Source organism: Pseudomonadota bacterium (assembly GCA_023229365.1).
In the GTDB taxonomy this organism is placed as follows: domain Bacteria; phylum Myxococcota_A; class Polyangia; order JAAYKL01; family JAAYKL01; genus JALNZK01.
In genome coordinates this window covers 55788-113458 of sequence record JALNZK010000004.1, presented here as the reverse complement: position 1 = coordinate 113458, position 57671 = coordinate 55788, and the positions used below count along the sequence as shown (strand labels likewise).

The 57671-nt window shown below is 71.4% G+C and carries 48 protein-coding genes and 1 pseudogene (2 of these 49 cut by a window edge); 21 read left to right on the top strand and 28 right to left on the bottom strand.

Going from position 1 to position 57671, the window contains the following annotated elements; genetic code table 11:
• Together M0R80_04935 and M0R80_04930 are read right to left on the bottom strand one after the other, a co-directional pair.
• On the bottom strand, positions 1–686 hold the 5' portion of the coding sequence (locus M0R80_04935) for an ATP-binding protein (GenBank protein MCK9458964.1). The gene continues 496 nt to the left of window position 1, outside the view; only the first 686 of its 1182 coding nucleotides appear in the window; its start codon is at positions 684–686; its stop codon lies off the left edge, out of view.
• 219 nt (positions 687–905) lie between these two features.
• Positions 906–2195 (bottom strand): tetratricopeptide repeat protein, encoded by a 1290-nt coding sequence (locus M0R80_04930; GenBank protein MCK9458963.1) that lies wholly within the window; start codon positions 2193–2195, stop codon positions 906–908.
• Between the two features lie 217 nt (positions 2196–2412).
• Here M0R80_04930 and M0R80_04925 point away from each other — a divergent pair, with 217 nt between their 5' ends.
• Positions 2413–4413, top strand: coding sequence for a hypothetical protein (locus M0R80_04925; GenBank protein MCK9458962.1), 2001 nt, complete (start codon positions 2413–2415; stop codon positions 4411–4413).
• Positions 4413–6722: a C25 family cysteine peptidase gene (locus M0R80_04920; GenBank protein MCK9458961.1), complete on the top strand. Its 2310-nt coding sequence runs from the start codon at positions 4413–4415 to the stop codon at positions 6720–6722. The genes M0R80_04925 and M0R80_04920 overlap by 1 nt, the downstream gene beginning before the upstream one ends.
• Before the next feature lie 14 nt (positions 6723–6736).
• Here the strand turns inward: M0R80_04920 and M0R80_04915 are convergent, their stop codons facing one another.
• Positions 6737–8641 (bottom strand): hypothetical protein, encoded by a 1905-nt coding sequence (locus M0R80_04915; GenBank protein ID MCK9458960.1) that lies wholly within the window; start codon positions 8639–8641, stop codon positions 6737–6739.
• Between the two features lie 254 nt (positions 8642–8895).
• Here M0R80_04915 and M0R80_04910 point away from each other — a divergent pair, with 254 nt between their 5' ends.
• Both M0R80_04910 and recA read left to right on the top strand, forming a co-directional pair.
• Positions 8896–10419, top strand: coding sequence for a YifB family Mg chelatase-like AAA ATPase (locus M0R80_04910; GenBank protein ID MCK9458959.1), 1524 nt, complete (start codon positions 8896–8898; stop codon positions 10417–10419).
• Positions 10420–10459: 40 nt separating this feature from the next.
• A complete protein-coding gene (gene recA / locus M0R80_04905) occupies positions 10460–11530 on the top strand; it encodes a recombinase RecA (protein ID MCK9458958.1) in 1071 nt (356 codons plus the stop codon).
• Positions 11531–11534: 4 nt separating this feature from the next.
• Here the strand turns inward: recA and M0R80_04900 are convergent, their stop codons facing one another.
• Positions 11535–12377 carry a hypothetical protein gene (locus M0R80_04900; protein MCK9458957.1) on the bottom strand — a complete coding sequence of 281 codons (843 nt, stop codon included), beginning with the start codon at positions 12375–12377 and terminating at the stop codon, positions 11535–11537.
• 106 nt (positions 12378–12483) lie between these two features.
• Between M0R80_04900 and M0R80_04895 the strand changes: the two genes are divergently transcribed.
• Positions 12484–13059, top strand: a complete 576-nt coding sequence (locus M0R80_04895) for a rubrerythrin family protein (GenBank protein ID MCK9458956.1) — start codon at positions 12484–12486, stop codon at positions 13057–13059.
• Positions 13060–13229: 170 nt separating this feature from the next.
• Positions 13230–14441 (top strand): ATP-binding protein, encoded by a 1212-nt coding sequence (locus tag M0R80_04890; GenBank protein ID MCK9458955.1) that lies wholly within the window; start codon positions 13230–13232, stop codon positions 14439–14441.
• A 9-nt stretch (positions 14442–14450) separates the two neighbouring features.
• Here the strand turns inward: M0R80_04890 and M0R80_04885 are convergent, their stop codons facing one another.
• Genes M0R80_04885 through M0R80_04870 form a run of 4 tightly spaced genes read right to left on the bottom strand, consistent with a single transcriptional unit; the run spans position 14451 to position 19671 of the window.
• Positions 14451–15716, bottom strand: coding sequence for an MFS transporter (locus M0R80_04885; protein MCK9458954.1), 1266 nt, complete (start codon positions 15714–15716; stop codon positions 14451–14453).
• Complete coding sequence (locus M0R80_04880) at positions 15706–17388, bottom strand: 4Fe-4S binding protein (protein ID MCK9458953.1); 1683 nt, start codon at positions 17386–17388, stop codon at positions 15706–15708. Before M0R80_04880 ends, M0R80_04885 begins: the two co-directional genes overlap by 11 nt.
• The gene (locus tag M0R80_04875; protein ID MCK9458952.1) at positions 17388–18362 is read right to left on the bottom strand and encodes a DUF362 domain-containing protein; all 975 of its coding nucleotides are present in this window, start codon (positions 18360–18362) and stop codon (positions 17388–17390) included. The genes M0R80_04880 and M0R80_04875 overlap by 1 nt, the downstream gene beginning before the upstream one ends.
• 19 nt (positions 18363–18381) lie before the next feature.
• Positions 18382–19671 carry a hypothetical protein gene (locus tag M0R80_04870; protein ID MCK9458951.1) on the bottom strand — a complete coding sequence of 430 codons (1290 nt, stop codon included), beginning with the start codon at positions 19669–19671 and terminating at the stop codon, positions 18382–18384.
• 141 nt (positions 19672–19812) lie between these two features.
• Between M0R80_04870 and mnmG the strand changes: the two genes are divergently transcribed.
• Positions 19813–21732 carry a tRNA uridine-5-carboxymethylaminomethyl(34) synthesis enzyme MnmG gene (gene mnmG, locus M0R80_04865; protein MCK9458950.1) on the top strand — a complete coding sequence of 640 codons (1920 nt, stop codon included), beginning with the start codon at positions 19813–19815 and terminating at the stop codon, positions 21730–21732.
• Here the strand turns inward: mnmG and M0R80_04860 are convergent.
• Positions 21703–21957, bottom strand: coding sequence for a hypothetical protein (locus M0R80_04860; GenBank protein MCK9458949.1), 255 nt, complete (start codon positions 21955–21957; stop codon positions 21703–21705). The two genes, mnmG and M0R80_04860, sit on opposite strands and share 30 nt — an antisense overlap.
• Before the next feature lie 183 nt (positions 21958–22140).
• Between M0R80_04860 and proS the strand changes: the two genes are divergently transcribed.
• Both proS and M0R80_04850 read left to right on the top strand, forming a co-directional pair.
• A complete protein-coding gene (gene proS, locus M0R80_04855) occupies positions 22141–23604 on the top strand; it encodes a proline--tRNA ligase (protein ID MCK9458948.1) in 1464 nt (487 codons plus the stop codon).
• A gap of 112 nt (positions 23605–23716) precedes the next feature.
• Complete coding sequence (locus M0R80_04850; protein ID MCK9458947.1) at positions 23717–23902, top strand: hypothetical protein; 186 nt, start codon at positions 23717–23719, stop codon at positions 23900–23902.
• Here M0R80_04850 and M0R80_04845 read toward each other — a convergent pair.
• Entirely contained in the window at positions 23881–24096 is a 216-nt protein-coding gene (locus tag M0R80_04845) for a hypothetical protein (GenBank protein MCK9458946.1), read from the bottom strand. The genes M0R80_04850 and M0R80_04845 overlap by 22 nt on opposite strands.
• A gap of 23 nt (positions 24097–24119) precedes the next feature.
• On the opposite strand from M0R80_04845, the gene M0R80_04840 reads away from it, so the two are divergent.
• Together M0R80_04840 and M0R80_04835 are read left to right on the top strand one after the other, a co-directional pair.
• A complete protein-coding gene (locus M0R80_04840) occupies positions 24120–24704 on the top strand; it encodes a GDSL-type esterase/lipase family protein (GenBank protein ID MCK9458945.1) in 585 nt (194 codons plus the stop codon).
• A 33-nt stretch (positions 24705–24737) separates the two neighbouring features.
• Positions 24738–25484 (top strand): 3D domain-containing protein, encoded by a 747-nt coding sequence (locus tag M0R80_04835; GenBank protein ID MCK9458944.1) that lies wholly within the window; start codon positions 24738–24740, stop codon positions 25482–25484.
• 37 nt (positions 25485–25521) lie between these two features.
• On the opposite strand, the gene M0R80_04830 is transcribed toward M0R80_04835, so the two are convergent.
• Positions 25522–25887, bottom strand: a complete 366-nt coding sequence (locus M0R80_04830; GenBank protein MCK9458943.1) for a PilZ domain-containing protein — start codon at positions 25885–25887, stop codon at positions 25522–25524.
• A gap of 154 nt (positions 25888–26041) precedes the next feature.
• On the opposite strand from M0R80_04830, the pseudogene thiC reads away from it, so the two are divergent.
• The 3 genes and pseudogenes from thiC (at position 26042) to M0R80_04815 (ending at position 28884) form a co-directional block, all read left to right on the top strand.
• A pseudogene (gene thiC / locus M0R80_04825) lies at positions 26042–27337 on the top strand (phosphomethylpyrimidine synthase ThiC).
• Between the two features lie 36 nt (positions 27338–27373).
• Positions 27374–28165, top strand: coding sequence for a hypothetical protein (locus tag M0R80_04820; GenBank protein ID MCK9458942.1), 792 nt, complete (start codon positions 27374–27376; stop codon positions 28163–28165).
• 2 nt (positions 28166–28167) lie between these two features.
• Positions 28168–28884 carry a hypothetical protein gene (locus M0R80_04815; GenBank protein ID MCK9458941.1) on the top strand — a complete coding sequence of 239 codons (717 nt, stop codon included), beginning with the start codon at positions 28168–28170 and terminating at the stop codon, positions 28882–28884.
• A gap of 13 nt (positions 28885–28897) precedes the next feature.
• Here M0R80_04815 and M0R80_04810 read toward each other — a convergent pair whose 3' ends face one another.
• The 5 genes from M0R80_04810 to M0R80_04790 form a co-directional block, all read right to left on the bottom strand.
• Entirely contained in the window at positions 28898–29992 is a 1095-nt protein-coding gene (locus M0R80_04810) for a hypothetical protein (GenBank protein ID MCK9458940.1), read from the bottom strand.
• A 189-nt stretch (positions 29993–30181) separates the two neighbouring features.
• Positions 30182–31441 (bottom strand): DUF2341 domain-containing protein, encoded by a 1260-nt coding sequence (locus M0R80_04805; GenBank protein ID MCK9458939.1) that lies wholly within the window; start codon positions 31439–31441, stop codon positions 30182–30184.
• Positions 31442–31474: 33 nt separating this feature from the next.
• A complete protein-coding gene (locus M0R80_04800; protein MCK9458938.1) occupies positions 31475–33793 on the bottom strand; it encodes a beta-ketoacyl-[acyl-carrier-protein] synthase family protein in 2319 nt (772 codons plus the stop codon).
• The gene (locus M0R80_04795) at positions 33790–36255 is read right to left on the bottom strand and encodes a beta-ketoacyl-[acyl-carrier-protein] synthase family protein (protein ID MCK9458937.1); all 2466 of its coding nucleotides are present in this window, start codon (positions 36253–36255) and stop codon (positions 33790–33792) included. The genes M0R80_04800 and M0R80_04795 overlap by 4 nt, the downstream gene beginning before the upstream one ends.
• A complete protein-coding gene (locus M0R80_04790) occupies positions 36252–37577 on the bottom strand; it encodes a radical SAM protein (protein MCK9458936.1) in 1326 nt (441 codons plus the stop codon). The genes M0R80_04795 and M0R80_04790 overlap by 4 nt, the downstream gene beginning before the upstream one ends.
• A gap of 225 nt (positions 37578–37802) precedes the next feature.
• Between M0R80_04790 and M0R80_04785 the strand changes: the two genes are divergently transcribed.
• From M0R80_04785 to M0R80_04775, 3 genes are all read left to right on the top strand, one after another.
• Positions 37803–38621, top strand: a complete 819-nt coding sequence (locus M0R80_04785) for a CpXC domain-containing protein (GenBank protein ID MCK9458935.1) — start codon at positions 37803–37805, stop codon at positions 38619–38621.
• A gap of 68 nt (positions 38622–38689) precedes the next feature.
• A complete protein-coding gene (locus tag M0R80_04780) occupies positions 38690–39427 on the top strand; it encodes a metallophosphatase family protein (protein ID MCK9458934.1) in 738 nt (245 codons plus the stop codon).
• A gap of 3 nt (positions 39428–39430) precedes the next feature.
• Complete coding sequence (locus tag M0R80_04775; GenBank protein ID MCK9458933.1) at positions 39431–40555, top strand: hypothetical protein; 1125 nt, start codon at positions 39431–39433, stop codon at positions 40553–40555.
• Between the two features lie 10 nt (positions 40556–40565).
• Here the strand turns inward: M0R80_04775 and M0R80_04770 are convergent, their stop codons facing one another.
• Genes M0R80_04770 through M0R80_04745 form a run of 6 tightly spaced genes read right to left on the bottom strand, consistent with a single transcriptional unit; the run spans position 40566 to position 46013 of the window.
• On the bottom strand, positions 40566–41861 hold the full coding sequence (locus tag M0R80_04770; GenBank protein ID MCK9458932.1) for a hypothetical protein: 1296 nt from the start codon (positions 41859–41861) through the stop codon (positions 40566–40568).
• Between the two features lie 52 nt (positions 41862–41913).
• Entirely contained in the window at positions 41914–42954 is a 1041-nt protein-coding gene (locus M0R80_04765; GenBank protein MCK9458931.1) for a J domain-containing protein, read from the bottom strand.
• Positions 42955–43001: 47 nt separating this feature from the next.
• On the bottom strand, positions 43002–44219 hold the full coding sequence (locus tag M0R80_04760) for a HAMP domain-containing histidine kinase (GenBank protein MCK9458930.1): 1218 nt from the start codon (positions 44217–44219) through the stop codon (positions 43002–43004).
• Between the two features lie 31 nt (positions 44220–44250).
• Positions 44251–45222, bottom strand: a complete 972-nt coding sequence (locus tag M0R80_04755) for an alpha/beta hydrolase (protein ID MCK9458929.1) — start codon at positions 45220–45222, stop codon at positions 44251–44253.
• Positions 45223–45232: 10 nt separating this feature from the next.
• A complete protein-coding gene (locus M0R80_04750; protein ID MCK9458928.1) occupies positions 45233–45475 on the bottom strand; it encodes a hypothetical protein in 243 nt (80 codons plus the stop codon).
• A gap of 25 nt (positions 45476–45500) precedes the next feature.
• Positions 45501–46013: a hypothetical protein gene (locus M0R80_04745; protein ID MCK9458927.1), complete on the bottom strand. Its 513-nt coding sequence runs from the start codon at positions 46011–46013 to the stop codon at positions 45501–45503.
• A gap of 129 nt (positions 46014–46142) precedes the next feature.
• Here M0R80_04745 and M0R80_04740 point away from each other — a divergent pair, with 129 nt between their 5' ends.
• From M0R80_04740 to M0R80_04730, 3 genes are all read left to right on the top strand, one after another.
• Positions 46143–47258, top strand: a complete 1116-nt coding sequence (locus tag M0R80_04740) for a VWA domain-containing protein (GenBank protein ID MCK9458926.1) — start codon at positions 46143–46145, stop codon at positions 47256–47258.
• Between the two features lie 48 nt (positions 47259–47306).
• The gene (locus M0R80_04735) at positions 47307–48977 is read left to right on the top strand and encodes a putative transporter (GenBank protein ID MCK9458925.1); all 1671 of its coding nucleotides are present in this window, start codon (positions 47307–47309) and stop codon (positions 48975–48977) included.
• A gap of 82 nt (positions 48978–49059) precedes the next feature.
• Positions 49060–50064, top strand: a complete 1005-nt coding sequence (locus M0R80_04730) for a hypothetical protein (GenBank protein ID MCK9458924.1) — start codon at positions 49060–49062, stop codon at positions 50062–50064.
• Positions 50065–50069: 5 nt separating this feature from the next.
• On the opposite strand, the gene M0R80_04725 is transcribed toward M0R80_04730, so the two are convergent.
• From M0R80_04725 to M0R80_04710, 4 genes are read right to left on the bottom strand one after another with little or no spacing between them, the layout of a single operon-like run.
• Positions 50070–50885: a DNA methylase gene (locus tag M0R80_04725; GenBank protein ID MCK9458923.1), complete on the bottom strand. Its 816-nt coding sequence runs from the start codon at positions 50883–50885 to the stop codon at positions 50070–50072.
• Positions 50882–51760 (bottom strand): DMT family transporter, encoded by an 879-nt coding sequence (locus M0R80_04720; protein ID MCK9458922.1) that lies wholly within the window; start codon positions 51758–51760, stop codon positions 50882–50884. Before M0R80_04720 ends, M0R80_04725 begins: the two co-directional genes overlap by 4 nt.
• A gap of 18 nt (positions 51761–51778) precedes the next feature.
• The gene (locus M0R80_04715; protein MCK9458921.1) at positions 51779–53401 is read right to left on the bottom strand and encodes a hypothetical protein; all 1623 of its coding nucleotides are present in this window, start codon (positions 53399–53401) and stop codon (positions 51779–51781) included.
• 40 nt (positions 53402–53441) lie between these two features.
• Complete coding sequence (locus M0R80_04710) at positions 53442–54617, bottom strand: hypothetical protein (protein MCK9458920.1); 1176 nt, start codon at positions 54615–54617, stop codon at positions 53442–53444.
• Between the two features lie 129 nt (positions 54618–54746).
• Here M0R80_04710 and M0R80_04705 point away from each other — a divergent pair, with 129 nt between their 5' ends.
• Complete coding sequence (locus tag M0R80_04705) at positions 54747–55661, top strand: GGDEF domain-containing protein (protein ID MCK9458919.1); 915 nt, start codon at positions 54747–54749, stop codon at positions 55659–55661.
• An 80-nt stretch (positions 55662–55741) separates the two neighbouring features.
• Here the strand turns inward: M0R80_04705 and prmC are convergent, their stop codons facing one another.
• Positions 55742–56599 (bottom strand): peptide chain release factor N(5)-glutamine methyltransferase, encoded by an 858-nt coding sequence (gene prmC / locus M0R80_04700; GenBank protein ID MCK9458918.1) that lies wholly within the window; start codon positions 56597–56599, stop codon positions 55742–55744.
• A gap of 80 nt (positions 56600–56679) precedes the next feature.
• Positions 56680–57671: the 3' portion of an adenylate/guanylate cyclase domain-containing protein gene (locus M0R80_04695; protein MCK9458917.1), read on the bottom strand. The gene runs 610 nt beyond the window's last position; 992 of the gene's 1602 nt are visible here — the last part of the coding sequence; its start codon lies off the right edge, out of view; the stop codon is at positions 56680–56682.

Below are 57671 nucleotides of genomic sequence, written 5' to 3'. Positions count from 1 at the left end.
AGGACGGAGAGCCAGTGCGCGATGGTGGTGCCCGACACGCCGACGTCGCTGCCGAGCGACTGGTGGTTGCAGAGCTGGCCGACCCGGCCGGCAAGCAACCGCATGAACACGTCGAACCGAGCCAGCTCCTTGAGCTGCAGCAGCTGGCGCAGATCCCGCTCGACGTAGGTCTGGTAGTAGTCCCGAAGCGCCTTGTGCGGCACGAGCCCGTCCGCGTGGATGCGGGGGAGGAAGCCCGAGCAGATCAGCTCGTCCCGGTCCGGGCGGATCCCGGCGCCGGCGAGCTCGGCGATGGTCAAGGGCAGCAGGCGGAGGATCCCCGTGCGCCCGGCCAAGCTCTGGGACACCCCCTGGTGCAGCGCCGACTGGTCGCTGCCGGTCAGTATCCACGCGCCTCTCTCGGACGGGTGCTCGTCCGAAAGCGCCAGGATCCAGGACAACAGCTCCGGCGCGCGCTGGACCTCGTCGAAAACGACGGGGCGGGGAAAGCGGCGGAACAGCGACTGGGGATCCTGCTGGGCCAGTCGCCGGTGCTCCGGGTGCTCGAGGTTGCAGTAGGCGTGATCTGGGAACGCGGGGCGGACCAGGGGGGTCTTCCCGGACTGCCGCGGCCCGACGACGGTCACCGCCGGAAACGCCTTCGCCAGGCGCAAGAGCTCAGACTCGGCGTTTCTTTCTATAAACATATCATATGGTTGCTCGCCATTAGCACAATCGTCAAGTTGAACTTGAGATTTGTACCAGCATTGTTCAGTGTCTCTGATGAGGTCCTCATTGGGCCATCATCGCGATGGTCACGACGTCAGTTGGCGGGGAACGCCCTACAGGCGCCGGCGCGATCGTCGACTTGGATTTCGGAAATCGGATGCCGCGGACAAGCGCAGAGGCGGACGGCGGTCGGGGGGCTAGAACTTCGACTTGCACTTCGCCTTGCGCTGCTCGATCTCGGCCGTCGAAACGCCCAGCATGTCGCCCTTGAGCGCGCTCGCGAAGTGCGCCTGGCCCTCGTCGTACAGCCGGCGCTCGCACGCGATGTCGCCGAGGATGACGTAGGCGATCGACAGGCCGGCCTTCATCGCGATCGCCTGGTTGAGGAAGCTGTTGGCGGTCGTGTAGCGGCCGAGCTTGAAGTAGGTCTGGCCCGAGTGCAGGTAGACGTTCACCTCGCCCGGGGCGACGCTCTTCGCCTGCTCGAGCGCCTCGATCGCGCCCTCCGAGTCGCCGGACGCGTAGACGATGTCGGAGAGGAGCAGGTACGCATCGACGAGGTTCGGCACGAGCTTGATGGTCTTCTCGAGCGCGGCCTTGGCGTCGTCCGGCTTGCCCTGGCCGTACAGCGCCCGCGCGAGGCCGTAGTGCGCGACGCCGCGCGGCGCCTTGGACGACTCGATCGCGGAGCGGAACGCCTGCTCGGCACCGGTGTAGTCGCCGCTCGCGAGCAGGATCTCGCCGAGCTGCTGGTAACCGTCCGTCCACGCCGGCCGGATCGCGATCGCCGTGCGCAGGTGCTCCGCCGCCTCGGCGCCCTTGCCGAGCAGGCGGCCGTAGTGGAAGTGGGCCATGCACGACGCCGGCTCCAGATCCACCGCGGCCTTGAGCGACGCGAGCGCCGCGGGCCTGTCGCCGTTCGACTCCTGCGCGAGGCCGAGCCCCATCCGCGCGACGTAGCCGGCGCCGGCGCCGATCGCCGCGTTGTACGCCTCGATCGCCCGCGCGTTCTCGGCCTGCCGCCGGTACGCCTCGCCGAGCCCGGTCTGGCCGCGCGCGGTGTCGCCCTTCTCGATAGCCTTGTTGAACTCGTCGATGGCGCGCGCCGACCGGTCGAAGGTCAGCCACACCCAGCCCGCGCACACCTCGCCCACGCTCTCGCCCTTGTGCCGGCGCCACACGCCGCGGCAGGCGTTCTTCGACTTCTCGAGCTTTCCCTTGGCCATGTCGATCCGCGCCTGGCCGAACTCGGCCTCGCCGTACTTCTTCTGCAGCTTGAGCGCCGCCTTGTACGACGACGACGCCTCCTTGAGCCGCATCGCCTCGATGTAGAGATCGCCTATCGCCACGAGGTCCTCGGGGCCCGCCGCCGTGAGGCCGGAGGCCCGCGTGTCCAGCGGACTGCTCGGGGTCGCGAGCTCCGCACCCTGGGCCGTCGCCGTCCCGGCCGCCAACAGCACGATCAAACCGATGAAAGCGCCGCGCATGATCGATCCTCCTTCGATGTCGCCCGGCCATTTGTAACACGGCCGGCCGCAACCCTCGCCAAATACGTGTATTTCGACCTCGAAGACGTACCAATTATTCCATCGGGTGCGATTTGGCTGTTTCGCGCCGGGGAGGCGAAGGTATAGTTTCCGATCTCGACGCCAGCGCGGCGCGCGCGTCACGAACAAGGAGCCGACCGTGCCGATCACCTCCGCATTGGAATTCACCTTTCGGGTCGTCGTCCGATCCGCCGGGGTCGCGGCTGTCGCGCTCGCGGTTGCGGCGTGCGATCTCGGGGGCCGGGACAAGCCCCCGCCGGACACGGGCTTCGACGCCGGCCCGGATGCGGGTGAGGACGCCGGGCCCGTCGAGCCGGACGCCGGCGCGGACGCGAGCTTCCGGTACCAGGACGCCGGGGCGTGGGAGGGCGATCCCGACGGCTCGGTCGAGGTGACCGAGCCCTGCGGCAACGACTGCACGTACGCCTACAACATGACCCCGCGGGAGGACGACGACCCGTATTCGGACACCCAGTACGGTCACGCCATGTTCGAGATCTCCCTGGCCGGCGACGACCTCGTCGTTGCACGCGAGCTGCACGGGTTCCTGTTCTTCCTGTACCCGGGCGTGTCGCCCGGGTACCGCCAGCGCGCTCTTTCGAGGCTCGTCCTGGACGCAGACACCCATGACCTGGTGTCCGGCGAGGCGCTCGTCTACAACGCCTACTGCAAGTCGCTGTACTCCGGAAACAACGGCATCGAGATGACGAAGGAGTACGAGTTCTCCTACGACGCCGTCGCCGGGGAGCTCACCTACTCCGTCGAGTCGAACGGCCGGCGGTGGGAGCGCCTGCTCGAGTCTCCGGAACCGCCGATCGTGATGCTCAACCACCGGGAGTACCCGATCGACACGTTCGGCTCGCACTCCCCGCTCACGGCGCTGCTGCTCGCGGAGCGGTACGACTGGAGCGCCGGCGGCGCGCAGCGCGTCCCGATCTTCTCGCCGGAGCTCGAAAGGATCGACGCCGTGGAGCTCGAGGCCGACGGGCCGGACACGCTCGTCGTGCGCTACCCGATCGACAGCGCGAAGGCGCCCTGGCACAGCACCAGCACCGACGCGGTGTACGACATCAACGAGATCCCGATCCGGTTCGAGTACGACGTGCCCGTCCACATGGGCTCGCGCAACAACTTCGAGTGGACCGCCGTGTACGCGCCGCCGTTGGAGCTCAACCTGCTGTCTCCGGCCGGCGATCCCGTCGAGGTCGCGCTCCCGGCCGTGCCGACCGGCAGCGCGGCGATCAGCGCCGTGTCGGGCGCTGCGACGCTCCACGGGCTCGTCGACGTGCCTCCCGGCGCGGGGCCGCACGCCGCGGTCGTGATGATCCCCGGCTGGGAGCGGATGACGGCGCGCGGCGAGGTCGGCGCGGTGGATCTCTACGCCCAGCTCGCGGCGCGGCTCGTCGCGGCCGGCGCGGTCGCGGCGCGGTTCGGCGCGCGCGGCATCGAGGACGGCGGGGACGACTTCGCCGAGGCGACCGTCGAAGGGCTCGTCGCGGACGCGCAGGCGGCCGTGGCGGCCGTGGCGGCACGGGGGGACGTCGATCCGGATCGCGTGTTCCTGCTCACGACCGGGGCGGGCGTCCACGTGGCGGCCGGCGCCGCGGCGGGCGGCGAGATCGCCGGGATCGTCCTCGTCGCGCCGATAGGCGGCGCGTACCTGGACGCGGTGCCGCTCGTCACCGCGCGCTACCTGGAGAGCGCCAACATGCGGGGCGAGTACATCGACGAGTTCCAGGACCTGAACGACGCGCTCTTCGCGAGGCTCGCGAACGGCACCTACGACGGCGACGCGTACCTCGGCCACACGACCGCCGCGTGGCAGAGCCTGTTCGCCGAGGATCTCGTGGCGAACCCGATCGCGCTGCCGCCCACGCTCGTCCTCTACGGCGCCGAGGACCACCTCGTGCCGCAGGCGCTCGTCGAGGAGCTCGCCGCCGCGCTCTCGGGCGCCCTGCTCGCGGACGGCGGCGTGGACGCGGACGCGGGCCCGGGGCTCACGGACGTGACGACCGCGATCCTGCCCGGCCTGACCCACGCCCTGACGCCCGGCACCGCCGACGGGCTGTGGCCCGAGCACGGCGGCGCCGAGGCCGTGGACGACGGCGCCGCGACCGCGATGACCGACTGGCTCGCGGCGATCGCAGGAGGTCTGTGATGCGCACCACGACGACGACGACGCTGTTCGCCCTCCTCCTTCTCGCCGCGGCCGACGCGAACGCCGCGAAGACCCGCACCGTGACGTTCGACGCCGCCTTCGGGGCGCCGCGCATCTCCCTGGACGCGGACGGTCTCGCGTCCGTGCGCGTCGACGGGGCCGGCGCCCGGCCCACCCCCGGCGCGCCGTCGCTCCCGCACCGGCACCTCCGGCTCGTCCTGCCGCCCGACGCGGATCTCGGCTCCGTGCGCGTCCGCGTGGAGCCCTTCGGCGTCGAGACCCGCGAGGGGCCGTTCGACGTGGCGCCCGCGCCGCCCTATAGGGTGCACGACACCGGCGCCGTGCGCTGGGGCGCGGCCGAGGATCGGATCGTCGGCGGCCGCGACGCGGCGATCTACGGCCGCGACGCCCGCCACCCGGCAGCGTGGGGCGAGGCGAAGGGCGCCGCGAAGGAGGTCCGCGGGTTCAAGTCGATCGAGATCGCGCTCTCGCCCGCTCGCTGGAGCCCGCGCTCCATGGATCTCGAGACGGCAGGGGCGCTGCGCGTCGTCGTGACCTACGCCGCGGAGCGCGCCCCGACAGCCCCGAAGCGCGGCTGCAGCCTCGACGACGAGCTCGCCGCGCGCCTCTTCGACAACTTCGCCGACGCCGCCGCCTGGTACGGCGAGGCCTGCACCCGATACCCGGCGCCCGGCGACGACGGGATCGCCGTGATCACGACCGACGACATCGAGGACGAGAGCCTGCTGCTCGGTGACTGGGTCGCGCTGCGCGAGAGCCAGGGCTACACCGTGACGGTCGCGACCGACGCCGACTTCGACCTCTCGACCGGGGATCCCACCGAGGACACGCGCGCGGACCGGATCCGCAAGTGGCTGAAGGACAACTGGGCGCCGCTCGGGCTCGGCTGGGCGTTCCTCGTCGGCAACCCGGACCCGTCGGACGAGGCGATCTACGGCGTCCCGATGAAGCCGTGCGCGGCCTCGGCCGAGGAGGGCTGGGTCGAGATCGCGCCGACCGACTTCTACTACGCGAACCTGACCGGGGACTTCGACGCCGACGGCGACGGCGAGTACTGCGAGGTGGACGACGAGGTCAGCTTCGTCCCGGACATCTACGTCGGGCGGCTGCCGTGCTACTCGGACGGCGCGTCGGCGATCGACGAGATGCTCGGCCGGATCCTCGCGTACGAGGAGGAGTCGGCGACCGGCGATCTCGAGTGGCGGCGCCGCGCGCTCCTGCCGGACTCCATCTACTGGTACAAGTACGAGGGCTGCAGCACGCTCCAGCCGCGTTGGGACGGCGCGACGATCGCCGAGTGGCTCATCCGCGAGGAGCTCGAGCCGCGCGGGATGGTCTGGACCTCGCTCTACGAGCGCGACGGGATCGAGCCGAGCCAGTTCTTCAGCCACTTCCCCATCGACATGGAGCACGTCGTGAACCAGTGGGCGCTCGGCTACGGCCTCGTCTACTGGGCCGGCCACGGCTCGACCTCGGGCGCCTACCGCACGATCTGGGGAGCGGACACGAACGGAAACCTCTGCGCCGACGAGGAGCAGGGCAACTACGAGACCTACTCGCTCGCCTTCATGGAATCGGCCACGTCGCACATGCTCGAGGACGCGCCGCCGCCGTTCGTCGTCCACGACTCGTGCTCCAACGCGACGCCCGAGTCGCCCGACAACCTGGCGTACAACCTGCTTCGCCGCGGCGCGATCGCGACGATGGCCGCCACGCGCGTCGCCTACGCCTGGAGCTTCCCGTACGCGGATCCGGAGCTGTGGATCCAGTCGGAGACGATCGACGGCGACTCGTCGGACATGGGCACGGAGTTCGCCCAGAACGTGATCGCGGGCAGCGCCGCGGGCCAGGCGCTCGGCGACACAATCGCCGTGACGACGGACGGCCAGGGGCTGATCTCCATGTACCAGAAGTCCAACATGAACCTCTACGGCGACCCGCTCGTGCGGCTCGTCATGTGCCGCGTAGGCGCCGAGTGCGACGACGGCGACTGGTGCGACGGCCTTGAGTGGTGCGACGAGGGCTCGTGCCAGCCGGGCACCCCGGTCGCCTGCGAGCCGACCGACGAGTGCGAGGAGATGGTCTGCGACGAGGCGACCGACGCCTGCGTGTGGGGCCCGAGCTGCATCCCGGACGGCGGGATCCCGGACGCCGGGCCGCCGCCCGAGCCGGACGCCGGGACCGACACCGAGCAGCCGGCCGCGACGTCGGGCATCAGCGCGGGCTCCTCGAGTTGCAGCGCCGCCCCGCGCGCCGCGACCCGGTCACTCCTGTCTTCGATCTTCTGACGGCAGCCGCGCCCTCACTCGTTCGGCGAGCGCAGCGCCTTGCCGTCCGCGAGCTCCGCCTCCAGATCGATCGACTCCGGGATGCGGGCGACGATCGCGGTGTTCTCCCGCGGCGGGCCGGAGAGCAGGCAGAGCATCTTCATGGCGAGCGGGCCGAACTCCGTCCGCCCGGTGTCGATCGCCTTGCCGATCTCCGCGCACATCCCGTCCCAGATCGCCCCGCGATCGGCCTGCAGGAGATCCTCCTCGATCCGCAGGAGGAGATCCCGCGCCGCGGCCACCTTGGGCGGATCCTCGGCGCGGCTCAGGGCGCGCAGGACGGCGCCCGTGAAGATCCGCGCGTCCTTGGCGCCGAAGTGGTGCGCGTAGTCGGAGTCGTAGGAGTCGCGCAGGGCGGTGACCGCGAGCCCGCCGACCTTCCGGTCCAGGGCCTTCTTGAGGAGCGACTCGAGATCGAGGCTGGTCAGCTTGAGGTGGCGCTGGATCTCCTCCCCGATCGGGTTCTCGGTGAAGTAGAGCTGGATGGACCTGCTCCACGTCCTCGGCTTGGTCCTCCGCGGCGCGGCCTCACCCTTCGGCGCCTCCGCGGAAGGTGCTGCGCCCGGCAGCTTCTGGATCCGCTTGAGCGCCTTCTTGACCGCCTTGTTGGCGCGGATCAGCTCGATCTCGTCCCTGAACTCCTGCGCCTTGCGCGCGCCGAGCGCGTCGAGACCGGCCACGAGGAGGCCCGCCTCGTCGGAGAGCGGCCCCGCGTTCGTCCGGGCCGCCAGATCCAGGATCAGGCGGATCGCGGACGCCGCCGCGACCTCCACCTCCGGAACGCCGCAGTCCGCGAGCGGCGCGACGTCGCGGATCGCGCGGGCCGGATCCGAGCCGCACGCCTCGAACAGCCGCTGCGCCGAGGCGTCGATTCGGGCGAGCTCGGTCCGCTTGGTCTCGAAGAGGCGCGTCAGGGTCTTGCGCGCCCGTTCCCCTAAACCCCGGCCCGAGGCGGCGAGCTCGGCGAGCCTCCCGGCGGCGAGGGCGACCTGCACGTCGTCGAGCGCGGGGTGCCTGTACAGGATCGTCTCGATCGCGTCGAACGCGCCCTCGGCCCCGAGCGGGCGCCCGGCGTCCGCAAGGTTCGCGAGCAGCCTCGCGAAGACCGCGAGGTCGACCCCCCGCGGCCAGGCCGAGGCGCGCCGGACGATGTGCGCGAGCACGTGGCCGGCGTTGTAGCGGATCTCGTCCTCCTCCGCGTCGAGCAGCCCGAAGAGGAGGCGGACCACCTCGTCGCCGGCGTACGGCTCGTCCGGGTGAATCCGCACGAGCTTGCTGATCGCCGAGGTGCCGTTCACGATGTACAGCGTGCGCTGGGCGGCGGCCATCGCCGGATCCCGCCGGACCTTCTCGAGCGCCTCGGTGAGCATCCGCAACGCCTTGAGGGCGACCCAGCTCTGGGATCCCTGGAAGTGATCCAGCCAGCCGAGCGCGAGGTGGGCGTCCTCTGTCTCGCCCTTCTCGCCGACGAGCATCAGGTTCAGGACGTGGCCCACGGGGATCTCCTTGGCCAGCCGGCCGATCACCCCGAGCGCCTCCGCCTTGCGCGCCGTGAGCCGCGCCCGCGCCTTCTCGTCGGCGGCCTCCTCCGGTCGGATCTCCTCGTAGCAGATGACGATCGCGTTCGTCAGGTGCATGTGGGTGCGCGCCCGCGCCTCGGCGTCGCTCGCGATCCTGTCGAGGTACCCCGCGACGATCGGGGGCAGCTCCGCCGGGTTCTCGTACGCCAGGGCGTACAGCTTGTCCCGCGCCGCGCGGTACTGCGCGAACGTCTTCCGCGTCTGCAGCGTCGTGATCGCGATCATCATCTCGTGGAAATCGATCTTCAGAGTGGTCTTGTCTTCTTCGATCCGGAGAATCGCCTCTTTGAGAAATCCCATGTCACACCCTCGCCGTCCACCGCCCGGGGGCGGGACGTTCGTCGAGCCTTTTCGTTTCGGGCTTCCCGTAACCCTACCACATCGGCCGGTCAAGGGCAGCGGCGGGACGATCGGCGGCGGCGGGCGGCGGCGGGCGCGGCGGGGCCGCCAAAACCGATCCCGTCGATCGGCCGAGAACCGGCTCTGCGAGCGCCTCTTTGCCGTCGAGGCGAGTCGGCACGCGGCTTGCTCCTGCCCCCCGGCGAGGAGGTGGGATGCACACTCGGGTCACGTGCGCCGCGCTCGCGGGCGTCGGCGCGGATATCGTGCAGGTCGAGGTCGATCTCGCGCTCGGTCTGCCGGCGTTCGCCATCGTCGGGCTGCCCGAGGGCGCGGTGAAGGAGTCCAAGGTCCGCGTGCTCGCCGCGCTCTCGAACTGCGGGTACGCGGTGCCGCCGCGCAAGGTGACGGTGAACCTCGCTCCCGCGGATCTCAAGAAGTCGGGCGCCGCGTTCGATCTCGCGATCGCGCTCGGGCTGCTCGCCGGCGCCGGGCTCGTCGCGCAGGACAAGCTCGACGGCCTGATGGCCGTGGGCGAGCTCGGCCTCGACGGCCGGTGCCGGCACGTTCCGGGCGCGCTCCCGTTCGCCCTGAAGGCGCGGCGCGAGGGGATCCGCGCGCTGCTCGTCCCCTCGGACAACGCGGCCGAGGCGGCGGTCGTCGACGGGATGGAGGTCCTCCCGATCGCGGATCTGCCGGCCGCGGTAGCGCACCTCACGGGCGAGAAGCCGATCCCGCCCCACCCGCGCACCGTCGCGGCGCCTGGGCCGCGGGTCGACGACATCGATCTCGCGGAGGTCCGCGGGCAGGAGCACGCCAAGCGGGCGCTCGAGGTGGCGGCCGCCGGCGCACACAACGCGGTGATGATAGGGCCCCCGGGCTCGGGCAAGACGATGCTCGCGCGGCGCATGGTCACGATCCTGCCGCCTTTGAGCTTCGCGGAGATGCTCGAGGTGTCGGCCGCCCACTCGGTGCTCGGCCTGACGAGCGCGGTCCGCCCCCTCGTCACGGCGCGGCCGTTCCGCGCGCCCCACCACACGGTGTCGGACGCGGGCCTCGTCGGCGGCTCCAACCCGCCGCGGCCGGGCGAGGTGTCGCTCGCGCACAACGGCATCCTTTTCCTCGACGAGCTGCCCGAGTTCAAGCGGCACGTGCTCGAGGTGCTGCGCGAGCCGCTCGAGGAGGGGGCGATCACGATCTCCCGGGCGAGCGGCCAGACGACCTTTCCGGCGACGTTCAACCTGATCGCGAGCATGAACCCGTGCCCGTGCGGCTACTTCGGCTCCGGCGAGCGGGAGTGCACGTGCGCCGCCGCCGCGGTGGAGAAGTACCGCGGCCGCATCTCGGGCCCGCTGCTCGACAGGATCGACATCCACATCGAGGTGCCGTCGGTGCGCGTCCGCGATCTCACGGCCGCCCCTCCCGCGGAAAGCTCGGCGGCGGTCCGCGAGCGCGTGGTCGCCGCGCGGGAGATCCAGTCGAGGCGCTTCGTGGGCACGCCGACCCGGGTCAACGGCCGCATGTCGCTGCGGCAGATCCACGCGGCGTGCACGCTCGACGCGGCGGGGCAGGCGCTCATAGAGAAGGCGATCGGCCGCCTCGGCCTCTCGGCCCGGGCGTACGCGCGGATCCTCAAGGTCTCACGCACCATCGCGGATCTCGAGGGTGCTCCCCGCATCGAGGTCCGCCACCTCGCCGAGGCGATCGGCTACCGGAGCCTGGACCGCCGCAAGGCGTGATCCGTCCGCCGACCCGACACGGGTCGAGAAAGGAAGAACCATGAGCCTGAAGGAGAAGTTGAAGGCGCTCGGCGCCGCCCTCGAGAAGATCGAGAAGCAGTTCGGCAAGGGCGCGGTGATGCGGCTCGGCGACGCGCCCAACGGGGATCAGATCCCGTCGTTCTCGAGCGGGTCGATCGGCCTCGATCGAGCGCTCGGCATCGGCGGCTACCCGCGCGGCCGCCTCATCGAGATCTACGGCCCGGAGTCGTCCGGCAAGACGACGCTCACCCTGCACGCGATAGCCGAGGTGCAGCGCGCGGGCGGCATCGCCGCGTTCATCGACGCGGAGCACGCGCTCGACGTGGCGTACGCCCGCAAGCTCGGCGTCGACGTGGATCAGCTCCTCGTGGCCCAGCCGGACCACGGCGAGCAGGCGCTCGAGATCGCCTACACGCTGATCCAGTCGGAGAGCGTGGATCTCGTCGTCATCGACTCGGTCGCGGCGCTCGTGCCCAAGGCCGAGCTCGACGGCGAGGTCGGCGATCACCACGTCGGGCTACAGGCGCGCATGATGAGCCAGGCGATGCGCATGCTGACGGGCGTGACGCACCGGACCGCCTCGACCGTGATCTTCATCAACCAGATCCGCCAGAAGATCGGGGTGACGTTCGGCAGCCCCGAGACGACGACCGGCGGCAACGCGCTCAAGTTCTACGCGTCGGTCCGGCTCGACGTGCGCCGCATCGGCTCCATCAAGAAGAAGGGGGAGGAGGAGGCGATCGGCAACCGCACGCGGGTCAAGGTCACGAAGAACAAGATGGCGCCGCCGTTCCGCCGGGCCGAGTTCGACATCATCTTCGGCGAGGGCGTGTGCCGCGCGGGCGAGCTCGTCGATCTCGCGGTGGCCGAGGGGCTGTTCGAGAAGGCGGGCGCGTGGCTCTCGTTCGAGGGCGAGCGGCTCGGCAACGGCCGAGACAACGCGATCGCGCACCTCCTCGAGCACCCGGAGCGCGCGGACGCCGTCGCGGCGCGCCTCCTCGCGCTGCCGTTCCGGGAGCAGGTGGACGCGCAGGAGGAGGCGCCCGCCGAGCCGGCCGCCGAGGCGCAGGCCGAGGGCGCGGCGGCATAGGGGATCAGGCGCTCGGCCGCTCGGTGCGCACGAGGCCGAGGTAGATCGCGAAGGCGAGCGCCGCCGAAAGGGGGCCGAGCAGCACGACCTCGATCGCCATCGCGAAGATCTGCGCCGTCTCCGGCGAGCCGCCGAGGATCGCGGCGACGATCTGCGCGGCGGCGGACACGACCGCGAAGACGGCGAGCACGCCGAGCACGCGGAAGAAGCGGCCGCGGGTGAGCGCCGCTGCCCGGGCGAGCGCCTCGAGCGGGCGCCTCCCTTCGAGGACGACGACCGCGGTCGCGGGTGCCAGCCGTACCCAGAGGATCGCGGCGGCGAGCGCCGCGATGACGGCGAGAGCAAAGGCGATCGTCTGCCGCTCGGCCGCACCGGCGTCCATCCCGAACCAGACCGCCGCCGCGGGGATCGCGGCGAGCGCCGCCGCCGCTCCCATGGCGAGCCACGCGCCGAGCACGCGCCAGAAGAACCGGTACCCGGCGATGAACGCCGCGAACGTGCCGGTGCGCGCCTCCCCGGCCTGGGCGACCTCCCGGAGCACGATCAACGAGCCGGCGGACGAGCCGATGGAGAACGGCAGCCCGAGCGCCACGGCGAGGACGAGCCCGAGCGTCGTGAGCGGCGTATAGCTCGCGGGATCGAGGGGATCGAACCCGGTGACGGCCATGAGCGCCGAGAGCGGCACCGACGCGACGAGACCTATCGCCGCGAGCCACATGAGCGGCCCGACCGCGGCGCGCCACAAAGCGAACCCCGCGCGCACCGTCCCCCCGGCCTCGAACGCCGGCTCGAGCGCGGCCGCTGCCGGCCGATCGGCCACTCTCTTCTCGTCCACGGGATCGGGCACCGCGCGCCTCCTGCCCTCCTTTAGCACGAAACCCGGCGAAAAAATCCTGTTGCCGTCGGCGCCGCACCCCGTAAAGATGGCGCAACATCAACCACGGAGGACGTCCATGGCCAGCATCAAGGGAACCGAGACCGAGAAGAACCTGCTCAAGGCGTTCGCGGGCGAGTCGCAGGCGCGCAACCGGTACGTGTACTTCGCCAAGGTGGCGCGCAAGGCGGGCCTCATCCAGATCGCGGACATCTTCGAGGAGACGGCGGAGAACGAGGAGCAGCACGCGAAGGCGTTCTTCAAGTTCCTCGAGGGCGGCATGGTCGAGATCACCGCGAGCTACCCGGCGGGCGTGATCGGCGACACCCAGGCGAACCTCGAGGCCTCGGCCGCGGGCGAGCACGAGGAGTGGACCGAGCTGTACCCGGCGTTCGCCGAGACCGCGAAGAAGGAGGGCTTCCCGCTCGTCGCCGCGGCGTTCACGATGATAGGTCGCGTCGAGAAGGAGCACGAGGCGCGCTACCGCAAGCTGTGCGAGCGGCTGTGCGCCGACGGCTTGTGGAAGCGCGAGCAGCCGGTGCGCTGGAAGTGCTCCAACTGCGGCTACGTCCACGAGGGTCCCGAAGCGCCGGAGAAGTGCCCGGCGTGCCAGCACCCCAAGGGCTACTTCGAGGAGAAGGCCGACAACTTCTGATTCGTCACGGCGCGAGCTTGAGGACGAAGAAGTCCTCGTTGTCGGAATAGGTGCGGATCGTCCGCTCGGTCCGATTCCCGGGCGGGAGCCCGCTCTTTCGTTCGGACCGATTTGCATTCTCAATGCAAATCGGGCTTGCTCCGAGCGTCCGGAAATGGGAGCCTGCTCTCATGGACCGGTACATCAAGCGCGACCTCGAGCCGGCCCTCCGCGAAACGCTGAAGCAGTTCCCGGCCGTAGCGATCACCGGGCCGCGCCAGACCGGCAAATCCACGCTGCTGCTCCACGCCCTGCCCGACTACGCGTACGTCACCCTGGACGATCCGCTCTCACGCCGGCAGGCGCTGGACGATCCGGAGCTGCTGCTGGATCAGGCCGGTGAGCACGTGATCATCGATGAGATCCAATACGCGCCGTCGCTTCTCCCGCACCTGAAGATGCGCATCGACAGGCGCCGCGGCGAGCGCGGCCGGTTCGTGCTCACCGGTTCCCAGCAGTTCGCGCTGATCAAGAACCTCGGCGACAGCCTGGCTGGGCGGATCGGCCTGCTCGAGCTGCCGCCGTTCGGCCTGGGAGAGGCGGCGCGCGTCGCGACGAGCTCGGGCACGCGGGGCGCGTTCGAGCGGGCGTGCATGCGCGGCTCGTTTCCCGAGATCGTCACGTCTCCCGAGCTCGATGCGACCCGCTGGTACGCTTCGTACGTGCAGACCTACCTCGAGCGGGACATCCGCGGCCTGTACGATGTCGGCAGCCTGCGCGAGTTCGAGCGGTTCCTGCAGCTCCTGGCCGCGCGCTGCGCCCAAGCGCTGAACCTGTCCGCTTTGGCGAACGACGTGGGCGTAGCGGTGAACACGATCAAGAAGTGGGTGTCGATCCTCGAGGCGGGCCGGATCGTCTACCTGCTGCCGCCGTACCACGGAAACCTCGGCAAGCGCGTCGTCAAGGCGCCCAAGGTGTACTTCATCGACTGCGGCCTCGTGTGCTACCTGACGCGGCTTCGTGACGCCCAGCATCTGATGCACGGGCCGCTGGCCGGGCCGCTCTTCGAGAACTTCTGCCTCCAGGAAGTGCTCAAGGCGATGCTCTCCGAAGGGGTGCCGCCGCGCCTCTTCTACCTGCGCACCAAGAACGGCCTGGAGGTCGATCTGCTGATCGAAGGGGTCGACGGCCGGCTGTGTCCGTTCGAGCTCAAGCTCGCGCAGACGCCGCGCGCGGAGATGGGCGGCGCCCTGGCACGCTTCGCCGACGAGTTCGGGGCGCTCCGTCCCGAGGCGGGCGAGGTCGTCACGCTCGGCGCCCAGGCGCGCCAACTGACCAAGACGATCCGCGCGGTCCCGGTCCCCGCGCTCGTCGCTACGGTGAGGGAGCTCGCGCGGGGTTGAGGCGTCCGGCTACCGGGCCGGATCTCCGGGCGCGGGCCGCGATCTCTGTAGGAACGCGGCGAGGGCACCCATCAGCGCGACGCCGGCGGCGGCGAGGAGCGCGATCTGCAAGGCGCCGTAGTCGGTCGCGTTCCACAGGTGCCCGGTGGTCCCGCCCGCGGCGGCGAAGAACGTCGTCGCCGATCCGACGCCGATCATCATCCCCAGGTTGCGCGCAACCGCCACGATGCCGCCCGCGCTGCCCTGCTGCCCCCGCGGCGCCGCGCCCATGAGCGCGCTCGAGTTCGGCGTGACGAAGACGCCGGCCCCGACGCCCATCACCGCGTTCCACGCCGCGATCCAGGCGACGCCCGACGACGCGTCCGTGAACGACAGCCCAGCGGCGGCCGCCGCGACCACGATCATCCCGGACACGGCGAGGCCGCGGCTTCCGATTCGATCCGACACCCACCCGGCGGGCGCCGCGGTGAGCGCCATCGCGATCGGCTGCGCCGCGAGCACGAGGCCCGCGGTCCGCTGCGAGAGGCCGTACCCCTCGATGAGCACGAACGGGACGAGGATGATCGGCACGAACAGCGCGACGTAGTTGCACAGCGCCGCGATCGCGGAGGCGGAGAACGTCCGCGAGCGGAACAGCGCGAGCGACGCGAGCGGCTTCGCCGGCAAGCTCCCGGGCGGCGGCGCGTGCGCCGGCAGGAAGCGCCACCCGAGCGCCGTGATCACCGCGGCCACGGGCGCGCCGAGAAGGAACACCCAGCGCCAGCCGGCGCCGGTCAGGATCAGGCCGCCTATCGGCGGGCCGATCGAGAGCCCGACGTAGGTCGCAGTGCCGAGCATCCCGAGCGCGCGGCCCCTGTGCGAGGCGTCGAAAGTGGTCGTGAGCAGCGCTGGGCCGGCGGCCATCACCATCGCAGCGGCCATCCCCTGCAGAACGCGCGCGGCGACGAGCGTCTCGAGCCCGGGCGCCGCGGCGCACGCGGCGGCGGCGGCGATGTGCAGCCCGTACCCGGCGAGGAACAGCCTGCCGTAGCCGATCGCGTCGCCCACACGGCCGGCGACCGGCAGCAGCGCGGTCACCGTGACGAGGAACGACAGCACCACCCAGCGGGAGCCATTGAGCGCGACGCCGAAGTCGCGGCCGATGTCCGGCAGCGCGAGGTTCGTGGACGACCCCAAGATCGCCGTGAGCAGGGTGCCGAGCCCGACGGCGAGCAGCACGAGGCGGGGCCTTGAGTTCGTCGTGCCCGCGAGGGGCGTCGCTCGATCAGCTCCCATGCTTGCGCCCGGCCGTGGGATCACCGCCGCCGAGCAGGAGCTGGGATCGCGGCGAGCGGGTCTCGCCGGCCGAGGTCACGCGCACCGCCGCCCGATCGCGCACCGGGCACACGTGCTCGCACGCGCCGCAGCCGTTGCACAGGCGGGGATCGACGAACGGCACCTTGAGGACGGCCGTGCGCCCTTCGACCACGACCTCGGTCTCGCGCGTCGTGATCGCCTTGGGCGACGTCGGGCAGAACTCCTCGCACACGGTGCACGGCACGCCCATGGCCCACGGCAGGCAGCGCCCCTGATCGAAGAACGCCGTCCCGATGCGGACCATCGGCGCGCCGTTCTTCCCGGTCTTCTCGTCCTCGCGCACGCGCCGGATCGCGGCCGTCGGGCAGACCTGCGTGCACAGCGTGCACGTCGGCTCGCAGTAGCCGACCTTCGGGACGAGCACCGGCGTCCACAGCCCCTCGATCCCGGCCTCGTCGAGCGCGGGGTGCAACGCGTTGTTCGGGCAGATCTTCATGCACTGGCCGCAGCGCACGCACCGCGCGAGGAACTCCTCCTCGTCGACCGCGCCCGGCGGGCGGATGCACGCCGGATCCGGCCGGCCGATCGGCGACGTCAGGGTCCCCGTGCGCAGGATCGGGACGATCGCGGCGCCGAGCGCCGCGCCCGCGATCACCTGGCGGCGCCCCACGTCCGGCGCGGACTTCTCGTCCGTCTTCCTCCCGGCGAGGCCGAACCGGATCGCGCCCTTGGGGCAGGCGGCGACGCAGTTCAGGCACAGATCGCACTCGGCGCGCAGCCACGCTTCGCCCGGCTTCGGACCGGCCGCCTGCGAGCAGTGAACCTGGCACTGGCCGCAGCCGTCGCACGCCTCCGCGTCCTTCACGAGCGCGAGGACGCCGAACCGCCCCGCGGTGCCGAGCATCGCGCCGAGCGGGCACACGCCGCGGCAGAAGAACCGAGGGATCCAGCGGTTCGCGACCAGCGCCGCGACGAAGACGATCGCCACCAGCACGCCGCCGACGACGAGGAAGCCCCGCTGGTACACCGCGACGCCGCTCGTCGCCTCGTAGAGCGCGTCCGAGGCGCCCTGCAGCGCGCCGACGCCCGAACCGGCGCCCGCCTCGAGCGCGCCGCCGAGCGCGTAGTTGACGAAGGGCACGACCGTCAGCGACACGCCGCGCGTGGCGAGCGAGATTGGATCGAGCAGCCCGCCGATCGCGGACCCGCAGATCGCGGCGACGAGCGACACGGCGAGCACGACGTACTTCATCTTCTGGTACGCGCGCGGGCGGTTCGCGGCGATGCGCGCGGCCGCGGGGCGTCCGGGAGGCGCCTCGGAGATCCCGTGGTGCATGGCGCCGAACGGGCAGATCCAGCCGCAGAAGGCGCGACCGAGGAGCAGCGCGAGGGCGAGCACGATTCCGCCGAAGACGAGCGCCCCCGGGATCGCCCCGGTCGAGAGCACGACGAGCGCCCCGATGAACGGGTCGATGTCGAGGAACGCCTCCACCGGGTAGGGCACCGTCGCCGAGGTCGCCGCGTCGAAGCCGCTGCCGGTGAGCGACGCCGTGGCGGCTATGAGCGCGAGGAAGAGCGCTGCGGACGCGATCTGGGTCACCCGCCGCGCCCAGCGCAGGCCGCGCCACGAGGTCCTGCCCGCGCGCGCCATCAGGAGATCTCCCGCAGCGACACCCGGCCCGGATCCGCCGCGCCCAGGCCCCGCGCCGCCGCGAGCCTAAGGTACGGGAGATCCGCCCGGGCCACGTGCACGAGGCCGCACGCGTGGGCGTCCACCGCCACCTGATCGACCGACGCGATCACGCGGCCGACCTCCTCGGTGTCGCCGATGTCGCCCCCCTGCGGGCCGTTGCGCACGAGAACGCGCGTCGCGTCCATCACGGTGAGCGTGGGCCGAACGAAGTCGGCGAGATCCGCGATGGAGTCGTCGATGCGCTGGTGCAGGCGATCGCGGCGGCCGCCGAGCACGCCGTAGAGGTTCTTCATGGCGCCGGTGAAGACGGAGAGCCCGTGGTGCTTGGCGATGGGCACGTTGATGAAGCGATCCGCCTCGACGGCGGCGGTGAGCACCGGCATGCGCCCGAGCGCCACGCCGCCGAGGTCGTACGCCCGGAAGCGGTGCGGCGCCGGCAGCACGACCGCGGCGCCCGCCCCCTCGGCCGCCTTCCAGATGCCGGACCGCGTGAAGCACCGCCCCGCCTCGTTGCAGGAGTTGTCGGTCACGACCACAGACGCTGCCCCCGCCTCCACGCACAGGGCGACGAGCGCCGCGACGACGGCCGGGTTCGTGTTGGCGGCCTGGAGCGGCGTTCGATCCCAGCCCACGTTCGGCTTGATGACCACGGTCTCGCCGCGGCGGACGAACCGCCCCATTCCGCCGAGCGAGGCGATCGCCGCGCGCGTCGCCTCCGCGGCCTCTCCCGCCGCCGACACGACGAGCCGCGCGATCTCCTCGAGGTCGAGCCCGGCGCGGAAGTCGCGGACCTGGGAGGAGCGCGTCGCGGCGAGCGGCGCGTCCCGCCCGGCGTCCACGAGCAGAGTGCCGGCCGTCGCGATCCCGCCCATCCCGGCGCAGCCGAGCGCGACTCGCTTGATAAACGCCCGTCTGTCCCAGGTCCCGTTCATCGCCGCGGCGGCTCGCCTGTCACTTCTTCTTGGCGGGTTTCTTCGCGGCCGGTTTCTTCGGCGCCGGCTTCTTCGGCTCCGGTTTCTTCGGCGCCGGTTTCTTCGCGGCCGGCTTCGGCGCCGGCTTCTTCGGCTCCGGCTTCTTGGTCGGGGCCGGCTTCGCCGGTTTCTTCGCAGCCTGCTTCGCATCCGGCTTCGGCGCCGGCTTCTTCGGCTCCGGCTTCTTGGTCGGGGCCGGCTTCGCCGGTTTTTTCGCGGCCTGCTTCGCATCCGGCTTCGGCGCCGGCTTCACGGTCTTCGACGCGGTCTTCTTCGCGGCCTGGGCCTTCGCTTGCGCGAGGGCGCGCTTCGAGCCGGCCGCCTTGAGCTTCTTCAGCCTCCTGGCGGACGATGGCGATCCCCCGCGCTCTCCCCCGCGCTCCTCGTCCCCGTCCTCGCCGCCTCCGTCCGGAGCTTCCTCGTCGGCCGGCTCGAGGTCGCTCTCGGTCTCGAACCCCTCGCGATCCTCGCGGTCGTCCTCCTCGACCTCCTCCCACGTGTCGCCGGTCCGCCGCGCCGCGTTCTCCGCGTGCTCGCGCGCCGCGAGCTCTGCAATGGAGACCGTGTTCTCGACCCGCGCGACCATCCGCCCGCACGCCGGGCACAGCTCGATCGCTTCGCCCTTCAGCAGCCGGAACCGGATGCCGGTCGGCATCGTCATTCGGCAGACCTCGCAGATCCCGTTCCGCATCACGGTCATGCCGATCCCGGATCGCGACGCCTGCAACCGCTCGTACTTTCGCAGCATCACCGTGGGGATTCCGGCGAGCGTCTCCGTGCGCTGCTTCTCGAGCCGCTTTCCCTTTGCGCGGAGCTTGCGGATCTCGGCCTCGGGCTCCTGCTGCGCGGCCTGCATCGCCGAAGAGCGGTGCGCGATGCCGCCCTCGATCGACGCGTGCTGCGCCTTCAGCCGATCGAGTTGGGCCTGCGTCTCTTCGATGAGGGTATCGAGCTTGTCCTCTTCGACCTTCAGCGCCTCTGTGGAAGACCGCGTCCGCGGCTTGAACGCGCCGCTCCGTGTCGCCGCCAAGCCCTTGATGGCGTTGCGGATATCCTCCAGCGTGTTTTCGTACATCTCGAGCTGCGCCGTCGCCGTGTTCTCGCTCTCGACGACCGTGCGCAGATCGGTGCGCATCCTGTTCAGGACAGGATCCTCTTGCACGGATCGCACGTGGATCTCTTCGATCTGATTGTGGACGCTACGAATTTTAAGATCCACGTCCTGCACGAGGAGGAGTTTTTCTAGCGGGTTGAACTCCTTCTTGCTCATTATTCTTCCCTACCTTGTGGTACACCATTACCGCATTACAAAAACCGTGTCAAAGTTACACGTTTTGGAGAATCCACAATGTTCTTTCCACGACGGGATTGTCATTGCTGATTAGTTAATCATGTTGAATAGTTAGAAAACATGGGAAACCGACGGGATTTTGACGTCGTTGTAATCGGAGGCGGCCACGCGGGTTGCGAGGCGTTCGCGGCCGCGCTGCGAATCGGCGCCAGAGCCGCGATCGTGACCCCGGCGATCTCGCAGATCGGTGTCCAGCCGTGCAACCCGGCGATCGGCGGTCCGGGCAAAGGACACCTCGTGCGCGAGGTGGTCGCGCTCGGCGGATGGATGGGGCGCGTCACCGACGAGACCGGGATCCAGTTCCGCACCCTGAACAGGCGCAAGGGTCCTGCGGTTCGATCGACGCGCGTGCAGACCGACTCCGCGGCCTACGCCGCCGCGATGCGACGCTCGCTCGTCGCGCTCGCGCCTCCGGAATCGATCATCGAGGACGAGGTCGTCGAGATCGAGCTCGCGCACGGCGAGCGCCCAAGGCGCGTGACGGGCGTTCGGCTCGCGCGCCGCGGCGCAGTGACGGCGACCGCGGTCGTCATCACGGCCGGCACGTTCCTGAGGGGCGTGCTGTTCGTCGGGAGCAGAAGGACGCCGGGCGGCAGGCTGGGCGCGCCGCCGTCGACCGCGCTCGCCGAGTCGCTCGAGCGGGCCGGGCTGCCGTTCATCCGGCTCAAGACCGGCACCTGCCCGCGGCTCGACGGATCGACGATCGACACGACCGGGCTCGAGGGTCAGGCGGGGGACGAGCCGCCGCCGTTCTTCGATCCCGCGACGCGCGGTTTCTCCCTGCCGCAACGGATCTGCCACGTCACGTACACGGGCGAGGCGGCCCACGCGGCGATCCGCAAAAACCTCGATCGATCGGCGCTGTACGGCGGCGGGATCACCGGGGTCGGCCCGCGGTACTGCCCGTCGATCGAGACGAAGATCGCGCGCTTCCCCGACAAGGGGCGGCACCAGATCTTCCTCGAGCCCGAGGATCGCGACGGCCGCGTGATCTACCCGGCCGGCCTGTCGACGAGCCTGCCCGAGGACGCCCAGGAGGCTTTGGTGCGCGCGATCCCGGGGCTTGAGCAGGCGCGGATCGTCCGCTACGGATACGCCGTGGAGTACGACGCTATACAGCCGACCTGCCTCACGCCGGCGCTCGAGGTCGACGGGATCTCGGGGATGTACCTCGCGGGGCAGATCCTCGGCACGTCCGGGTACGAGGAGGCCGCGATGCTCGGCCTCGTCGCGGGCGCGAACGCGGCGCTCGCCCTGCGCGGGGATCGCCCGCTCGCGCTGCGCCGTGATCGGGCCTACGCCGGCGTGATGATCGACGACCTCACGGCGCGCGGCGTGGACGAGCCGTACCGCATGTTCACGTCGCGCGCCGAGCACCGGCTGCTCCTGCGCGAGGACAACGCGGGCGCGCGGCTCGTCGACGAGGGCGAGCGGACCGGCCTCCTCGACGCGGATCGGATCCGGGAGATCCGGGCGCGGGTCGCCGCCGTGAACGCCGCACGGGAACGGCTGCATGCCACGGTGGTCGCGCCCTCGGCCGTGACGCTCGCGGCGCTCGCGGCGCTCGGCGTGGGCGCGATCAAGAAGCCGACGTCGCTCGCCGATCTCGCGCGGCGCCCAGGCGCGCGGCTCGAGGATCTCAGCGCGCTCGCGCCGTGGCTCGCAGAGCTTTCTCCCGAGGCGAAGGCCGGTCTCGAGGTGGACATCAAGTACGAGGGGTACGTGCGCCGCCAGGAGGCGCTCGCCGAGAAGCTCGCGGCGATGGACGAGATCGCCCTGCCGGCGGACATCGACTACGCGGCGCTCCCGGGGCTGCGCGCCGAGGCCGTGGAGAAGCTCTCCCGCATCCGCCCGGCGACGCTCGGCCAGGCGAGCCGCATCCCCGGCCTCACGCCCGCGGTCGTCGAGATCCTGCACGTGTGGTGCAGGCGGGCCGTGCGGGCCGGTCGATCAGCGGATGGCGCTGCCGACGAAGATTAGCAGAGTGCCGAGGGCGATCGCAGCCGAACAGGCGAGAATGATTCTCGTCTCCACGCGGCCGAAAGTCGGCAGCAGCGTTCGCTTGCCCGAACGCCACAGGCTCGGGCGCCATTGGGTGAAGTAGTGCGCCCACCTTGCGGGGAGCCAGACGACCAGGAAGACGATCGCGCCGATGAAAAAGAGTGCCAGCCCGATCCACACGAGGAGATGGGAGAGCGTCGCCACGACCCGAGTGTAGCACGTCGCAGAGGAACCGATTGGCGCCGTCCCGCCGATCCGTTGGGTCCACTCGGTCCGTTGGGTCCACTCCGTCCATTCCGTCCACTCGGTCCACTCCGTCCACTCGTCCATTCCCTCCGCGCCGATCCCGTGCTATCCGTTCCCCGCACAACGCGAGGAGCAGTGAAGATGGCCGAGGAAAAAGGAAAGATCACGCCGCAGGCTTTAGACTTCCCCCAGTGGTACCAGGACGTCATCCGCGAGGGCGATCTCGCGGAGGTCGCCAAGGTGGTCAAGGGGTGCATGGTGATCAAGCCGCACGGCTACGCGATCTGGGAGAGGATCCAGGCCGACCTCGATCGCCGCTTCAAGGCGACCGGGCACAAGAACGCGTACTTCCCGCTGCTCATCCCGATGTCGTTCCTCACGAAGGAGGCCGAGCACGTCGAGGGGTTCGCGCCCGAGGTCGCGGTGGTCACGCACGCGGGCGGGAAGGCGCTCCCCGAGGGCGAGCAGTACGCGATCCGCCCGACGTCGGAGACGATCATCGGCCACTTCTTCGCAAAGTGGATCAACTCCTACCGGGACCTGCCGCTGCTCATCAACCAGTGGGCCAACGTCGTGCGTTGGGAGCTGCACACGCGGATGTTCCTGCGCACCACGGAGTTCCTCTGGCAGGAGGGGCACACGGCCCACGCGACCCACGACGACGCGATGGCCGAGGTCGTGCGCATGCTCGGCGTGTACGGCGACTTCGCCGAGGAGATGATGGCCATGCCGGTCGTGCGCGGCCAGAAGACCGACTCCGAGAAGTTCGCCGGCGCGGTGACGACGTTCTGCATCGAGGCGATGATGCGCGACGCCAAGGCGCTGCAGGCCGGCACGAGCCACGATCTCGGGCAGAACTTCGGGCGGGCGTTCGACGTGAAGTTCCAGAACGAGGCCGGCCGCGAGGACTTCGTGTGGCAGACGTCGTGGGGCGTCTCCACGCGGCTCATCGGCGGCCTCATCATGACGCACTCGGACGACACGGGGCTCATCCTGCCGCCGCGGCTCGCGCCGATCCAGGCCGTGATCGTGCCGATCCACAAGAGCGACGCGGAGAAGGAGGCCGTGCTCTCCGCTGCGGCGAAGCTGCGCGACGATCTGCGGGCCAAGGGCGTCGCGGTGGAGCTCGACGGCCGCGAGGGTATGCGGCCGGGCGAGAAGTACTACGAGTGGGAGCGCAAGGGCGTGCCTGTCCGGATCGAGCTCGGTCCCAAGGATCTCGCGTCGGGCGCCGCGATGACGAAGCTGCGCATCGCCGAGGGCAAGGCGAAGATGCCGCTCGAGACGCTGGCGGCGGATCTGCCCGGCGTCCTCGACGGGTTCCAGGCGTTCCTGTTCGAGCGCGCGAGGAGGTTCCGCGCCGACAACACGGTGACGATCGACACGTGGGCGGACTTCCTCGCCGTCTTCCAGGAGGGCGACGCGCGGTTCGCCTGGTGCCACTGGGACGGCACGGCCGAGACCGAGGCCGCGATCAAGGACGAGACGAAGGTCACGATCCGCTGCATCCCGCTGCCCGGCCAAGGCCCGGATCCGGAGCCCGGAGTGTGCATCAAGACCGGCCGGCCGTCCGCGCAGCGCGTCCTGTTCGCCAAGGCGTACTGAAAGGCGCCGACAAATCCCCTTGTCGCCGCAACGAGTTCGAATATGATGGCGCGGCTCGGAGCTCCGAGCCGCACGCCCTCCCCGGGGTGGGGGCGCAGAAAGGAAGAGAGAGATGCGCGCTCAATCACTGCTGGTCGCCGGGCTCGTCGCCGTTTGCCTCGCCTTCGCTGCCGCCGGCTGCGACAAGGAGGCGAAGGACTACTCCTGCGAGGACGTGGCCGAGAAGATGTACGACGAGGACTGCGAGATGTGGTGCCAGAACGACGGGTACAACATCTACGTCGACACGTGCGCGTAGTACGACGACGGCGATCCGTACAACTTCGACGAGGGCCTCGCCGAGGAGATCTGCGACGACACGTTCGACTGGGCCGAGGACGAGGACTGCGAGGGCGAGTTCCAGAGCCTGCTGAACTGCTTCGTCAAGCACAGGGGCGACGACTGCGCCATGGACGACTGCGAAGACGCCGCCGAGGAGTTCGGCGACTGCATGGACTGGTAGCCTCGAACCCGCCTTGGAAACCGGGACACGGCGACCGGGGACGCTCGTCGTCGCCGGGCTCGGCGACTCGCTCACCTACGGCTGGATGGTGCGGCGCGGCTTCTTCGATCGCGCCGTCGACGCCCTGTCGGGGCGCTTCCCGCAAGCGAAGATCGACCGGATCAACGCGGGCGTGCCGGGCGACACCGCGCCGGGCGGCTTCCTGCGCGCCGCGACTGTGCTCGCGTCGAAACCGGACGCGATCGCGATCCAGTTCGGCCTGAACGACTGCTACGCGGGCGTCTCGCCCGGCGAGTACGACGCGGCGGTGCGGCGGATCGCGGATCTCGCGGTCCGGGCCGGCGCGCTCCCGATCCTCGTCACCTCGTGCCCCACGGATCTCCCCGGCGGGCCGGAGGCGATGGATCCCTACTACGGCGCGCTGCGGGCGCTCGCCGCGGAGCGCTCCCTCCCGCTCGCGGACGCCGACGCCGCGTGGCGCGCGCTGCCCGCCGATCGGGCGTCCGAGCTCTACCTCGACGACGGCGTGCACCCCTCGGACGAGGGGCACGCGTTCATGGCAGACGTCCTCGCCGCCACCCTCGCGGCGCTGCTATAATCGGCGCGGGCGATCTCTGACAGGAGGGGGACGATGGCGACGACGAGATCTCTTTCGATCCTCGCGCTCTGCCTCGCGGCGACAGCGCCCGCGGCGTGCGGCGACGGCGGCGGATCCGGCGGCGACTCGGATTCGGACACCGACTCCGATTCGGATACCGACTCCGATACCGACTCCGATTCCGACTCCGACACCGACACCGACTCCGACACGGATGCGGACACCGACCAGGACACGGATCCCGGCACTCCGCTCGGCGAGGTGGAGCTCACCTACTACTGGGTGACGCTCGAGACCGACTTCGACGGCGCGGACGACACGGCGCTCGGCGACTGCGACTCGGCGTTCCTCGCGGACGTGCCGTACGCCTTCGCGACGTCGATCCGGACCGAGGGCACCGGCCGGCTCGAGGACGGCACGATGCTCAACATCGACTGCGACTGCGGCGGCGGCTTCGACTGCTTCGTCGAGCTCGGGGACGAGTTCCCGTGGGGCATGGGCAGCGCGGGCAACGCGCTCGAGCCGTACGTCTCCGTCGCCGTGGACGAGGACGTGATCGATCACGGCACGGTGCTGTACGCGCCCGCGCTGGACGGCGTGGCGCTCCCGGAGGGCGGCTCGCACGACGGCTGCCTGCGCGCCGACGACGTGGGCGGCTCGATCATCGGCATGCACATCGACTGGTTCGTGGGGATGGAGACGAGCTACCTCGAGCTCGACCCGGTCGTCCCCGAGACGGTCGCGGTCTACCTCGACTCCCCCCAGTGCGGGGGGCTGTAGGCACTTCGTCCGTCGGGTGCGGCGAGCCGCACCCCTACTACTGGAACCGCCGCTTCAGGAACAGGTAGCGGACGTAGTCGCAGTAGAGCGCCGGGTTGCTCGACGAGCCCGGGGCGATCTTGGCGCCGTAGCGCCGGCCGCCGTTGGTGCCCTCCAGCGCCCCCTCGGCGCTCACCCACTTCACGATCGCCGCGAAGGCGCAGACGTCGTCGCCCACGAGGAACAGGAAGTTGACGAGCGACTCCCGGTCGAACGGGTCGTGCGCCTGGGGAACCTCCACGCACAGCCCGCCCTCGCTGCAGTTGACCAGCCTGACCTGTTGTTTGTCGGAACCGTTCTTGAGGTAGAGTCGGATCGAACAGTCGAAGTCGGCATCGACGCGCTCGCCCCTGCGCTTGTCCATGCTCAAATCTGTGCCTCCTCTTCGCCGGTGTACGCGATAAGTATAGCGCATTCGCGCTGTTGCGTCAGGCGGATCGCCGCGGCAAAGGCGTCGCGTTCGCGTTGCGCACCGCTCGAGGGCGGCTTATAAGACCGGGCAGCGAGGAGGTCTCGGCATGAGCGGAAAACGGGCGGGCGCGGGGCGCGGCGAGGTCGTCACCCAGCTCCACTTCGCGAAGACGGGCGAGGTGACGACCGCGATGCGGCGGGTGGCGGAGCGCGAGCGGCTCGCGCCGGAGCTCGTGCGCGACGAGGTGGCGCGCGGCCGGCTCGTGATCCCGGCGAACGTGCACCACGACGGCCTCGACCCGCAGGGGATCGGCGACGCCGTGACCTGCAAGATCAACACGAACATCGGCGGCTCGCCGATCCGCTCGTGCGCGACCGAGGAGCTCGAGAAGCTCGCGCTCGCGCTCTCCCTCGGCTCGGACGCGGTGATGGACCTCACGGTCGGGCCGCACATCCGGGAGATCCGTGCGGCGCTCCTCGCGCGCTGCCCGGCGCCGCTCGGCACCGTGCCGATCTACGAGGCGATGGAGCGCGCCGAGACCCCCGAGGAGCTCGATCCCGAGGTGCTGTTCGAGGTGATCGAGGGCCAGGCTGAGCAGGGCGTCGACTTCATGACCGTGCACGCTGGCCTGCTCGCCGCGCACGTGCCGCTCGCCGCAAGACGGCTGTGCGGGATCGTGAGTCGCGGCGGCTCGATCCTCGCCAACTGGATGGTGCACCACCGCCGAGAGAACCCCCTGTACGACCAGTTCGACCGGCTGCTCGGGATCTGCCGCCGCCACGACGTCACCTTGAGCCTCGGCGACGGCCTGCGGCCGGGGTGCCTCGCCGACGCGAGCGACGCGGCGCAGTTCGGCGAGCTCGAGACGCTCGGCGCGCTCGTGCGGCGGTGCCGCGCGGCCGAGGTGCAGGTAATGGTCGAGGGGCCGGGGCACGTCCCGTTCGATCAGATCGAGATGAACATGCGCCGGGAGCGCGAGCTGTGCGACGAGGCGCCGTTCTACATCCTCGGCCCGATCGTCACCGACGTCGCGCCCGGCTACGACCACATCACGGCGGCGATCGGCGGCACCCTGGGCGCGTTCATGGGCGCGTCGATGCTGTGCTACGTCACGCCGCGCGAGCACCTCGGGCTGCCGACGCTCGAGGACGTGCGACAGGGCGTGATCGCGTTCAAGATCGCGGCGCACGCGGCCGACGTGGCGCGCGGCAGGCCGGGCGCCCGTGAGCGCGACGACGCCCTGTCGGCGGCGCGGGCGGCGTTCGACTGGGAGCGGATCTTCGCGCTCTCGCTCGACCCGGCTCGCGCCAAGAAGATGCACGAGGAGTCCCAGGCCCGGCCCGAGGACGTGCAGGCGGGCTACTGCTCCATGTGCGGCCCGAAGCACTGCGCGATGAAGCTGTCCAAGGCCGTCGCGGGCAAGCTCTGAGGCCCGGCCGTGCAGCTCTGCCGGGACGGCCTCGAGGCGGTGGCGGCTCACGGCCCGCGCGTCATCGGGTTCTGGGGCGACCCGCCGCGCGCGGCGCTCGAGGCCGCGGCCGAGCGCTTCCCCGGAGCGGCGTTCTTCGACCTGGACGTCCACCACGACGCGAAGGCCTCGCGGACCGTTCCGGACGCCTACTGCCACATCATCCGCAACTGCGTGGACAACGCGCTCGCCCTGCGCGGCAGGCTCTGCGCGATCGTCGCCGCGACCGGCGAGGAGAAGTGCGACGCCGGACGGCTCGCCGGGAGGCTCGTGGCCGACCTCGCGGGCGTCGAGGTGATCCGCACGACGAACCCCGGGATCGATCCGCCGTCCGAGGCGATCTTGAGCGACGCGACCGGGCCGCTCCAGGCCCGGGTCGTGCGGATCATGGAGGCGATCGTCGAGCCGCTGACCGACGAGGAGATCCGGTCGGCGCGGGCCTCGCGGCGCGAGCCCACCCACGGCTTCTGGGGCACGCCGCCGCACCCGATCGAGCTGCTCGATCTGTTCCCGGAGACGACCGCGGTCTTCGGCTGGACGCGCTGCGTCGAGCGCGGCCGCCCGGCGGATCTCGATCTCGAGACCGAGGTGCCCGACGATCTGCCGATCGTCTTCTTCAGCCAGGGCTTCTGCGCCAAGGCGATGCTCGCGCGCCACCTCGCGGCGCGCCACCGCGGCATGCACGTCGACGTGCACGACTCCCTGGGCGCGGCGACGATGGCCAAGATCGAGGCGTTCGTGCGCCTCTCCGCGAGGGGGTAGCCGTGCTCTTGGGCGACGCGGGCAGCTCGTGGTGCAAGGTGTTCGAGGCGGGCTCGCCGGCGGTGCGCCTCGTGCCGTCGCGCGAGGTCAAGGCGCGCGGCTTCTCCTTCGCCTACGGGACGGGCCACTCGGCGCGGAGCCTGTCCGCGCGGTTCGAGAACGACCTCGTGTCCTTGAGCCGCGGCGCGCTCGAGCTCGTGGACGCGGGCGACTTCACCGTGCTCGACCTCGGCTCGCGCGACGCGAAGCTCGTCGCGTTCGCGGGGCGGCGGCCCGTGCGGCTCGACTGGTCCGTCGGCTGCGCGGCGGCGACCGGCGCGACGCTCGAGATGCTCGGCAAGTTCTACGCCGTCGACTACTCGGCGGTGACCGTCGACGACAGCTACTCCCAGGTGACGTGCGGCACGTACGCGGTAGAAAGGATCATGGACGCCGTCGCGGCCGGCGAGAGCGCCGGGGACGCGATCGGGCGGTTCATCCACGGGCTCGCGCGCTCGACCTTCGACTTCGCGGGTCGCCCGGGGAGGCTGTACCGGTCGGGCGGCTTCACCCTGTGCCCGCCGTACCTCGCGGCGCTCTCGCGCTACACGGAGGTGGTGTCGCTCGGCCGCACCGCGCCGCTCGCCGGCCTGTGGGCGTTCGCCGCCGCGGAGGATCCATCGCTCGGCCCGATTCCCGAAGCGCTGCGCGAGAGCGTCTGCGCCGCCGACCCGGCGTGAGGAAGCACAGTCGCTAATCGTAGTCGGACAGTCCGCAATCGAACTCGTCCCCGACCGGGAAGCAGCCGTCGTCCAGGTTCTGGTAGGTGCAGGCGCTGTCCCCTGCGGTTCCAACCCCGCGCGCCTCGACAAGAGCGTTCGCGTCGCACGTCGGCAGAGACGGGTTGTACTGGACATAGACGTCGCCGCCGAACTCCTCTACGGACAGCAGCCCGTCGACGTTCTCGAGAATCCAATTACTGGAGATCCTCAACCCCTCGCCGATGGTGAGAAGAGCCGAGAGCCCGTCCAGGTCTTGTACCAATGGGTTCTGAGCCAGAGAAAGCTTGGCGCCCACGAATTCGAGGCTGCGAAGCCCGGAGAGGGTTTCGAGAGAGTCGTTCGAGCACCCGTCGCCGGCAACAATCCCGAAGTTGCCGCCGACGTAGCTCAGGTTTCGAAGCCCCTCCACGTCTTGCAGGGAAGGGTGCCCGATGCAGGGCATGAGGCTATGGAAATTGACGTCCCCTTCGACGTGCTTGATCTTCTCGAGCCCATCGACGTCCGTGAGCGCGGGGTTGTCCTGAAACCCGATCCTTTGGACGCTCTCCAGGTTGCACAGACCGTCGACGTTCTCCAGGTCGTTGTTGCTGAATACCCCGAGGGAATCGCCCACTTCGCGCAGGTTGCTCAAGCCGTCGAGCGTGAAGATCCCCAACGTGCCGCCCATGTAGTTGGTACCTATTGCCAGGTTGCCGCCGACCGTCTCCAGGCTCCGCAAGCTCGCCAGGTCGTCGTTCCAAGGATCGTTACTAATGCTCACATCGCCAGTGACGTGTCGCAGGCATTGCGGTGGTTGGATGTCGGGGCATCCGAGGCTGTCGACGGTCAGGCTTCCCTCGATGGTCGTGCAAATCGGGAGCACGGGGGTGTCGAAAAGGATGTCGGAGAGAACAAAGTCACCACCGCAGACGTACTCTTCGCACTCCAGCGGTGCTGCCACGCAGGCCGGCTCCTCGACACCGCTGTCGCCGTCGTCGTCGGCATCGTCGTCGCCGCAAGCGGAGAAGAACAGGGCGGCCGCGAGCGCCGCAACGAGCGGAAGAAGCTTCGAAATCGAATTCGTCATCGCGTCCTCCTCCGGGTTCGTCGGCGCCGAACGGTACCGGCACCTGCCCTGCGCCTGAAACGAAGCACGCGCCGTGCCACCTCTACCGATTCTTTCTGCTCGCACCTATTCTAGCAGAATGACAGGACAATCAGTGGGATCGCGCAAATCTCAGGTGTGCCACGCTTTGTGCCATGGACAACCGGAGAGCTACAACTCCTCCTCGGCGCCGAAGGTGACGAAGCCGCCGGTCATGGCGAGGTGCTGGGTCGCGATCCACGCGGCCGAGCGGGCCACGTTCGAGAGCCGGACCTCGTCGATCTGCGCGTCGACCCACAGGTTGGGCTCCCCGGCGAAAAGCTTGCCGCCGATGAGGAGATCGGCCGCGCCCGCGTGGATCTGGGCAGGCGCCGGACCGGCGTCCGATCCGCTGAACACGCCGTCGACGTAGATCCGCACCGCGGCCGAGCCGCCGTCGCCGGTCCAGACGCCGACGAGGTAGTACCACTGGCCCGTGACCGCCGTGACGCCGGACCACGCCGCGGTCGTCGCGTCCACGCCGTCGTGGGAGATGATGAATCGCGGCTCGTTCTCGTAGAGATAGAGCGCGTAGGAGCGATCGTCCGCGCCCGTGTCGTACTTGCCCGCGAGGTAGCCGAACTCGTTGTTGCCCGGCAGGGCGTCGAAGCGCGCCCAGGCCTCGAGCGTGATCGCCCCGGTGACGTCCAGCGCGGCGCCGTCGGGCACGCGCACGAAGTCGTCTCCGTCGAAGTCCTGGCACGTCGCGAACGTGCCGGGGGCGCTGGCGTTTCCGTTCTGCCCGCCGGTGCTGCCGCCGCCGGTCGCGTCCGCGTGCGCGGCCGCGGACCACTCGTCGCTGGCCAGCTCGGCGAGGTGCCAGACCGCGACGAACCCGTCGTCCCAGACGCCGGCCGGATCCGGCGCCGGAGGCGCCGTGCACCCGTAGTACATCCAGACGTGGTCGGTCGTGGAGCCGCCGTCGATCGCCGGGATCCCGACCCACAGGTACGACGTCCCGCTCTCGTCCCAGCTCTCGATCTCGTGAGGGAGCACGGTCACGCCGTCGCCGTCGACGAACACGACGTCCTCGCCCGAGTCGGCGGTGTGCGCGTAGTCGAGCGCCGTCGCGTCCAACGCCACCGGCAGCGGGAAGGCGACCAGCGTCTCGGCCGAGGCGCTGTTGTCGAAGGCGAGCTGCATCCGCCACGCGCACCCCTCCACGGGGTCGGTGTCCGTGTCGGTATCGGCGTCCGTGTCGGTATCGACATCCGTATCCGTGTCGACATCCGTGTCCGCGTCGGTGTCGGTGTCCGTGCCGGTGTCCGTATCGGCGTCCGTATCCGTGTCCGATCCGCCGTCCCCACCGCCGGAGCGCAGATCCGGAAACTCGATCTGGCAGCCCGAGCACATCCAGGCGACGAGCCCGATCACCATGCCGCTTCGCTTCATGCCGGTATTGTAGCGATCCAAGGCGGTCAGGACCTAGAAATTTGGGAGGCGCCGGAGCACGACGGCGCTGCCGAACCCCTCCGGGGACGCCCACGCCGCGAGGACTATTTCGTCCGGGGCGGCGAGCTCGATCGCGACGGCGAGCTCGATGAGCGGCAGCGCGGCCTCGGCGAACCCGATGCGCGCGGCGAGATCGCCCGCCGCGAGCCGCCCGCCGAAGAGCCCGGCGAGGGCGCGAATCTCCTCTTCCGGGGCGCCGGTCGCGGCGGATCCGGCGACGAGCGCGGTCACGTCGCCGGGGGCGATCCCGGCCCGGGACAGCGCCTCCTCGGCGGCGCGCAGGCACGCGGCCGCGCGGTCGCCGGCGCACGGGGAAGAGCCTTCGGTGACGAGCGCCGCGCCCCGCACCTCGGCGAGCGGCGCGGCCCCGCGCTCGGCCGCGGCCTTTCGGCTCTCGAGGACGAACGCGGCGGCCCCCTCTCCCGGCACGACGCGGGTCCCGGGCCCGAGCTGCCCGACCTTGTAGCCGTCGGCGACGCTGCGCGGTGTCAGCTCGTCCGCGGCGGCCGCGACGATCGCCTCGACGTGCCCGAGCGCGACGGCGATCGCGGACGAGGCGCACGCGGCGAGGCCGGCGCCCTGCCCGGCGGCGATCACCGTCGAGTGGCCGCGCAGGAGGAGGGCGCGGGCGACGTTCCCGGCCACCTCGTTCGGCACGACGTAGGGGAACGCGCCGAGGTGCTGGAGCACGAAGTCGCCGCGGAACACCGCCTCGAGGTGCTCCGCCTCTCCCTGTCCCGGGCCGGTCGCGATGCCGAGGACGAGCCCGACCTCCGAGGTCGCGCGGGGCCGCGGCTTGAGCGCCGCCGCGTCGAGCGCCGCGCGGGCCGCGAGCGCCGCGTAGCGCGAGCACGGGTCCATGCCCTTGAGGTCGAGGCGGCGATCCACCTCGCGCGCGTCGACGGGAGGCACGAGCCCGGCCGGGAACGGCCGCACGGGCGCCTCGAACCTCGCGACATCGGCGATCGCCGAGGCGCCTCCCGCGAGGGCGCGCGTCCCCACGCCGAAAGGCGTGATGGCGGAGCAGCCGGTCACCACCGCGACGTCGCCCGCGGGCCGCGCGGCCGCGCCGAACCCCTCGTCCGCGCACGGCGCCGTGTCGAGGACGACGCACGCGTTGTTGCCCGCGAAGCCGAAGCTGTTGCTCAGGGCGATCCTCCCCGCGAAGCGCCGCCCGGCGTCCGGCACGCAGTCGAGATCGCAGCCCTCGCGCCTGCCGGCGAAGCCGGCCGTGGGCGGCAGGAAGCCGGCCCGCGCCGCGAGCACGGTGGCCGACGCCTCGAGCGCGCCCGCGCCGCCGAGGCAGTGGCCGATCATCGACTTCGTGGAGCTCACGGGCACCCGGGCGGCCCGCTCGCCGAGAAGCCGGGAGATCGCGCGCGACTCGGCCGGGTCGTTCGCCCGCGTGCCGGTGCCGTGCGCGTTGATGTAATCGATCTGCGCGGCGGTGATCCCGGCGTCCGCGAGCGCCGCCTGCATCGCCGCCATCTGGCCGCGCGCCGTCGGATCGGGCGCGGTCGGGTGGTACGCGTCGTTGCTGAGCCCGGTGCCGAGCAGCTCGGCGAGGATCGGCGCAGCCCGCCCGACGGCGCGATCGTACCGCTCGAGCACGAGGAACGCGGCGCCCTCGCCCAGGTTCAGGCCGACGGGCTGGGAGAACGGCGCGCACATCCCCTCGGCCGTGGCCTTGAGCGCGTCGAACCCGGCGAGCGTCGACGGCGCGAAGGCGTCCGCCCCGCCCGCCGCGACGACGTCCGCGTACCCCGCGCGGATCAGATCCGCCGCCTGCGCGATCGCGCCGGTGCCGGCGGCACACGCGGTGACCACGGTCAGCGCCGGGCCGCGCGCTCCCGCGGCCCACGCGAGCACCTTGGCCGCGGTGTAGTACCGCTTCGAAAACAGGAGCCGCGCGTCGACGGGATCCTCTCCGCGCGCGAGCGCCTCGTAGTGGCGCTCGATCGACAGCATCCCGCCCGAGCAGGTGCCGAGCACGACGCCCCCGCGGGCGCCGAGCCCCGCCGACAGCCCCGCCCCGCCGAGCGCCTCGCGCAGCGCGCAAAGCGCGAGGTGGACGTGCCTATCGAGCCCGCCGATCTCCTCGGGCGCCGCGGGGTCCGGCTCGAACCCCCGGACGAGCGCCGCGTGCGTGACGCGCAGCCCCCGGAGGCGCGGATCGTCGATCCGCGAGAAGCCGCGGTCGCCGCGCCGGAGCGCGTCCGTGAACGCCGCGGTGTCGCGGCCGATCGCGCAGATCGTCCCGATGCCGGTGATCGCGACGCGGACGCGGGTCACGCGGCACCTCCCTCGGGCTCGATCGCGATCGCGAGGTTGAACCCCTGGTCGCTCGTGGCGACGAGCAGCGCCCTTGCGGCTCCCTGCGGCGCGGCGCGCCCGTCGATCGATGGGACGCCCGTCCGCTCCCGCCACATGCCGCGGCCGTCCGCCCACGCGCCGAGCAGCGCCGCGAGCGTCGTGACGCCCGGGCCCGCCTCGGCGGGCCCGGTGTGGAGCGCGCTCGTGACGAGCGGGACCGTCTTGCCGCGCGCGCCGAGCGCCGCCTCGAGCGCCGCGAGCGTCACGGCGTCGCCGCGGTTCCCCTGGGGCGACCAGCACACGAGGCCGACGTCGTCGGCCGACCAGCCGGCGGACTCGAGCGCGAGGGCGATCGCCCGCGCCAAGCCGTCCGGCGTCCGGGCGGCGCCGCCGAACGCCGCCGCGTCGGTGGTGTGGCCGCTGCCCGCGATCCTGGCGAGGACCCGCGCGCCGCGCGCCGCGGCCACGGCCCGCTCCTCGACGATCGCGTACGCCGCGCCCTCGGCGAGGACGCGCCGATCGTCGACCTCGAGGTCGATGCCGCAGCGCTCCTCCGCCGCGCCGCTCTTGAGGTAGTCAAGCACGTCGTAGTTGAGGACGTACCGCGAGTAGAGCTCGTCCGCGCCGCCGGCGACGACCCGCGCGGTCGAGCGGCTCTCGATCGCGAGCTGCGCGAGGCGCAAAGCGAAGAGCCCCGCGTCCGCGGCCATCGTGACCGTGCACGAGTACCCCTTGAGGGCGAGCGCGTTCGAGACGAAGCCGCCGGTCGCGTTCGGCACGATGGACGCGAACGAGCCGATGTCCACCTCGGCGCCCTTCGTGCGCGTCACGAGCCGCATGTACTCCTCCTCGCTCGTGCCGACGTACACGCCGCTCACGACGCCGGTCTCGAGCCCCTCCTTGGGGCCGAGCCGGAGCCCCGAGCCGGCGAGCGCGAGCCGCGCCGCCGCGATCGCGTACCGCGAGATGCGCGTGAGCGATCGGAAGTCGAGCCGCTTGTCGACGTCGCGCGCCGCGAACTGCGGCACGAGGCCGCCGAGGCGCGCCCGCGACGGTTCGGCGACGCGATCGCCGAAGGGCGAGAGCGCCGTGCGCCCGGCGCGCAGGCCCGCGAGCAGGGCGTCCACCCCGAGCCCGAACGGCGTGACCGCGCCGCACCCGGTGACCACGGCTTGCGCCCCGGGATCCGGTCCCGCCGCGGGGGGCCTCCCGGGCTCGCACGCGCCGACCGCGATCGCCGCGTTGTGCCCGCCGAACGCGTAGTTGCACGACAGGAACCGCGAGTAGCGCGCGGGCCGCGGCGCGTTGGGCACGACGTCGAGGTCGCACCCGGGCCGCGGCTCGGAGAAGTTGATCGTCGCCGGGATCACGCCGCCTATCATCCCGAGCAGCCCGGCCGTGGCCTCGAGGGCGCCGGCCGCGCCGAGGCAATGCCCGACCTGCGACTTGAACGAGTGGCACGGGATCGCCGCGTCTCCGATGATCCTCCGCACGGACTTGGTCTCGGTGCGATCGTTCGCCTCGGTGCCGGTCCCGTGCAGGTTGATGCAGCCGAGCTCGGCCGCCGCGACCCCGGCCCGCTCGAGCGCGCGCGCCATCGTGCGGTACTGCCCGTCGCCGCGCGGATCCGGCGCGGTCGGGTGGTGGGCGTCGGCCGTGAACGCGTACCCGAGCAGCTCGCCGTCGATCCGCGCCCCGCGGCGCCGCGCCGCCCCGAGCTCCTCGAGGATCCAGAACGCCGCGCCCTCGCCCAGGTTGAGCCCCGGGGGCAGGGAGAACGGCGCGATCCGGCCGGTCGACGTCGCCTTGATCGAGTCGAACCCGGCCATCGTCGAGAGGCAGAGCGCGTCCGAGCCGCCCGCGATCACGGCGTCCGCGTCCCCGGCCGCGAGCAGCTCGAGCGCCGCGCCGAGCGCGCAGGTGGACGACGAGCACGCGGTGGAGACGACGAGCGTCGGGCCGGCGACGCCGAACGCGTGGGCGAGCGCCGCGCCGATGCCGTGGTAGCGGATGTTGCGGTTCATCCTCCTGTCGAAGGCGTCCGGCTCGAGCCCGGCGAGCATCCTGTAGTGCCGCTCCGCGGTGAGCAGCCCGCCGTTGCACGTGCCGACGACGAGCCCCACGCGCGCGCCGGCCGGCGCCTCGCGCGACCACGGGAGCCCGGCGTCGCGCACCGCCTGCCGCGCCGCGGCCACCGCGAGCTCGAGGTACCTGTCGCCGAGCCCGGCCCGCTCCTCGGCGGTCAGCGCCGCCATAGGGTCGAACCCGCGCACCTCGCCGCCGAACCGCGTCCGGAACGGGGCGGTGTCGAACGCCTCGATGGGCGCGATCCCCGACAGGCCTTCAGCGACCGCCCGAGCGACCTCGGCGCGGGAGAGCCCGACCGGCGAGAGCACGCCGATCCCGGTGATCGCCGCGCGCCGCATCTGCGAGCCGGTCATCCCTCGCCCTCGGCGCCAGCCCGCCGCCGCCGCTCGGCGAGGTGCGCGTCCGAGCGATCCGGCTCCAGGTTGCGGACGACGTCACCCGAGTCCTGCGCGGCATAGAACTCGCGCCACAGCCGCAGGAACTGCTCGTGCAGCCCGTCCGGCTCGAGGTTGGCCGGCCGCCACACGACGTGCGCGCCGTTGTACTTCCGCCACTCGCGGTGGAGGATCCGGCCCTGGCGCTCGAGCCGGTCCCAGAGCGACGAGCCGGGGTAGGGGCAGAACAGGAAGAACTCGGCGGTGCGGATGCGCGCCTTGGCGCACAGCTCGAGGATCGCGTCCGCGAGCCCGGGCCCGTCCCAGTCGCGGCCGAGGCCTATCGACGCGTAGAACCGGATCCCGCGGCCCTCGAGCTTCGCCACGAGGTCGGCGAGCTCGGCCTGGGCCTCGGCGTCGCCGCCGAGCGCGCGGATCGACTTCGGATCCACGTTCATCGTGCAGTAGAACGACGTGACCCCGGCGCGGGCGATCCGGTCGAGCAGATCGTCGTCCGTCTTGAGCGCCATCGTCGACGTCACGAAGTACTTCTTGCCGAGCGGCGCGAGCGCCTCGAACAGGGCGCGCGACCACTCCTCGAGCCGCCGGCTCGGGAAGAAGAGGAGATCGTCCGCGAGGTAGACGTTGTCGTGCCGGAGCGTCCGCATCTCGGCCGCGATCGCCTCGACCGGCCGCAGCCGGATCCGGTGGCCCGCGTGGGTCGGGATGGCGCACATGGAGCAGTTGTACGTGCAGCCGCGCGCCACCTGGACGAGGTCTTCGTTCCAGTCGTAGCCGCGCTTCGCGTAGAAGAGGTCGCGGCGCGGGATCGGGAGCGACGCGAGATCGGCCCGCGTGCCGCCGACGTACTTGCGCGCGAGCGCCCCGGCCGCGGCGTCCGCGAGGATCCTCGGCCAGGTCGGCTCGCCGTCGCCGACGTTCACCGCGTCGCAGTGGAGGAGCGCCTCGTCGGGCATGGTCGACGGCCAGTAGCCGCCCATGGCGACCCTCTTCCCGGCCGCGCGGTAGCCGTCCGCGAGCTCCATGGCGCGGGTCGCCTGCGGCGTGAAGCAGTTGATCGCGACGAGGTCGGCGGGCGCGTCGAAGTCGACGGGATCGCCGTTGTTGTCGTCGACGAGCTCGACCTCCCACGTAGGGGGCGTGAGCGCGGCGAGGATCGGGATCCCGAGCGACGGCGGGGTCGTGTACTGGCCGAGGTAGTGGTCCACGAGCTCCTTGTTCAGCTCGGGCACCCCTTCGAGGAACTTCTCGAACTTCGGGTAGACGAATACGACTTTCATGGCGCGCACCGCACGTCGTTTCGAATAGCAGAATCGGCCCCGCCGCGCCAGCGAGGGCCCAGCCTGCCTCGGGTCCATTCCCGTCCACTCCGTCCATTCCGTCCATCGCCGGGCAGTGGACACGATGGACAAAGTGGACCGAGTGGACGGGGAGCCGATCTCCGTTTCGTTCCTCTCCCCGCCTTTGTCACGCCCCGTTTCCGTGCTAAAAGAAGGGTCACCGCCATGGCGAAGAGCACGAAAACGCGTCCGCCGGCCGGATGGTCCTCAGCGGGCACGACGCGACGGGAATCGTATTGCGTCTGCCCGAAGGGCCACAGGTTCGTCGCCGAGCTGTTCACCGCGGTGGACCTCGACGAGCAGCCCGAGCTGCTCGAGATCCTCACCGACGCCGGGCTGCAGCCCGCGCGGTGCCCGACCTGCGCCGCCGACCTCGCGCTCGCCGAGCCGTTCGTCGTGGATCAGCCCGAGCGCCAGCGCCGGGCGCTGTTCGTCCCGGACGCGCTCGCGCACCGGGAGCTCGAGCTGCGCGCCGAGCTGCTCGCCAAGTTCGCGGCGAACCCGTCGCCGTACGCGCCGCCGTACGCCGCCAATCCCGCGACCGTCGTGGGCGTCGCCGCGCTGCAGGTGTGGCTGTTCGGGGAGGCCGCCGCGCCCGCCGCCGCGCCCGCCCCTCGGGAGCGGCCGGAGCGCAAGTCGAAGGAGCCCGCGCCCAAGGCCAAGCCGAAGACCGCGCAGGAGATCCACGCGGCGTTCGCGGATCTCGCGGAAACGGAAAAGCCGCAGTCGGTGCCGTCGATCCCGCCGTCCGGGCCCCAGATGGACGGCGTCGACGTGAACGAGCCGCTCCTCGACGACGACTGGCTCGCCGACGACTCGATCGCGCCCGCGCGAGCGAAGTCCGGGGACCCGGCGTCGGGCAGGCGCGGGATCCACGGCAAGGACAAGGCGGCCGGGCAGGCCGAGAGCCGCGGCGCCGGCAAGGGCGTGAGCTTCGCGGACCTTCTGTCCGACAACGACGGGGATCCGGGGGACGACGGCTAGCCGCCGCCGGGATGTGGACAGGCCGAACGGCGCAAAGTATAAGGGGTCTCTTCGGGGTACGATCATCCATGCGGTTGGGCATTTTCAGCGATATCCACGCGAACCTCGAGGCGCTCCACGCCGTGCTCGCGGCGTACGAATCCGAGAGGATCGACATGTTCCTGTGCGCCGGCGACGTCGTGGGCTACGGCGCGAGCCCCAACGAGTGCGTGGAGCTCGTGCGCGCGACGACGACCGAGGTGGTGCTCGGCAACCACGACGCGGCGGTCTCGGGCATCATGGACTATTCCTACTACTACGACGCGGCCCGGCGCGTCCTCGACCTCCACGCGAACGCGCTGACCGAGGACGGCCTGGCGTGGCTGAGCAACCTGCCGTACTCGCGGCGGTACCCCGACGCCGGGATCAAGCTGTGCCACGGATCGCCCATCGAGGAGCGCGAGTTCGACTACATCTTCGCGCCGGAGCAGGCGTTCTCGCTGCTCCCGTTCTTCCACATGCTCGACCAGATCACCTTCATCGGGCACTCCCACCTGTGCCGGGTGTTCGCGCTCACGCCGAGCACGGTCGAGGAGATCGCCGCCAAGCAGTTCTACGTCGACAGGGAGCGGAAGTTCGTGATCTCGGTCGGCTCGATCGGCCAGCCGCGCGACTACGACAACCGGGCGAGCTACACCATCTTCGACACCGAGACCCGCATGTTCCAGTTCAAGCGCGTCGAGTACGACATCGAGACCGCGGCGAACCGGATCTTCACGGCCGGGCTCGAGCGCAACTTCGGCAACCGCCTGTTCATCGGCGTCTAGCGCATGGGCGCGCAGCGGACGATCCGCCCTCGGGCCGTCGCGATCTGCTTCCTCCTCCCGCTCCTCGGCGCGGCCGCCGCCATCGCGGACGAAACCCCCGCGAAGCGGCCGTTCGCCCTCCTCGTCCCGCCCGCGCAGAAGGAGCTCGCCGACTCGCTCGTCGTCGCGGCGGGCAGCGGGTTGCTCGACCTCGACGTCGAGCTGTTCATGGTCGACGTGGAGGCCGCGCTCCGCCCCCCGCCCGACGGCGCCGTGGAGGCGCGGGCGATCGCGAGGAACGCCGGCGCGTTCGCGGCGATCTGGATCGATCCCGCGGAGGGGGGCACGGTCTGCGCCGTCGCGGCGGGCACCGCCGCGGGAGAGGCGTTCGTGCGGCGCGTCGGCGAGCCGGATCCGGACGCCCAGGTGGAGGCCATGGCGGTCATCATCCGGACCGCGGTGGAGCAGATCCTCGCCGCGGCGCGCGAGCCCGCGACGCCCGCGACGCCCGTGATCCCCGCGCCCGAAGCGCCGCCCACGGGATCGCGGAGCCCGCCTGCCGCCCCCGCGCGCGCGCCGCCGGACGCGCGGCGACAGGAGCCGGTCCCGGGCGATCGCGACTTCGGCCTCCTGCAGGAGACGGAGTACGCGATGCACGTCGCGTCGAAGCAGCTCGGGGTGTCGCACGGCGTCAACCTCCGGCTCGGCGCCACGGTTCCGTACGGGCTGGCGGCGTACGCAGGCTACACCGCCCTGTCCCCGGTCGCGGTGCGCGGCGCGCTCGGCGACCTGGAGCTGACGCGCCACCCGTTCCACGTCGGCTTCAAGGCGCACGTCGGGGAAGGTCTCGTGCGCGGCTTCGGCGAGGCGAACCTCGTCGTCGACTACCTCGTGCCGAGGCTGTCGTCGCTCGCGCCGGATCTGCGCGCGACGGACACCGAGCCCTCCATCCTGGTCAGCGCGCTCGCGGTCGTCGGGATCGGGCTGCACGTCCTCGCGCCGGTGACGATCTACGCGGCGGCGGGCGCCGAGATCCCGTTCAACCGGACCGCCTACGTCATCGGCTCCGGCGACAGGGTCGAGCGCGTGGCCGCGCCGTGGCCGGTGCAGCCGTGGGTGCTCGCCGGGCTGATGCTCGACGTCCTGTAGCCGGCGCCGCTCAGCGCAGCGCGCGCAGCGGCGGGAAGTCCGCGAGGTCCCAGAGGCGCGCCGGGGCCGCGTCGACGTCGACCGGCAGGATGTTCCACAGGTGCGGCGCGATCGAGAGGGCGCCCGCGGCCTGGATCGCGACGCTCGTCGCGAGCAGGACCGCGGCGACGGCGATCCACGCCCGGGAGCCTCGCGCACCGGCGAGCCCGAGCGCGGCGAGGGCGGCGAGGAACGGCACCGTGTCCACGAGCAGCCTCGGGCCGAACGAGTGGCCGCCCCACCAGTGCGGGAACGCGGCGACGGTGATCACGTGCAGGACGACGGCGGCGCCGAGCGCCGCGACGAGCGGCTTCCCGGGCACGTCGCGCCAGAATCGCACGAGCAGCGCCGGCACCGCCGCGGCCAAAGGGCAGTACAGGAGCAGGCCGCGCCCCGGCGACAGGAGCGCCCCGGCGAGCCCCTCGAAGGGGGTCGCGGAGCCGAGCCTCGACGGCCGGTACTCGGGGAGGAGCCAGCTGCGTTCCGCCGCGTGCGAGGCGGCGGCGAACAGCGCGAACCAGAACAGCCCGGCGAGCCCGAGCGTCACGAGATCGCGCGGCCGGCGCCACGCGACGTACCCCGCGATCGCGATCGCGCCCGCCGCGGCGGTCGGGCGCACGAGGAACGCCCACGCGAGGAGTGTCGCCAGGAGCACCGGGTGGGCCCGGCGACCGCGGAGCTCCCAGCGCAGGAGCAGGAGCGCCGCGACGGCGTAGATCACGAGCAGGAAGGTGTGCGACCACATCGCGCGCGACGCCGTGGTCCAGACAGGCGTCGCGAACCCGGCGGCGATCGCCACGAGGGCGGCCGCGGGGCGCGGCGCCGTGAGGCGCGCGGACAGGAAAACGAGGAGGACGACCGCGGCCATGAGCGCGCTCGCGATCGAGTGCTGCAGCCGCGCCTCCGCGCCGGGATCATAGGCGCCTTCGGCGGCGACCGGAGAAGCGCCGAAGAGCCTCGCCGCGGCGACGACGGGGACGGACAGGATCGACGTGCCCTGCGGGAACGCGTAGTACGCGTGGCCGCCCCGCAGGTTGACCTGGTACGGCAGATCGCGCGCGGGCTCGGCCTTGGTGCCGGGATCGAACCAGGGGTCGAGCCGGATCGAGCCCCGCTCGAGCAGCGCCTCGCTGACGAGCAGCGCGTACCGCGCGTCGGACATCCCGGGGGTCGGCGTGACGAGGAAGGCCGCGAGCGCCGCGGCGAACAGCGCTGCGCCCCACACGAGATCGGCCCGCCGTCCGGCACCCGTTGCACCATCGCGCATCGGGATCACCATGCGTCCTCGAGGCGGGCGTTGTCCAGCGGGCGCGGCGGCGCTAGGCGGCGCGGGTGAGGACCGAGACGAGCTCGGCGCGGGCCGCGGGCGGCGGGGACAGGGCGAGCGCCTTGAGCGCGTACGCCCGGGCGCGCGGCACGTCCCCTATCTCGAGGCAGCTGCGGGTGACGTCGAGCAGCTCGGCCCAGCTCTCGGGCGCGCGGCGGACGAGCTTCACGCGGCCGACGGCGTCGCCGCGGAGCTTCGGGGAGCGGCGCGAGCGCTTCAGCCGATCGTAGGCCGCGTTGACGAGCCGGATCGCCTCCTCGGCCATGCGCGCCTCGTCCGCGGGCAGCCCGCGCAGCCGGTCCGGGTGGAGCTCGAGCGTCAGCTTGCGGAACGCGCGATCCTCCTCGCGCGGGTCGTCGTCCGACGGGGCGTCGAGCAGCTCGCGGTCGGTCGCGCCCGCCGCGGCGCGCTCGAGCACCCGGATCGCGGAGGTGAGCCGCGGCAGGAGCCCCGGACGCCAGTCGGCGTCGAACGCGCCCACGAGGTTGAGCGCCACGACGAGCGCGCCGGCGCGCCGCGGATCCAGCCCCCGCTTCCACAGGACGAGCGGGATCGGCGTCGGTATCCGGAGCCCCTCGACGAGCTCGAGCTCGTCTTCCGCGAGCCGGAGGCGGGCGATCAGCGAGCGCTTCTCGGGTCCGATCCGCAGCGCCCGCACCGGGATCCGCTCGACGAGTCGCAGCGGATCGAACAGATCGCCGCGCGCGCGGACGCCCTCGACGACGACCTGGTCCGGATCCGCGAGCTCTCCGGCGCTCGTGCCGAACGGCAGCGGCGTGAACGCGACGCGGGGCCGCTCGAGCGCGAACAGCCGGGCCGCCCTGCGGGAGATCGCCTCGCGCTCGGGCGCGCCGAACTCCGAAACGACGTCCGCGATCGCGCCGTGGACCACGCGGACCGTGTGCGCGCGGCCGCCTTCAAGGACCTCGACGATGCCGTTCGATCCCTCGCGCCGCGCCGCGGCGAGCGTCGCGCCGAGCCGCAGCAAAGGGGCGCACGGATCCCGCCGTTCGATGCCGGATGGTGCTTCCATGCCGAGGAGTCTAGCGCCCGCCGGGGCCGTGGGGCAATTTCTCGGCCTCAGGCGACGGGGATCGACACGACGAACCGCGCGCCCTTCGCCGCCGCCCGGTCGAGCGTGATCTCCGCGCCGACCCGGTCGCAGATCGACTGGCAGATCGCGAGCCCGAGCCCGGAGCCGCGGACCTCGGCCTTGGTGGTGAAGAACGGATCGAAGATCCGATCCGCGATCTCGGGCGGGATGCCCGGGCCGTCGTCGGTGACCGAGAGCGCGACCGCGCGGCGCGCGACGACGCCCATCTGGGGGCGCCAGCCGTCGACGACCTCGGCCCGGATCGCGATCGCGCCCTTGCCGCCCATCGCCTGCGCCGCGTTGAGCAGGAGGTTCACGAGGAGCTGCGTGAGGTCGTCGCGCGACATCGCGACCGGCTCCGCGGCGTCCACCTCGGCCGTGAGCGATACGCCGTCGAACAGCTTCTGCGCGCCGAGGAGCGCGCGGACGTGGTCGATCGCGTCCGCGACGCGGCACGTCTCCCGCTCGCCGACCTCCCCGCGGGCGGGCCGCGCGTAGGCGAGGAGATCCGCGATGATGCGATCGATGCGGCGCACCTCCTTGCGGATGAGCTCGCGGTAGCGCGCCGAGATCGCGGGATCCGCCTCGCCGTCGAGCGCATCGAGCAGGCCGAGCACGCCGGCGAGCGGGTTGCCGATCTCGTGCGCCACGCCCGCCGCGAGGGTGCCCACCGAGGCGAGCTTGGCCGCGCGGATCAGCTGGTCCTGCGCGCCGCGCAGCTCCGCCGCCGACTTCTCGATCGCCTCGAGCTGCGCCTTGAGCTCGGCGCGCTGCGCGCGCAGCGTGCAGGTCATCCGGTTGAAGCTCACCGCGAGCTCCACGATCTCGCCGGAGCCGGTGATCGGCGTCTCGGCCTCGAGCCGTCCCTCCGCGACCTCCTCGACCGCGCGCGTGACGCGGCCGAGCGGCCGGACCACGAACCGGCTCAGCGCGAAGTAGGAGAGCGCGAGCGCCACCGCGGCGCCGGTGATCATGTAGAAAAGCACGAGGCGCCGGAGCCGGCCGAGCTCGGCCTCCACGCTGGGCTTGGCCTTGTCCGGCTGGATCGAGCCGTCGTCGGCCGTCGCGGCCGTGGCCGAGCGGGAGAGCGACACCCGGCCGAGCCCGAGCACGACCGCGTCCGTGAGGACGATGAACAGCGCCAGGACGACGGCGAGCGCGAACAGGATCCTCGCGCGCAGGCCGAGCGACGATGCACGGGACATGGGAAGGTTGTAGCTTCGCGCTCAGCGCGGGTCAAACGCGGGGCTCGCCCTGTGCGAGGAAGTCGAGCACGGCGGCGTTGAACTCGTCGGGATACTCGAGGTTCGGGGAGTGCCGCGCCTTTTCAATGATGAGCGTCTTCGTCTCTGGTCCGAGGTGCGCAGCGAGCCGTTCGGCGATCGCGATCGGGAACACCTCGTCTCCATCGCCCCAGACGAGCAACGTCGGCATCGTTGGCTTTTCCGGCTTCGCGCCGAGCGCACCCATGTTCTCGACGAGCCAGGTGAGAAGAGCTCGCCGTTCGGCACGATGTTCTGAATACATCTCTTTGTATGCGGATTCGAGGGCGAACCGCGGCAACCACGGCGGATCGTAGTAGCCGATCTCGAGCAGCCGCCTCACGCCATCCGCGTCCGTCGGGACGAGGAGATCGCCCAGTTCGGCCACGCCGAACCGCGCGCACAGGGCGTCGTAGTCGGCGCGGGTGTAGATCGAGCCTGGGCTGTCCGATATCACGAGCCGACGCACGCGTTCCGGGTGGGTGCGCGCGAGCTCGTACTCAACGAGGCCGCCGTACGAGCTGCCGACGAAATCCGCGGTGGCAATGTCGAGGCGATCCATGAGCGCCAGCACCACATCGACCTGGTGCGTGAGGGAGTAGTCTGCGTCGGCGGGCTTTGAGCCGCCGAACCAGAGGAGATCTGGGATCACGACGCGGTGCTTGGTCGCGAACGCCTCGGCCTGCGGGTTCCACTGCCACATGGCGTCGGCGCCGAAGCCGTGGAGGAGAACGATCGCCGGCCCCTCACCTCCGTCCCAGAAGGCGATCTTCGCGGCTCCGAGCTCTTCGACGCGGCGCTCGAACCCGGTCCGCTCGAGCCCCCGCTCGATCCGGTTCCCTCGCCAGCGAACGACGTTGCACGAAGATGCGGTAAGCGCGATGAGAAAGACGGCCAACGCCGAAAGCACGTACCCGGTTGGCGACAGGGTCCTCCGGATGGTCATTTTCCGCTTCTCACTCCTCGCAAGCCGGGCAGCCGCCGTCCGGCGGGTACGGGGCGCCGTCGCAGTAGGAGTGGAACCAGTCCTGATCGCAGCCCAGGTCGCCGAGGCAGTCGCACAGGGCGTTCATCTCCTCGGCCTCGAGCGCGCAGGTCGCGTCGCCCTGGCAGCCGACCTCGGCGTAGCACCCGTCCACGCCCAGCTGCGTGCACATCTCCTCCTCGGCGCAGCCGAAGGCGAGGAAAGCGATGAGCATGGTGCAGACGCGCCAGCAAACTGCATCAGTAGACAATGCCGTACTTCCTCACTTCCTCACGCAGCAGCGCGTCCGAGTAGCACCTGTAGTTGTTGAACGATCGCTCAAGTGAGACGAACCACCGCTCCAGATCGTCCACCACCTTCGGCTGTATGTAGTCTGGTTTCGCCAGAACGCCGCCGTGCTCTCCCACCTGGAACAGCACGACTGCGCAGTACCGATTGTCGTCCCGGTAGCAGATGTCGGCGAAGAACGAGTTTCGCTCCTGGTCGATTTTGTGAATCGTCCAGTTCTCGCTCTGCAACGCCAGAATGATCGCAGCCAAAGAGCGCTTGATCGGATCGATGCTCGCGGTCATGGCGCACGGATCGAACCCTCGTGGGACGTAATCGGGGTCGTACTCGTCCGTCTTCGGATCCGAGCTCTGCGTCCACTCCGGCTGTGTCGTCCCAGCCATCGGTCCGCACGCGGCGGCAAGCGCGACGAGCGTGAGGAACATTCGCAGGTATTTCCCGTCCATTCCGTCCATTCTGTCCATTCCGTCCACGCCGTTCCAGGAAAAATGGACCCAATGGACGAAATGGACGAAATGGACGCGCGAGGATTCTCAGTCCGACACGGGAGCCGCCGTCCACTATAATGGGGAAGACAAAGGGAGGGGGAGGCCATGCGGAAATTCGTCACTGTCCTATGCGCCGCGCCGCTCGCGTGGGCGGCGCTCGTCGGGTGCGAGGGAGCAGCTCCTTCGGGGGGCGGCGGGGACGCGGACGCGGACTCCGACTCCGACGCGGACACGGATACGGACGTGGACTCCGACTCCGACTCCGACGGCGACTCCGACACCGGCTGCGAGGAGGTCGCATTCCCGGTCGCCGGCCACCCGCCGGACATCCTGATCCTGCTCGACCGCTCGAACAGCATGGCGGTCGGCTCGCCGAGCTGCTGGTCCACGGTGACCACGGCGCTCACCTCGATCACGGCCGACATGGATCCGCTGATCAACTTCGGGCTGATGGTCTTCCCGTACGGCGCGACCGAGTGCGCCCCGCCGTCCGGCACGCCCGAGGTTGCGATCGTCGAGGAAGAGAACGCGGCGGCGATCGCCACGACGCTGGGCGGGCTCGGCCCGGACGGCGGCGGCACGCCGACCACCGCAGCGCTGAATGCGGCCGCGACGTACCTGAGCGGGCTCGCGGACGAATCGACCAAGTACATCCTCCTCGCCACCGACGGCGGCCCGAACTGCTCGTCCGACGCGGGCCTGCAGTGCCCGGCCTGCCAGACCACCCAGCTCGACGGCGTGAGCTGCTACACGCACAACGACTGCCTGGACGACGTGCAGGCGATCCTGCTCGCCGAGCAGATCCACATGGAGATGGGGATCGCGATCTACGTCGTCGGCATGGGCGGCGTGCTCGACAGTGTGTACCTCGAGGTCATGACCGAGATCGCGGCGGCGGGCGGCACCGGGGACTTCTACCCGGCCGACACGCCGGCGGATCTCACCGCGGCGCTCGACGAGATCGCGGCCGAGGCGGTGGCGTGCGAGTTCACCGTGGACTGGGACGCGCTCGGCGAGGGGGTCTCCACGGATCAGGATCTCGTCAACGTCTTCGCCGACGACGAGATCGTGCCGTACGACGAGGACTGCTCGGACGGGTTCGGCTGGCAGTGGATCGACGCGGACACGATCGGCCTGTGCGACGGCCTGTGCGAGCAGTACAAGAACGGCGAGATCTCCGAGGTCACCGCGTCGTTCGGCTGCGAGACGATCGTCGAGTAGCGCCCCCCGGTTGACGCCTCGGTTTAAAGTGGTAGACGAGCCGCTGACATGGACTGGCTCTCCCAGCTCTTTCTCGGCGACTCGGTGGCCCACTCGGTGCTCATCCTGGCGCTGGTCGTCACGACCGGCCTCCTCCTCGGCGGCGTCCGCGTCTTCGGCGTGAGCCTCGGCGTGGGCGGCGTGCTGTTCGCCGGCCTCGCGTTCGGCCACTTCGACCTCACGCTCAACCACGAGCTCATGGAGTTCGTGAAGGAGTTCGGGCTCATCCTGTTCGTGTACGCGATCGGCCTCCAGGTCGGGCCGGGGTTCTTCGCGTCCCTGCGGCGCCAGGGGTTGTCGCTCACCATCGCCGCGGCGACCATCGTCCTCGGCGGGACCGCCATCGCCGTCGCCATCGGCCTCCTCGCGGGGATCGACTTCACGGCCGCCGTGGGCCTCCTGACCGGCGCCGTGACCAACACGCCGAGCCTCGGCGCGGCGCAGCAGGCGCTCAAGGATCTCCCGGCCGCGGGCGCGGACGCCGCGTCGGTGGTCGGCATGGGCTACGCGGTGGCGTACCCGTTCGGCATCGTCGGGATCATCCTGACGATGATCATCGTGCGGCGCCTCTTCCGCATCGATCCCGCCGCCGAGGCCGCGGAGTTCGAGCGGCTCCAGCACGAGGGCGTGCAGCCGATCCTGACCAAGAACTTCGAGGTGCTCAACGCGAACCTCGCCGGGCTCTCGATCGAGCAGCTCGCCGAGCTGACCGGGCCGGGCGCCATCGTCACGCGGATCTGCAGGCGCGGCGTGCAGCAGCTCGCCCTGGCCGAGGTGCGGCTCGAGGTCGGGGACGTCGTCCACGCGATCGGCACGACCTCCCGCCTGGACGCTTTCCGCGTGATCGTGGGCAGGGAGAGCGACGTCGACCTCCCGAAGCTGCCGAGCCGGATCGCGGTGCGGCGCGTCGTCGTGACCCGCAAGGCCCCGTGCGGCAAGGAGCTCCACGCCCTCGGGCTGGACGAGCGGTACGGCGTGATCATCACGCGCATCATCCGCGCCGGCCTGGAGTTCACGCCGACGCGGGATCTCCGCGTGCAGTTCGGCGACCGCCTCGTGATCGTGGGCGTCGAGCAGGCGGTGGAGCGCGCGGCGAAGGAGCTCGGCGACTCCGTGGGCGAGCTCGACAAGACGCACATCGTGCCGTTCTTCGTGGGCATCGCGCTCGGCGTGCTCTTGGGCTCTTTGCCGATCGCGATCCCGCACATGCCGGCGCCTATCAAGCTCGGGCTCGCGGGCGGGCCGCTCATCGTCGCGATCGCGCTCAGCCGCCTCGGCAAGGCGGGACCGTTCATCGCGTACATGCCCAATCCGGCCAAGATGATGCTCCGCGAGCTCGGCATCTCCCTCTTCCTCGCGTGCGTGGGGCTCGCGGCGGGCGAGAAGTTCTTCGGGATCCTCGCCTCGGGCGACGGCTTCCTTTGGATGGGGCTCGCGGCGATCATCACGTTCGTGCCGATCTTCGCGGTGGCCCTGTACATGCGCGGCCGCCGGAAGCTCAACTTCGTCTCCCTGTGCGGGCTCCTGTCCGGCAGCATGACCGACCCTCCGGCGCTCGCCTACGCCACCCAGCTCGTGAAGAGCGACGCCGTGTCCATCGCCTACGCCACCGTGTACCCGCTCACCATGCTGCTGCGCGTCGTCATCGCCCAGATCGTCGTGGTGCTCGCGCTCGGATGACGCGGCGAATTCCCACCCGCGATTCCGTGAATATCGTATGATTCCTGCCTGTCTGTACCGTATCCACCGAGGAGGACCGATCATGTCCAGACACGCGACGACGATCATCGGCCTGTGCGCGGGCGCGCTTCTCACGCTGGGGGTGCTGGGCGCGGCGGGCGCCGACGAGCCGCTCGCGCTCCGCTGGATCCCGACCGGCACCAAGACGGCGCTCTCCGGGATCCCGTACAACGACGACGTCAGCCACGTGCGGATCAACGCGACCATGGGCACAAAACCCGAGGATCGCTACTACGCGATTCGCGGGATCCGCACGTCCGGCGGGAACTTCGGCATCCAGGTCGTGCCGGCGTTCCTGCACCCGGCCGCGGATAGGAACGTCCGCAACGACTGGTTCAGGCATAGTGATCCGACCAACGTCAAGACGGCCGAGCTGCCCGAAGGCTACTTCGTCACGTCCTTGCAGATGTGCGACGACGGCGACACCGACGAGACCAGGGAGTTCAAGGGCGTGCGCGTGTGGGGGCACCGGCTCGACTCCCTCGGCCGGACCCTCGATCCGAAAGGACCGGTGGAGCTCACGCGGACGGGCTGCAAGCAGTGGCGCGCCAAGGTCTCCTGTCCGTCCGGGACGATCGCGCACTCGCTCCTGTACCACAACCTGTCCGCGCTGCAGCTCTTCTGCTCCAAGGTCGAGCCGGCGGTCGGCGTGTGGAACCCCTGGAGCGGGAGGGTGCTCGACGGCGGCTATTTCAAGGACGGCACCGGCAAGATCCACGTCAAGCTCCAGGCGAAGAACGACAGCCACACCACGGGCAACGTCGAGCTCGCGACCGTCAAGCTGATGTCCGGCGGCGCCGCGGTGTGCCAGGCGAAGGTCGCCGCCCAGCCGGCGATCCCGTACGGCCACACGCAGGATCTCGATCTCGGCCTCCCGTGCGACTGGCAGAAGATCAAGACCGCCGGCGGCTGCAAGCTCGGCGACAGCTGCTCCGTCAAGCTCAAGGGGATCATCAAGGCGAAGGTCGAGGGGCTCGTCGAGGAGCACCCGTACGAGACCACGGTCACCCTCAAGCACATCCCGTAGGGCCGCTAAGGGCGCCCGCGCGCGCCGCGGCGCCGATCCCGAGGGAGCGCCCCTCCGCCGGCCCCGCCCGCGGCGGCGAGATCCGCGGCGATCTCGTCCGGGTGGCGGCGGTCCGGGAGCGCTCCTTTGTCCTTGGGCGCCGGCTTGTAGACCGCGAACAGGTAGTTGAAGCCGCGCAGCATGTAGTCGCCCTCGACCGCGGCTGTGTGGAAGTGGCGCCGCTCGAGCGTCGCGTTGCGCCTGACCACCGCGACGACGTCGACCGGCACGAAGCGCTGGCAGAGGATCGAGAACGCGTCGAAGCCGAGCGGCCTGAGCGGCGCCCCCTTCCGGAACGAGTCGCAGATGTAGAGCGCCGCGTACCTCCCGGGCCGGAGCACGCGGTGGATCTCGGCGGCCACCCGTGCGAGCGCCTCGCGGTACTCGCGCGAGCCCGCCTGGAGCTCGCCGAGGCACTCCTTCTGCCCCGAGTAGCGGATGTGGTCGCCGTAGGGCGGATCGACGAACACGAAGTCCGCGACGCCGTCCTCGAGCGGGAGCCGGCGCGCGTCCGACCGGAACACGTCGGGCCGGGCCGGCTGGAGATCGTATCCCAGCGCCCTGCGGCCGAGATCGCGCGCCACGTCGAGCGTCGTGCCGCTCCCGGCCATGGGATCGACCACGAGATCCTTCGGGCGCGTCCAGCGGCGCAGCGCGTTCCAGATCACGTGCGACGGGGTCACGCCCGCGTACTCCTGATCTCCCTGGGCGCCGGGCCCGTAGCTCTGGGACGGGTAGTCCCACAGCGTCGTCGTGTGCAGCCGGATCGATGGCTTGGTCATCCCTTCTCCTCCCTCCGGCGCTCGGTGGCCACGGCGAGCACCGAGGCGCCTATCAGGACGTAGCCGACGACGGCGCCCGCCGACGCGGCCTCGCCCCACGCGAAGTACGCGACCGTCCCCGCGAGGAGCGGCTCGGCGAGCGTGATCGCCGTGATCCGGCCGGCCGGCACCCACCGCACGGCCGCGTTCAGCGACGTGTGGCCTATCACCGTGGGCACGAGCGCCATGAGGCCGAAGCAGGCCCAGGTCTGCGGCGTATAGTCGACCAGCGGCACGCCGAGGACGAGCATCGTCGCGAAGCCGACGGCCGCCGCCGCGCCGTACACGGCCGTGACGTACACGGTGGTGTCGAGCGTGCGCCGCACCCGCTTGCCGATCAGGAGGTACGCCGTGAAGAGGAACGACGACGCGAGCGACAGGAGATCGCCGCCGACCTTCTCCGGCGAGAACGCGAGATCGTGCCAGCCCACTACCGCGACGCCGAGCACGCCGACGCCGATCGCGATCGAGAGCCGCCTGCTCGCGCGCTCGCCGAAGAACAGGTACTCGGCGGCCGCGGTGATCACGGGGTTGATCGCGAGCACGAGCGTCGCGTTGGCCACGGTCGTCGCCTGCACGGCCGCGATCCAGGTGAAGAAGTGGAGCGCAAGGGCCGCCCCCGCGGCGAGGAGGAGGAGGAGCGTCCTCTTCGGGAGCGCCGGGATGCGCGCGGGCCCCCTCCCGGCGAGCGGAGCGAGCACGAGCGCGGCCAGGGCGAGGCGCCACGCGGCGATGGCGACGGGGTGCGCGTCGCCGAGCCGGATGATGTTCGCGGACTGGCTGAGCGCGAGCACGCCCACGGCGAGGAAGAGCCAGATGCGTTTCAGCTGCGCCATGGAGGTTCGCGCGGACCGCTAGGGGCGCGCGCCGGAGGGCGGCGGCGTCTCCCGATCGCTCGAGGCGAGCACGACGAGCCCGGCGACCAGGATCGCGCCGAGCAGGATCGCAAGGCCGAGCGCGATCCACATCTGGCGCCGCCCCTTGTCTTCCGCGTCGCGGGGGCTCGGGACGAGCGAGTCGTGGAGCAGCGCCAGCGGCTTGAGCTCGCTCGCGACCAGCGGATCGTCCGGGTGTCGGGGCCAGCCGGCGCCGCCCGTGCCCTCGACGGGCGTCGCGCCGCCGCGGAACGCGGCTCTCTCGTCGCGGGCGAACCCCTGGTGGTAGTCCGGCGCGAGGTCCTCGGTCATCGACGGGCGCCACGCGCCGGGCGCCACGATCCCCTCGGCCGGGCCGAGCGCGATCTTCTCCTCCCGCGACGGCAGAACCTGGTAGTAGCCGGTCGAGGTGGCCCGCCTGGCCGTCGCCCCCTTGACTCCGTCCGCGCCGAGCCGGTGCTCGGCCGCGAGCCACGCGAGCACGTGCGAGGCGCTCCTGACCGCGCGCGCCGGATCCTCGCCCCGCCCGCAGGCCTCGCCGGGCATCAGCGGGTGCAGGGCGCCGCACCGCATGAGCGCGAGGATCGTCCGCTCCACGACGAGCCGGTCCTCTCCCTCGCGGAGCAGCTCGTCGAGCTCGTCGCCGGAGGCGCCGCCGGCCACGGTCTCGCACAGCTGGTACGACAGGCCGCTGGTCGTCGACGCGTAGTCCCGCAGGCGATCGAGCCGCACCGCGACGGGCGGGGTCGCGCCCGTCACGAACGCGGCGTCCGGCCCGAACACGAGCGCCGTACGGCGGGAGATCCGCTCGGCGAGCTCCTCGAACTTGCCGCCGAGGTTCGGCGACGCCGGGTGCGCGCCGTTCGACCTGAACGTCCACCGCCCGAAGTCGCACAGGGCGGCCTCGTACAGCGCCGCCTCGCCCGTCGTCGCGTCGTCGCCCGGCCCGCGCCGCGCCGCGGCCGCCGGCCGGCCGGCCGCGATATCAATATCGAAAACGTTCAACCCGTCGTGGATGGAGAGCGCGCCCGTGAGCCCGGCGCCGCACAGGATCTTGAGGAGCGGCAGCGGACCCGTGATCTCCAGCCGATCGCCGAGCGGCCGCCCGGCGGCCAGGCGCTCGTCGAGCACGCGCAGCGACGTCAGCGCCTCGGCGAGGTTGTCCACGACGCGCGCGACGAGCACCTCGTGCGCGGACGGCTGCCCCTCCTTCCACCAGCGCATGAGCAGGAGCGGCGTCCAGCGCAGGAGCGGGTGGCGGCGGAACCGCTGCAGGAGCCACCAGCCGAGCTCGCCCGGTCGGGTCAGCTCCGAGACGACCGCGTCCGGGCGGAACGCGAGCGCGGCGCGGTAGCCCACGTCGTCCGGCGGCCCGGTCTCGACGCCGAGGCGGAGCCCGGCGAGCACGCGCGAGAGCGCCGCGCGCCTCTCCGTATCCGCGGCCACGACGAGCACCCTGACGTCGCGCAGGCGGCCGAGCGCCATGGCGGCCGTGCCCTCGCTCATCGGCGGGCCGGGCGGCTCGGTCCCGAGATCGCGCCAGGAGTCGTCACCGGGCTTCTCGCCGTCGGGCGGCGGGCCTTTGAGCGGTTCGGCGCACATCGGGCGGAACTATACCACGCCGCGCGGGGGACGGCGTGCCCTACCACCCGCCTTCGTCGTCGAAGCCGCCGCCCATGTCCGTCGCCGCGTCGCCCGGCGCGACGCACGCCTCGAACTCGAGGCAGCCCTTGAGCTCGAGGCACGCGCGCAGCTGCGGCCGCGTGAAGTCGTTCACCATGAACTCGCAGGTTCGCGCGCACATCCGGATATACACCTCGCGCCCCTGCCCCTCGGGCGCCGCCACGCCCTCGAGCTCGGCCTTGCACGCGAGATCCCGCTCGCACGACCTGCGGCAGAGCGCCGCCTCGTCGCTCTCGTGGGCGGGCGCGGGCGCCACTTCGGGGGTCGCCGGCGCGAGCGGCTGCGCCTTCGCGATCGGGGGCTCCGGCTCGGGCGGCGCCGCGACCGCCTCGCACCTGTCGCCGTTCCACTTCGAGCCGATCGGGCACGGCGCCACGGCCGGCGGCAGCGGCGTCAGCTCGATCCGGATCAGCGCGCCGCATCCCTCGGGCGGGCGCGTGTCCGCGGTGGTCGCGGCGTCGCACCGCTCGGGCGATCCGTCGGCCGAGAGCGTCTCGCGCTCGGCGGCGGTGCCGACGCCGGCGCCCGCGTTGCCGAACTTGGCGCCGGCCCGGAGCTCTCCGGAGCCGCCCGCGTAGAACTGGAACGCGCCGATCTGCACGCCGGTGATGACGTGCGTCGCGGCCGCGCAGTCGCCGTCGAGCTCGCTCCTCGTGGTGCGCGCGGACGGCGCCTCGAACATCCCGACCAGCGCGATCTCGACGTCGAGCCCCTTGTACCGCGCGAGCTTGCCCTCGAGGCTCGCGGCGCCGAGCGGCAGGTTGGCGTACAGCTCGTCCTTGTTGCGGATCCGCACGCGGTCGTTCTTCCGCGTCAGCCCGATGTAGTCGTACCTCGCCTCGGCGCGGCACCCGCGCAGCACCTCGATGTCGCAGCCGCGCGCGCCCACCACGACCAGGCCGTGGGCTATTCGCGCCTCGAGCGACGCGCGATCCGCGGCCGGCCACTCGACGACCAGCGGATGGGACTGCGTCTCGCCGACCTTGCACTTGCCGCCGCCGGGGATCTCGATCTTGGGCGGCTCCGCGAGCTTCTCGGCCGGCCCGTGCGCGCACGCCGCGAGCGCGAGGGCGAAAACGGCGCAGGCCGGCGGCCCGATCCGAGGGCGACGACGGTCGTTCGTCCGGTTCCTCACGCAGCCACCTCCGTCTCCACCCGTGGATGATACACAACTCGGCCCGGCCCCGCACGCGGAACGACGCGCACGCGGGTGTGGCGTTCCGGCGCGTCTTGTCCTATGTTCGGGGTACCGATGGGGAGGTGCATGGCTCGTCCTCGTCCCAGCGACTCGCCGGCAGACGTCACGATCGTCCACGACGTAGCTGCGATCCGTCTGCCCAAAGGCGAGCCCGGCGTCTCGTCGATGGTCGTCATCTACGGCGAGTTCCTCGGCCGGCGCTTCGAGATCAACGGCGCGCCGCTCACGATCGGACGGGCTCCCGAGTGCACGGTCCAGCTCGCGGACGACAGCGTCTCGCGCCAGCACTGCCGCGTCTCTCCCGGTGACGACGGCGTGGTGCTCGTCGATCTCGGCTCGACGAACGGGACCTACGTCAACGACACCGCGGTGTCGGCGCGGCACCTCCACGACGGGGATCGCGTGCAGGTCGGCCGCAGCATCTTCAAGTTCCTCACGGGCAGCAACATCGAGCGGGCGTACCATGAGGAGATCTACCGGCTGAAGACGACCGACGGGCTCACCGGCGCGAACAACAAGCGCTCGTTCGACGAGGAGATGCAGCGCGAGTTCCACAGGTTCCTGCGCTACGGCCATCCGCTCGTGCTCGTGATGCTCGATATAGACTACTTCAAGAACGTGAACGACACCTACGGCCACCTCGCCGGCGATCGCGTGCTCGGCGAGCTCGGCAAGCTGATCCGCGGCGCGACGCCCGCCGAAGCGGTGTTCTGCAGGTACGGCGGAGAGGAGTTCGCCCTGCTCTTCCCAGAGACGGGGCTCGCCGAGGGCATCCGGTTCGCCGAACGGCTCCGAGCCGACGTCGAGGCCGCGCGCTTCGAGTTCGACGGCATGAAGATCCCGGTCACGATTTCGGGCGGCGTGGCCGAGGCCAACGCGGAGATGGGCGCCCCGGACCGGTTCGTGGCCGCGGCGGACGAGCGCCTCTACGCGGCGAAGCGGAACGGCCGCAACCGCGTCGAGCCCGCCGCCGAGAGCTAAACGGGGAGCGGCGCGCCTATTCGACGAACCACGGATCGTCGAGCGGATCGGGCTCGGTTTCGCGCTGCGCCGCGATCGCCCTACGTCCGGAAGACGACGACGCGCTCGAGGCCCGCGAGGTCGCGGGCGATCTCGCCGCGGACGGCGAGCGAGCGGGGCCCGATCTCCTCGGCCACGGCGGCGGCTTGGCGCGGATCGATCTCGAGGAGCACGGCGCCCCCGGGGGCGAGGAAGCGCGGCGCCCCCTCGAGGATGCGGCGCACGACGTCGAGCCCGTCGGCCCCGCCCGCGAGCGCCAGGCGCGGCTCGCAGCGGACCTCGGCCGCGAGGGCGTCGATCTCGGCGTCGGGCACGTAGGGAGGGTTCGCCGTGATCATCGAGTAGCGCGCGCCGTCGGGCAGCGGCGCGTAGAGATCGCCTTCGTGGACGATCACGCGATCCTCGAGCCCGTGCCGCGCCGCGTTGCGCCGCGCGACCGCCGCGGCCGCGGGCGACACGTCGACCGCGTCGACCGCGAGATCGGGGCGCTCGGCCGCTATGGCGATCGCCACGCAGCCGGTGCCGGTGCAGAGATCGAGGAGGCGCGCCCCAGGGCCCGCGCGCAGCGCCGCGTCGACGAGCGCCTCGGTGTCGGGCCTGGGCACGAGCACGTCGGGCGTCACCTCGAACGCGAGCGACCAGAGCTCTTTCTCGCCTATGATGTGCGCGACCGGCTCCCGCCTGCGGCGGCGGGCGATCGACGCGCGGTACGCGGCGAGCTCGTCCGGCTCGAGCGGGCGGTCCATGCCGGTGTAGAGATCGAGGCGCGTGCATAGGAGCGCGGACGCGAGGAGCAGCTCCGCGTCGAGCCGCGGCGAGTCGAGCGCGCGGCCGCGAAAGTCGGCCGTCGCCCACTCGAGCACCCTGCGCACGGTCCAGGTTTCTGTCCGCTCGGCCATGGCAGGACTCTTACCGCAAACCGGGCGCGGCGCGAACGGGAAGATCCGACCGATCGGTCGGATCCGGCGGATCGGTCGGATCACTCCTTCGCCGGGAACCCGTAGAACCGGAGCGGCTCCTTGACGTTCTTCACGGTCGCCTCGCGGACCGCGCCCCAGTCGAGCTCCTTGTCGAGCGGGTGGGCGTTCGCGGCGAGCACGTCGCGCGCGCTCGTCATCACCACGATCTCCTGGAACGTCGCCACGCCCTGCAGCCGCGCCGTGTTGTTCATCTCGCGGCCGAACGCGGTGAACGCGTGGTTCGGGCCGAACGTGCCGACCATCGTGCGGCCGAAGTTGACGCCCGTGGCCACTCCGAGCCCGGGCACGAGATCGCTCTTGCGGATCGTGTCCACCGCCGGGATGCCCGTGAGCTTACCCGTGTACTCGCGGATCTCGAACGCGGCCTGGATCGCGTGCGCCACGCGCTCGGCCTCGGTGGTGTCGTCGAACGGCGTGCCGAAGATCCCGATCACGCAGTCGCCGACCATCTTGTCGAACACGCCGCCGTGGCGAAACACGATGTCGACCACGCCCTCTGACCAGTAGTCGATGAGTGCGCCCACCTCGTCCGGCCCGCCGAGCACCTGCTCGCTGATCTTGGTGAACGACGTGATGTCCGTGAACAGCATCGCCACGTCGCGTAGGCGCGGCGTCAGGTACGCGGTCTGGTAGTCGCGCACCTGGAGCAGGCGCGACACGACGTCGGGCGCGAAGAACTGCTGTAGGTAGCGCTGGTCCTTGTGGTAGTCGACGAGCCGCTGCCCGAGCGCCACCGCGAAGTGCTGGAGCAGCTCGGCGCGGGCGCCGATCGCGCTCGCCTCCGGGCCGGTCGTGGCAATGAAGCCGTGCTCCCCGGCCGCGGTCATGCCGGTCTCGATGAGCGCGGCCGCGGTGTGATCCGAAGGCAGCCCGGCGGCGGCGATCGCCTCGGCGATCTCGGGCGTCCCGTCGCGTGCGAGCAGGGCGCCGAGCCGTGTCCCGTCGCCCGAGGCGGCCTCGAGCGCGAGCGCGCCGTCGAGGTACGCGCGGC

Bases quoted from the DNA above. Each gene is read 5' to 3' on its own strand.
- M0R80_04930 (MCK9458963.1), bottom strand. From the start codon at position 2,195: ATGCGCGGCGCTTTCATCGGTTTGATCGTGCTGTTGGCGGCCGGGACG.
- M0R80_04920 (MCK9458961.1), top strand. From the start codon at position 4,413: ATGCGCACCACGACGACGACGACGCTGTTCGCCCTCCTCCTTCTCGCC.
- M0R80_04915 (MCK9458960.1), bottom strand. From the start codon at position 8,641: ATGGGATTTCTCAAAGAGGCGATTCTCCGGATCGAAGAAGACAAGACC.
- M0R80_04910 (MCK9458959.1), top strand. From the start codon at position 8,896: ATGCACACTCGGGTCACGTGCGCCGCGCTCGCGGGCGTCGGCGCGGAT.
- recA (MCK9458958.1), top strand. From the start codon at position 10,460: ATGAGCCTGAAGGAGAAGTTGAAGGCGCTCGGCGCCGCCCTCGAGAAG.
- M0R80_04895 (MCK9458956.1), top strand. From the start codon at position 12,484: ATGGCCAGCATCAAGGGAACCGAGACCGAGAAGAACCTGCTCAAGGCG.
- M0R80_04890 (MCK9458955.1), top strand. From the start codon at position 13,230: ATGGACCGGTACATCAAGCGCGACCTCGAGCCGGCCCTCCGCGAAACG.
- M0R80_04885 (MCK9458954.1), bottom strand. From the start codon at position 15,716: ATGGGAGCTGATCGAGCGACGCCCCTCGCGGGCACGACGAACTCAAGG.
- M0R80_04880 (MCK9458953.1), bottom strand. From the start codon at position 17,388: ATGGCGCGCGCGGGCAGGACCTCGTGGCGCGGCCTGCGCTGGGCGCGG.
- M0R80_04875 (MCK9458952.1), bottom strand. From the start codon at position 18,362: ATGAACGGGACCTGGGACAGACGGGCGTTTATCAAGCGAGTCGCGCTC.
- M0R80_04870 (MCK9458951.1), bottom strand. From the start codon at position 19,671: ATGAGCAAGAAGGAGTTCAACCCGCTAGAAAAACTCCTCCTCGTGCAG.
- mnmG (MCK9458950.1), top strand. From the start codon at position 19,813: ATGGGAAACCGACGGGATTTTGACGTCGTTGTAATCGGAGGCGGCCAC.
- proS (MCK9458948.1), top strand. From the start codon at position 22,141: ATGGCCGAGGAAAAAGGAAAGATCACGCCGCAGGCTTTAGACTTCCCC.
- M0R80_04850 (MCK9458947.1), top strand. From the start codon at position 23,717: ATGCGCGCTCAATCACTGCTGGTCGCCGGGCTCGTCGCCGTTTGCCTC.
- M0R80_04845 (MCK9458946.1), bottom strand. From the start codon at position 24,096: ATGCAGTCGCCGAACTCCTCGGCGGCGTCTTCGCAGTCGTCCATGGCG.
- M0R80_04835 (MCK9458944.1), top strand. From the start codon at position 24,738: ATGGCGACGACGAGATCTCTTTCGATCCTCGCGCTCTGCCTCGCGGCG.
- M0R80_04830 (MCK9458943.1), bottom strand. From the start codon at position 25,887: ATGGACAAGCGCAGGGGCGAGCGCGTCGATGCCGACTTCGACTGTTCG.
- M0R80_04810 (MCK9458940.1), bottom strand. From the start codon at position 29,992: ATGACGAATTCGATTTCGAAGCTTCTTCCGCTCGTTGCGGCGCTCGCG.
- M0R80_04805 (MCK9458939.1), bottom strand. From the start codon at position 31,441: ATGAAGCGAAGCGGCATGGTGATCGGGCTCGTCGCCTGGATGTGCTCG.
- M0R80_04795 (MCK9458937.1), bottom strand. From the start codon at position 36,255: ATGACCGGCTCGCAGATGCGGCGCGCGGCGATCACCGGGATCGGCGTG.
- M0R80_04790 (MCK9458936.1), bottom strand. From the start codon at position 37,577: ATGAAAGTCGTATTCGTCTACCCGAAGTTCGAGAAGTTCCTCGAAGGG.
- M0R80_04785 (MCK9458935.1), top strand. From the start codon at position 37,803: ATGGCGAAGAGCACGAAAACGCGTCCGCCGGCCGGATGGTCCTCAGCG.
- M0R80_04780 (MCK9458934.1), top strand. From the start codon at position 38,690: ATGCGGTTGGGCATTTTCAGCGATATCCACGCGAACCTCGAGGCGCTC.
- M0R80_04775 (MCK9458933.1), top strand. From the start codon at position 39,431: ATGGGCGCGCAGCGGACGATCCGCCCTCGGGCCGTCGCGATCTGCTTC.
- M0R80_04770 (MCK9458932.1), bottom strand. From the start codon at position 41,861: ATGCGCGATGGTGCAACGGGTGCCGGACGGCGGGCCGATCTCGTGTGG.
- M0R80_04765 (MCK9458931.1), bottom strand. From the start codon at position 42,954: ATGGAAGCACCATCCGGCATCGAACGGCGGGATCCGTGCGCCCCTTTG.
- M0R80_04760 (MCK9458930.1), bottom strand. From the start codon at position 44,219: ATGTCCCGTGCATCGTCGCTCGGCCTGCGCGCGAGGATCCTGTTCGCG.
- M0R80_04755 (MCK9458929.1), bottom strand. From the start codon at position 45,222: ATGACCATCCGGAGGACCCTGTCGCCAACCGGGTACGTGCTTTCGGCG.
- M0R80_04750 (MCK9458928.1), bottom strand. From the start codon at position 45,475: ATGCTCATCGCTTTCCTCGCCTTCGGCTGCGCCGAGGAGGAGATGTGC.
- M0R80_04745 (MCK9458927.1), bottom strand. From the start codon at position 46,013: ATGGACAGAATGGACGGAATGGACGGGAAATACCTGCGAATGTTCCTC.
- M0R80_04740 (MCK9458926.1), top strand. From the start codon at position 46,143: ATGCGGAAATTCGTCACTGTCCTATGCGCCGCGCCGCTCGCGTGGGCG.
- M0R80_04735 (MCK9458925.1), top strand. From the start codon at position 47,307: ATGGACTGGCTCTCCCAGCTCTTTCTCGGCGACTCGGTGGCCCACTCG.
- M0R80_04730 (MCK9458924.1), top strand. From the start codon at position 49,060: ATGTCCAGACACGCGACGACGATCATCGGCCTGTGCGCGGGCGCGCTT.
- M0R80_04725 (MCK9458923.1), bottom strand. From the start codon at position 50,885: ATGACCAAGCCATCGATCCGGCTGCACACGACGACGCTGTGGGACTAC.
- M0R80_04720 (MCK9458922.1), bottom strand. From the start codon at position 51,760: ATGGCGCAGCTGAAACGCATCTGGCTCTTCCTCGCCGTGGGCGTGCTC.
- M0R80_04715 (MCK9458921.1), bottom strand. From the start codon at position 53,401: ATGTGCGCCGAACCGCTCAAAGGCCCGCCGCCCGACGGCGAGAAGCCC.
- M0R80_04705 (MCK9458919.1), top strand. From the start codon at position 54,747: ATGGCTCGTCCTCGTCCCAGCGACTCGCCGGCAGACGTCACGATCGTC.
- prmC (MCK9458918.1), bottom strand. From the start codon at position 56,599: ATGGCCGAGCGGACAGAAACCTGGACCGTGCGCAGGGTGCTCGAGTGG.